Source organism: Streptococcus equinus ATCC 9812 (genome assembly GCF_000187265.1).
Classification (GTDB): Bacteria; Bacillota; Bacilli; order Lactobacillales; family Streptococcaceae; genus Streptococcus; species Streptococcus equinus.
In genome coordinates, this window is record NZ_GL698429.1 from 829,715 (window position 1) to 885,220 (window position 55,506).

Sequence of the window (55,506 nt, forward strand, 5' to 3'; positions counted from 1 at the left end):
ACGACATACCTTGTTTTCTGAGTTGATAGATTTCTAATTTATCTTCGTAAGTTAATTTCATACAAAAAGCACCCCAATCGTTAGATTTTTTGTCTAACTTTTGGGGTGCAGTTCATATTAAGAGTTGGTTTTTTTGTTATATAAAAGACGTTAACTTGAAAACTAACGTCTTTTAACTAATATATGCTATCCACGCTTCATCTTCTGCTAAGATATCTTTACTTGTATATGATCCGCGGTACTTATTCCAAACATGATTTGGGTCAGTTATCTGTTCACTATTTGTCTGATTCTCTTCTTCAACAACGACAGGGTCATCATATGTTGTTAAACCGTACTGCTCAATTAGTGCATTTAATTTATCAGCATATGCTGTATCTGTTGCATATCGACCTGTGAGTGCTGCTGTTGCATCCTGATAAGATGTGGTATTTGATTTCCAGGCATCTGCATAAAGGTCCCAACTTAACAAATTAGCATAATCATTAAGCGAATCTGACAAGCTATTATAGGAACGAAAATCTTGGTCAACCTCGTAAGTGTAGCCACTACCATCATCTTCCCATGTCTGCATGGTCACTGAATTACCATTGTAAGCTCCCTTAATACCAAAAAAATTATAATAAGGTTGCTGACTAAGTGCAGATTGACCACTATTTGATTCTAAAACAGCTTGTGCAATCATCACTGAAGCATAAAGATTCCGTTCTTGACCAATTTGTCGAGCTGTTTCACCAATACTTGCGATAAAATCTGCCGTTGCAGTTGGCGAAACCTCACCAGAACCAGCAATCACTGCGTGAGCAGCGTGACGAAATGTGAGATTAATCCCAAGAGTAATGCAAGTAACTAAGGTCGAACAAGTTAAAAAGAATTTCGTAACTTGTTTTTCTTTCACGTGGCCTCCTAAAATGTAAGTGCTATCTTGTTTCAAATTATAACAAAGATTTCAAGGATTGACAACGTACAAAAACTCATCTTCATACAATCAAAAAAAGGCCTGAATCAAATGATTCAAACCTTTTTATCTTAATGAGCAACAAGGTCTTGAGCAATTTCTTGACCTGATTTGCTTGCTGGGAAGTAAGTTGGCCAGTTATCCATTTCTTTTAGAATAGCTTTTTGGCTAGTGCTTCCCCAGAATAAGTGGAAATGCTCTGCTTTTGTTGATGAAATGTTGTGGTCACTAAATTGAATGTACTTAAAGTCACCAGCATTATCATCTTTTGCTTCAAATAAGTAACGAACACCACGATTTCCTTTTTCGTATTTCAAAATTTTGTAACCTACATATTTGTAAGTGTACTTGTGTTCTTCACCGTTTTGAACGAATGTAACAGTGTTTTTCTTACCGTTAATAATAATTTTTTCAACATCAGTTTTGTAACCAGTTGTGTAATAATCTTTGACTTCTTGGGCTGTTTGTTCACCTTTTGAGGCATCTGCCTTGTATTCCCAAACCTCATCAAGTGTCCCATCAAGCAGATATGGGTAAACAGATTGCCATGTTCCTGACCAATCTGTTAGGTTACGGTCAGTGACGTCTTTATCTTTAAAATAACCGTGCTGAACCGTTTTAGTATCGTCTGTTTCAGCCTTAATTTCTTTACCTTTAACGTCTGTTGTCAATCGCAAAGCTTTTAAGTTATCTTTCATCACAGTGAAGTAATCTTCGCCTGCTTTAATTTCTTTTGTCGTCAAACTTTCAAGCGGATTTAGCACAGCAGTTTTAACTCCAGCTTCGTCTGCTAAAGTTGCTGCAACTTTGCTTGAAGCATTTTCTTCAAAGTAAATGTATTTGATGTCGTATTTTTTGACATATTTTGTAAGGCTTGCTAGACGTTTGGCTGAAGGTTCAGATTCAGTTGATACACCAGTAATTGGAATTTGGTTCAAACCATAATCAAGTGCTAAGTATCCAAAAGCTGCGTGCTGAGTAACAAAACTTTTTTGCTTAGCATTTGATAAAGCATCTGAATACTTTTTATCTAAATCATTAAGCTTTTCAATGTAAGCTGCACTGTTAGTTTTAAAAGTTTCAGCCTTATCAGGATATTTCACCACAAAAGCATCACGGATATTTTCAACCAATGTGACAGCACGTTTTGGTGATAACCAGACGTGTGGGTCATACTCATGGCTATGCCCTTCATGACCTTCTTCCTCTTCTTCAGCAGTGCCAGCCATCAAAAGCATATCACCAGTAGATTTGACAACAGTCAAATCATCAGAATTAATTGATTTTTGAACTTTTTTAACCCATGTTTCCATGCTATCATCCATATAAACAAACATGTTAGCATCAGAAATCATTGCGACATTTTTTGTAGATGGTTCAAAATCATGCGGCTCAGTTCCTGCTTTAATCAGCATCGACACATCGGCTGAATCTCTTGTGACAGCTTTGGTGAACTCATAGACAGGATAAAAAGTTGTCACAACTTTAATCTTGTCATCTGCTGCAACTTGCTTGATATGGCTAACTTGCCATGCAAACAAAAGTGCAAGTAAATTTATGAACAAAAGAAATTTCTTCTTCATGACGGCTCCTTTTCTTAACTAGTTAAGTTAATAGTTTACCAGTAAAGTATATCTGAACTTTTAGTTTTTTGCAAGCATTTTTTGCTTAAAAAATAAAAATCCCTTGAAAAACTTCAAGGGATTGAACGATTAGTCGCTTACTGAGAAACGGTTTGTCATGAGATTGCTTGCATCAAAAAGAATTTTATTCAAAAGTTTTTGAGTTTCTTCTTGGATGTAATCACTCATAGCTTGGTTTTCAGCATCAAAATCGACGCTCTCACCATTTGCCAAAGCACAATCAACACGTTTGATGCGTGCATGTCCTGCTGCCATTGTTTTTTCAACATAGGATTCAATATCACCTTCGTGTTGGTGGAAATGTGGATCAGCAATCGCAGCAATCAAGCGGTTTGCCCAGTAGAATGAATCTGTTGAAACATTTTCGCCAGTATTTGCAAAATATTCTGGTGTTATAGAAATTTGAGTAAAGAATGGCACCATTGTTCCAAAAGGCATTGATCCATATGCCAACCATTGGATACCTGTTGTGTCGTGTGGTTGGTCTGGACGCAATTGAAGAATAGCTGTTTGGCTTGTGCGGTTGATACCGATTGTACGGAAGGTACATTGGCTAATAGCATCACCTTCTGGTCCATATGGGTCAAATTCAGTATCTTGATAATGATTGCTCAAGACATATTTCACATCTTCGACAGTAATTTTGCGGTATGGTTTTTGTGCCCATGGGATAAAGAAACTGCGTGGGTCTTGTTTGATTTCTGGATTCAAGAAACGTTGTATTGCCCAAGCACGTGGAGTGTTGTAATGACGGTCTTTATCACGTTGGCTACCAAAGGCATAACGAGGATTGAAATGTTCGTTTGAATAAGTCAAATCCAAGTTATTATCATCGATAAAGTCACGCAAATCAATTGAACACATGTAGTCATCTGGGTTGTTAAATTCAAAGTGGTCAATTCCAAGTTGGTTAGGATTTGTCACGTAGCAATCATCTGGCACACGACGAGCAATCCAGTGGTGACCACCGATTGTTTCCAACCACCAAATTTCATCAACATCTGAAATAGCAACACCATTTGATTCATAAGTACCGTATTCTTCGAGAATCGCGCCAAGACGTTTTACACCTTCACGCGCTGTACGGACATATGGAAGCACCAATGTCAACATATCTTCTTCACCGATACCTGATTCAACGAGCGGGTCAGCACCCAAAACACGCGCATTTGTTGTGATTGTTTCTGTTTCACTCATCGCAACATTAGCTTCGTTGATACCTGCTTCACCCCAAATACCATCTTTACGCAAAGCATCAGGCACTGAAGTGTAACGCATTGGATTGTCTGGCAAATCGATTTCAAATGAAGATAAAACTGATTTATAATGACGTGGTTGGTCTTCTGGATTAACCACGATAAATTGTTTCGGTGTAAAATCACCACTTTGTGAATCTTCTGTACGGGCAATCATTGTTGAACCGTCATAAGACGCTTTTTTGCCGACTAGTATAGTTGTGCATGCCATAGCAAATATTCCTTCTTTCTATAATTCATTTGCGATTTTATTGATTTTGCGAAGTCGGTGGTTAACGCCACTCTTCGTTAGGGTGCCTTCCAAGTGGTCAGCAATCTGCTGGATTGAGTAGTCTGGGTTCTCAACACGGATTTTTGCAACTTGCTGAAGCTCGATTGGAAGTGTTTCAAGACCAACAGTATCCATGATTTTGATGATGTTGTTGATTGTCTTCATACTGGCTGTTACTGTCTTTGCGATATTAGCAGTCTCAGCATTATTAGCACGATTGACATCATTACGTGTCTCACGCATAATCTTAACTTCCTCAAAAATCTCTTTACATTCCATTGCACCAATGACAATCAAGAAATCCATGATATCCTCAGCTTTTTGAAGATAGGTCACTGCACCATTTTTATGCTCAATAACCTTGGCATCAAGGATAAATTTTCGCATCAAGTTAGCCAAATCTTCGGCGTGGTCCTGATAAACGGAAAAAATCTCTAGTTGATATTTCCCCGATTCAGGGTCACGAATAGTTCCCGTTGCAAGAAAGGCTCCGCGCAAATAAGCACGTCCCTTATCGTCATCATCTAAAATCGTTGGGGTAATCCCCATCTCAAACCCAAAGAACGAGTCTGCCAACTGCAAGTCTGTCAAAATTTCTCTGACATTCTCAGCAACAAAAACGTTATAAACACGATTCTTACGGAGATTTGTCTTTTGGTGATATTTGATTTCAGGCTGAACATGATAAATGGTTTCAATCAACTCGTAAATATGACGAGCAACTTTGGCATTTTCGGTTGTGATAGACAAGGTCAATCCTGAAGAAGTTAATCCCAAACTTCCAGACATTTTGATAATCGCTGACAGCTCGCTCTTATCAAATCGCGATAAATTCAACAATTCTTCTTTAACTTTTACTGTAAAACTCATCGCTTCTTAATCCTCACAAGGTCCATTAATTCTTGAACGACATAGTCGCCATTGTGAAAAGCTCCGCCATTTTCCAAACGAAGAAAATCTGATAAAATCACGCGCTTAACTTGCTTACGAAGTCCTGCAAAATCATGCTCAACTTGGACCAAATATTCGTCAAATTTATTGTAATCCATGTAATCTTGCGGCACTTTTTCGATGTTGACAAGAACTGTATCAATCACGTTTTCACCGAGATGTCGATTAAGCACTTCAACGTGATTAGCATCTGTGAAATGCTCGGTCTCGCCGTACTGTGTCATGATGTTACAAACATAAGCAACCTCAGCATCCGTTTCAATCAAAGCTTGCTTGATTTCTGGAATCACTAGATTTGGCAAAATAGATGTAAATAATGACCCAGGTCCAAGCACAATCATGTCGCTATTCATAATAGCATTGACGACTTTACGACTGGCTGTTGGCTCTTCATTGTTATAAGTATTGGTGACGTAGACATGGTCAATCATGCCTTTGTAATCAGCAATATGGCTCTCTCCTGCCACTTCATGACCATCTTTAAAAACAGCATGCAGTGTTAGCGGATTTTCACTTGATGGATAAATCTTTCCTGTTACGTGGAAAAACTTTGTCAAAATCTGCATAGCATTGTAAGTAGAACCTTCCATTTCAGCGATTCCTGAAATGATTAGATTTCCAAGTGGATGCCCGGCAAGTAGCCCATCGCCTTCAGCAAAACGATACTGAAAAACTTTTTCGTAAAACTTAGGCATATCACTCATGGCTACTAAAACATTTCGAAGGTCTCCTGGCGGCGTCATCTGCGTTACCGAACGCAACACCCCAGAGCTTCCGCCATCATCAGCAACCGTTACGATGGCTGTAATATCGACTTCTTCATGCCTTAAACTATTTAAAATAACAGGAATTCCTGTTCCTCCACCGATAACGGTAATTATAGGTTTTCTCATGAACGGTTCACAGTCTCCTTGCGACGATTTTTATCACGGTGAGTTTCATTAACCACCCAATCCGATTTAAAGTCTTCAGCCAAGCGGTGAGCAAAAGCTACGCTTCGGTGCTGACCACCTGTACAACCAACAGCAATCGTTAAAACAGATTTTCCTTCTTTTTTATAGCCAGGCAAAATTGGTTTAATCAATCCTGTCAAATGTTGGTAGAAATCTTCTGATTCTTCATGGTTCATAACGTAGTCGTACACATCTTTTTCAAGACCTGTTTGATTACGAAGCTCAGGTTTGTAATATGGATTTGGTAAGAAACGTACATCAAACACCAAGTCAGCATCAAGTGGCAAACCATATTTAAAACCAAAACTCATAACCTCAATACGGAAAGATACTTGATTTTCATCACTTGAAAATTGTTCAGAAATAGTTTTACGCAATTGACGTGGTGTCAATTCTGTCGTATCAACAACATTCTGACTCAAGTTTTTTAAAGGTGCCAAGAGTTCGCGTTCTAACTTGATACCATCCAAAATACGACCATCAGGAGCTAATGGATGACTACGACGTGTTTCTTTGTAACGTGCCACAAGCTCACTATCTGTAGCATCCAAGAATAAAATCTTGAAATCAATTTTCGGATTTGAATCAATTTTATCAAGGACTAAATTAATTTCATTGAAAAAGAGACGACTGCGCATGTCAACAACAAGAGCAACACGATTATTGTCACTTGTTTTCTCAACTAATTCAATAAATTTTGGCACTAACGTTGGCGGCATATTATCAATAGTAAAATAGCCTAAATCTTCAAAGGATTGAATAGCGACTGTTTTACCAGCACCACTCATTCCTGTCACAATAACCAAATTAATTTCTTTATCAGACATTTTCTTCGCTCCCCCTCATTTTTTCAATTTGAGCCATCAAACGAGCCTGCTCTTCTTGCATACTGACCAGCTGTTTTGTTAGAGAAGCAAGCATTTCCGTTTGTAATTTTTGAATTTTCAATAAATCTGATTGATCTTGCTGAACCAAGTGATCGAGCTTGGTGTGTAGTAATCGAATTCCTTCTTCTGAGACTTTATTAACATTGTAATCATTCTTTGCTTGCAAGCGATCATAATCCGATGCACGATTTTGACTCATCATAATCAGTGGCGCTTGAATCGCTGCAAGCGTTGATAAAGCAAGATTCAATAAAATAAATGGGTACTTATCAAAAGCTATGCCAAAAGGTTTTACAACATTTAAAGCCATCCAAGCTCCCATAAAACAAATAAAGGTAATAATGAACGTCCATGAACCACCAAAACGTGCGACATCATCAGCGATTCGTTGTCCAAATGTAATCTTTCGATCCAATTGATCTTGAACATCCAGTGCCGTGTAAGCTTGATGCTTAGCCGCATCACACACTGCCTCACGAACACAATCATTTTTTCGATTAGCCTTATCAATAATCTCTTCTAGAAAAAGAAGGCGAAAGTAAGTCAGATTCTTGTTGCTGATAAAAGCATCCTTTCCCAAATCAGGGTACTGACGCCTAACAATCTCTTGTAATCTGATATCCAATGAATACAAGAAAGTCCCCTCTTCAATAGGATAATAGCATTTATCAATACAATCTTGAAAAAGCTTTTTTTGACTCATACAATCCTTCTTTCTGTCTGTTACATTATATCAAAAATAAAACAAAAAAGCTGATTTCTCAGCCTTTTTTCCACTAATCTTCTCGATCAATAATAACTCCCATAACAGTTAAATGACCATTACTAATCAACGTCAAAACTAAACGTGCTAGTTCTTTTGCAGGCATCGAAAAATCTGATTTTATCCACCAAAATAAGGTTCCTGAAAAGATACTTGTCAGATAAGCCACAATAAATTCTGTTGGAACTTGTTCACCAGATTCTGTGACATTTAATTTTTCTAATAAATGGTCATATTTTTTGTGCATCAAACGCCCGAAATTTTCTTGCATGACTTCTTGAGAAATACTCCTTAAGACAATTTTCGCGATTGCCGAATTTCTCTCCAAACCATGATAAAATTCTGTCAAAAGTTTTTCAGCTCTTTTAACCTTGACTCTCTCACCAGTTGCAATCTGAGCCGCATCAATCATGTCAGACATTTGCTGCAAAACTTGTTTTTGAATACCTTGTTGAAGGTCATCTTTATCAGCATAGTGAGCATAAAAGGTGGCACGATTAATCATAGCCTCATCAGCAATATCTTGTACAGTGATTTTCTCATAAGGCTTCTCACTAAGCAATTTAGCAAATGCATCAAAAATTAATTTTTCAGTTCTCAAATAGCGAATATCAGTAAATTTCACAGCGACACCTCCCGAGATAAACAACAGATTGTCGGGAATGTGTTGCTTAAACAACACAACGCCCAAAATTAGCGATTGCAATTGACAATGAGTGTTTTATAATACTATTATAACAAACACTCTGTTGAATAAGCAACAACTTGTTGTGACATTAACACTGTGTTAGATATCGTAAGAAAGGATTGAAATAGTGTTAAAGAACAGCCGACGTAACTAGATTATTCGTTGCTAGATAATATCATTTTTTAGGAATAAATATTATCTATCATTTTCTAACACTTTTTGGTATTTTTATGTATAAAGCAGGTATAGATGTCGGATCGACAACCGTCAAAGTTGTCATTTTCGATGAGAATTATCAGTTGTTATTTTCACGCTATGAACGTCACTTCTCAGACGTCAAAACAGCTACCATAAAAGTTTTAAACGAAGCTATCTCAGAAATTGGTGACCATAAGGTCAGTATTGCCATAACTGGTTCTGGGGGAATGGGCTTAGCAGATGTTGCTAAAATTCCATTTGTCCAAGAAGTTATCGCAGCCACTACTACCGTTGAAAAATTCATCCCACAAACTGATGTCGTCATTGAACTTGGTGGTGAAGATGCCAAGATGACTTTCTTTGGTGACACACTTGAACAACGTATGAACGGGACATGTGCCGGTGGTACAGGTGCCTTCATCGACCAAATGGCTGGGCTTTTGAAAACTGATGCCAACGGCGTCAACGAATTAGCCAAAGGCTATGAAACCATCTATCCAATTGCCAGCCGTTGTGGTGTTTTTGCCAAAACTGATGTTCAACCGTTGATTAACGAAGGTGCTAGAAAAGAAGATATTGCTGCTTCTATTTTTCAAGCCGTTGTCAACCAAACAATTGCAGGATTAGCTTCTGGACGTAAAATCACTGGAAATATTGCCTTTCTTGGTGGACCACTTTTCTTCATGAGTGAACTACGTCAACGTTTCATTGAAACACTTGATATCAAAACAGAAAATGTGATTTTTCCTGAAAATCCTCAACTCTTTGTGGCAATGGGAGCTGCTCTTGATGAAAATCAAGTTCAGATTACTTTGTCTGAAATCATTCAAAATCTGGAAACTAACACATCAACATCTCTTGTTCCTAAAAATACACTCGATGTTCTTTTCAAAGACCAAGCAGAACTTGACGCTTGGCGTGCCCGTCACAATGAAGCAAGCGTTGAATACAAAGACATTGCTTTTGCTTCAGGTCCACTTTTTCTCGGAATCGATGCTGGTTCAACAACTTCAAAAGTCGTTCTAACTGACCCTGATGGCGCTATTTTATTCCAACATTATGGCAATAACCAAGGACAACCTCTTGAAAATGTCATTTCAATCTTGAAAGAACTTTATCATCAACTTCCTCAAAATGCCTTTATCGCCCGTTCTTGCGTAACAGGTTACGGTGAAAATCTGATAAAGGCTGCACTGCATGTTGATTACGGTGAGGTAGAAACCGTTGCTCACTTTAAAGCTGCCAACTACTTCAACCCAGGTGTTGATTTTATCCTTGATATTGGTGGTCAAGATATGAAAGCCATGAGTGTCCGCGATGGTGCTTTATCAAGTATCCAGCTAAACGAAGCTTGTTCTTCAGGCTGCGGCTCATTTATTGAAACATTTGCTAAATCCCTTAAATATGATGTCAAAGATTTTGCCAAAGTCGCACTTCTTGCCAAACACCCCGTTGACCTTGGTTCACGATGCACTGTTTTCATGAACTCAAAAGTTAAACAAGTTCAAAAAGAAGGTGCAACTGTTGCTGATATCTCTGCAGGCTTATCATATTCTGTCATCAAAAATGCACTTTACAAAGTTATCAAACTTAAACGTCCGGAAGATTTAGGTGAAAAAATCGTCGTTCAGGGCGGTACATTCTACAACGAAGCTGTACTTCGTGCCTTTGAACTCGTTAGTGAACGCGAAGTCGTTCGTCCAAGTATCGCTGGGCTAATGGGAGCATATGGATGTGCTATCATCGCGCAAGAAAAATATAATGATGAAATTACTGCAACTGAACCCGCAGTAGAACTTGCCACTTCAGCAAAAGGAGGATTGCATGCCTGAGACATTGCTTGAAAAAAATCGCACACACTCTAGTTTGATGGGACTTGATGAACTCGATCAATTTACCACTCAAAAAGAATTCACACGTTGTGGGATGTGTGAAAATAACTGTGCGTTAACCGTAACAATTTTTAACGACGGTTCAAAATTCGTCACTGGTAACCGTTGTGAACGCGGTGCTGAAAAAGTCACTAAAATTAAATTTGACCGTTCAAACAAAAAAGAAAATCTCGTTGATTACAAATATAAAAAGCTCTTTAAATTCAAAGCACTTTCAAAACGAGATGCTGTACATGGTGTCATTGGTGTTCCTCGTGTGCTTAACATGTATGAAAATTACCCTCTCTGGCATACTATTTTAACCGACCTTGGTTTTCGTGTTCAAATTTCTCCAAAATCTGACAAACGCTTATTTGAAAAAGGAATTGAAACAATTCCTAGTGACACTGTCTGCTATCCTGCAAAAATGGTTCACGGTCACATTCAAAGTCTAATCGACCGTAAAGTTGATGCCATTTTCTATCCAAGTGTCATTTACGAACAAATTGAAAACAGCAAAGCACCTAATCACTACAACTGTCCAATCGTTCAAAGCTATCCAGAAGTTATCGAAAAAAATATGGACCCAATCCGCAATGGTGAAGTCAAGTATTTCCATCTATTTGTCAACCTTGCTGACCACGAATCTGTTGTGAAATCACTTGCTAAAAGCTTTAGTAGCTACGATGACATTACTGTTGATGATATTAAAAAAGCTGTCGAACACGGCTATCAAGTCCTTGCTGATTTCAAAAAAGATTTACAAGATAAAGCTGATGAACTTCTTAGCCGCTTAGCGCTAAATAACGAAAAAGCTATTGTTCTTTCTGGTCGTCCATATCACCTTGACCCAGAAATCAACCACGGTATCGCAAACATCATCACGCAAGAGGGATTCCACGTGTTAACTGAGGATATGGTTTCAAGTCTTGAAGAAGTTGCTGGACTTCGTGTCGTTAACCAATGGGTTTACCACTCTCGACTCTATGCAGCTGCAAAAGTCGTCTCTAAAAACCCAAACCTTGAACTTGTCCAATTAAACAGCTTTGGTTGCGGACTTGATGCCGTAACAACTGACCAAGTTGAAGAAATCATGCGAGCTCACAACAAGCTCTACACTGTTCTAAAAATTGATGAAGGAAGCAACCTCGGTGCTATCCGTATTCGACTTCGCTCCCTCAAAGCTGCTGTCGAAGAACGTGATAAGAAAGCTAAAAAAGCAAATCTTGACCACATTTTCAACCAAACTCCACAATTTAATAGCTCTGTTGATATTGAAGAAATTAAAGAACCTGTCTTCACTAAAGAAATGAAGAAAAAACACACGCTTCTAATGCCAATGCTTTCTCCAATTCACCAAAATGGACTTATTGAGGAAGCCTTCAAACAAGCTGGTTACAACGTTGTGATTTTGCCGGCTATGGATAAAAAAGCTGTTGACGTTGGCCTAAAATATGTCCACAATGATGCTTGCTACCCAGCTATTATCACTATCGGTCAGCTGATTGAAGCACTTCAAAGTGGAAAATACGACCTCAACAATACCAGTGTCATGATGACACAAACTGGTGGCGGTTGCCGTGCAACTAACTACATTCCGCTATTACGTAAAGCTCTCAAAGATGCTGGTTACCCTCAAATCCCTGTCGTTTCAATTTCAATGGGAAACCAAGGTACAGAAGAAACACCAGGCTGGAACATCACGCTTCCATTTGTCAAACGCCTGCTCATCAGTGTTCTCTACGGTGACCTCTTTGAACGTGTTCTTTACCGCGTTCGTCCTTACGAAGCTGTCCCAGGCTCTGCCAATGCTCTTTATCATAAGTGGCTAGAAATTGCCCGTAAAAACGTTAAATCAGGCTCATACTTTGAATTCAACCACAATATGAAACAAATCATTAAAGAATTCGATACACTTGAAACTGTTGATTTTGGACAAAAACCACGCGTTGGAGTCGTCGGAGAAATTCTCGTCAAATACGCTCCAACTGCCAACAACGATATTGTTGCTATCATCGAAAATGAAGGTGGTGAAGCCGTTGTTCCAGACCTCATCGGCTTTATGAATTACTCGCTCTTCAACCAAATTTGGAAAGCTGACGAGCTCAACATGAGTAAAAAAGCAAAAGGTTTTGCAAAACTTGGTATTGATGCCATCAACCTTCTTGAAAAGCCAATGAACAAGGCTCTCGAAAAATCTAACCGCTTTGAAGGTATCGAGTCAATCTACAACATTGCAAAAGGTGCAGCAAAAGTTATCTCAATCGGTAACCACACTGGTGAAGGTTGGTTCTTGACAGGTGAAATGATTGAACTACTTAATAACGGTGTTAAAAATATTGTCTGTCTTCAACCATTTGGCTGTCTTCCAAACCACATCGTTGGTAAAGGAATGCTAAAAGAATTGCGCCGTCAATTCAAAGGTGCTAACATCTCACCAATCGATTACGACCCAGGTTCATCAGAAGTTAACCAATTGAATCGTATTCGCTTAATGATGACAACAGCTAAAAAAATGCAAAACACTGTAAATGCAAAATAAAACGAAAAAAGTTCGCTGAGAGAGTAGCGAACTTTTTTCATGGTCAAATAATATAATAGAACATCTAGTCGAGATAAGCGATGACTTCAATTTCCACTTTGACGTCTTTTGGCAAACGAGCAACTTCAACAGCAGAGCGCGCTGGAAAATCAGCCTTAAAGGCTGTCGCGTACACTTCATTGAATGGAACAAAATCATCCATGTCACTTAAGAAGCAAGTTGTTTTGACGACGTGATCAAAATCAGTACCAGCTTCTGCTAAAATAGCAGAAATATTCTTAAGGACTTGTTTGGTTTGTTCCTGAATAGTTGTACCGATAACTTCGCCTGTTTCAGGTGACAAGGGGACCTGACCTGAAGCAAAAAGGAAATTACCAACGACTTTTCCTTGAACATAAGGACCAATTGCCGCGGGCGCTTTGTCCGTATGAATTGTTTTCGCCATGAACTTTCACCTTCTCTCAAATAGATTGGAATTATTATATCACAATATTCAGAAAATTCAAGCTTATTAACAAATAAAATTCATTTTTTTTCAAATGTTTACAAATGTCAAAAATGTTTATATAATAGTAGGCGTGCATAATCAAAAGTACTACTTTTGGACTGGTTCGAAAACTCCCAGAATAAAAAACTAGCTATCTACAAATAGACATGCCTTTTTAGGGTTTGTTTTTGCGTGGCTTTGTTTTTTATAAAACAAGGCTGCTTTTTTATTTTCCATCAAATTTTTTAAGAAAGGAGGAAACATGACAAGACAAAAAATTATTATCGACTGTGATCCAGGAATTGACGATACTTTGGCGCTGCTTTATGCCTTAAAACATCCTCAACTTGAAGTGGTTGCCATTACTATTGTTGCTGGAAATTGTCCAACTGACCTCGGAGTAAAAAACACCTTTACTACCCTTGAACTCCTCAATCGTCTTGATGTCCCTGTTTATCAAGGAGCAAGTGCTCCTATAAAACGTGACTACGTTTCTGCTCAAGATACTCACGGAATGGATGGCTTAGGAGAAACCTACTTTCAACTTAAAGGCAATCACCAAGCTCAAGAACAATCTGCAGAAAGCTTTTTAGCAGACTATTTTAAAGAACCACAAAACACATCCATCATTGCACTTGGTCCTTTAACAAATATTGCTAAAGCACTTGAAATTAACCCTAACCTTGGCAAAAACTGTCACCGCTTTGTCAGCATGGGTGGAAATTTCAAATCACATGGAAATTGTTCTCCAGTAGCCGAGTACAATTATTGGTGTGACCCACATGCAGCTCAAATCACTTTTGAAAAATTAGGCTGTAAACTTGAAATGGTTGGACTTGATGTCACACGCCATATTGTATTAACACCAAATCACTTAGAATATATGAGTCGTATTAACGCTGAAATGACAGCATTCATCACTAAAATTACCCGTTTTTATTTTGATTTTCATTGGGAATACGAACATCTCATCGGTTGCGTGATTAATGACCCGCTTGCGCTAGCATATTTTATCAATAGCGAAGTGTGCTCAGGTTTTGATGCCTATACAGATGTTATTACTGACGGTATTGCACTTGGTCAAACAGTTGTTGACCAATATGATTTTTACCACAAAGCTAAAAACAGCACAATTTTAACACAAGTAAACCCAAGTTTATTCTGGGAAGATTTTCTAACCGTACTTTTAGATGCACAAAAAGACATCATTCAAGATGATCTAAAAAATCTACAGTTAGAAAGTTAAATCATGAAAAACACATCTACTCGTATTATCTCTTTTATGGCAATTGCTATCGCTATTAACTATATCGGTGCAAATATCGCACTTTTCCTACGTTTACCAATCTACCTTGACATGATTGGAACCTTACTCGTTGCAGTTGTCTTTGGACCTTGGCTTGGTGCTGGAGCAGCAATCATCAGTGCTCTTATCAGCTGGATGACTACAGATATTTTTGCCATCTACTTTGCACCTGTTGCTATCGTCGTAGCCTTTATCACAGGTTTTCTCGTTAAAGAATCAACTAAATCAAGAGACTTAATCTGGAAGAGCCTACTTGTTTCACTTCCAGGTACAATCGTCTCATCAAGTATCACAGTTATCCTCTTCCACGGTATTACATCAAGTGGTTCAGGTATTTTGGCGCAAATTCTTCACGGCTTAGGCATTGATTTGACTGCAAGTCTAGTTCTTGTACAAGCTATTACTGACTACGCAGACCGCCTAATCAGCCTTGTCCTAGTGCTAACTATCATCAAGTCTCTTAAAACATTTGCACCAAGCATCATGATGAAAACAGTAAATAATTAATAAATAATCCCAGCTATCAAAAATAGCTGGGTATTTTTTAGTTCTTTTTACAGCATGTGATGGAATGAACTGCCTTGTTCTCTCCTAAATTTGAAAAATGTTTCTGCATCGCACGCATAAAAGCCTTTTATAAAATTGTTCAACGTTTGATGACATTCGAAATCGTTTTGAGAAACTATCTCCCCATGTCTTTAATTCATTCTCAACAAGTCTTACTCTATTTTTTATCGTTTTTAAAAGTGTATTTGATACTTTAGCTAATTCTAAAGTGACCGAAAAAATAGAATCATAAAAGGCAATCTCCGTGATATAAGTCATCATGTTTACTACCTCCTTTATCATAGTAACAAACAAAACTTAAAGGAAGCAAAAGAAATTCTTACAATTCCTTTACAAAAAATAACGATTTCAAAACAAAAAATCCAAACCACAAATGGTTTGGATTTTATTATAAATTGATTTCTATTAAGGTTTGATGCGGTGTAGCATACGTGGGAATGGAATTGCTTCACGGATGTGTTTAGTTCCAGCTACGAATGTTACCATACGTTCGATACCGATACCGAATCCTGCGTGTGGTACTGAACCGTATTTACGAAGATCAAGGTAGAATTCATATTCTGATTTATCCATACCTAGAGCATCCATTTTAGCTACTAATGTGTCGTAGTCATCTTCACGGACTGAACCACCGATAATTTCTCCGTATCCTTCTGGTGCAAGAAGGTCAGCACATAGAACGCGTTCTGGGTTACCAGGAACTGGTTTCATGTAGAATGCTTTGAAGCTTGCAGGGTAGTTGATAACGAATGTTGGTACACCAAAGTAGTTTGAAATCCATGTTTCGTGTGGTGAACCAAAATCATCACCGTGTTCTAGGTGTTCGTAATCAGCATCTTCATCATTTTCGTGTTCTTGAAGAAGATCGATTGCATCATCGTAAGATACACGTTTGAATGGTTCTGCAATGTATTTTTTAAGAAGATCAACGTCACGTTCCAAGATTTCAAGTGCTTGAGGAGCACGGTCAAGAACACCTTGGATAAGAGCTTTAACGTAAGCTTCTTGAAGATCAAGTGATTCTTCGTGTGAAAGGAATGAATATTCAGCATCCATCATCCAGAACTCTGTCAAGTGACGACGAGTTTTAGATTTTTCGGCACGGAATACAGGACCAAAGTCAAATACACGACCAAGTGCCATAGCACCAGCTTCAAGGTACAATTGACCTGATTGGCTCAAGTAAGCAGGTGTACCGAAGTAGTCAGTTTCGAACAATTCTGTTGAATCTTCAGCAGCGTTTCCTGACAAGATTGGGCTATCAAATTTGATGAAACCATTTTTATCAAAGAAATCGTATGTAGCGTAGATAATAGCGTTACGAATTTGCATGATAGCCATTTGTTTACGTGAACGCAACCACAAGTGACGGTGATCCATCAAGAAATCAGTACCGTGTTCTTTTGGTGTGATTGGGTAATCTTCTGAATGACCAACAATTTTAAGATCAGTCACATCAAGTTCATAACCAAATTTTGAACGTGAATCTTCTTTAACGATACCTGTGATAAGGATAGAAGTTTCTTGACTAAGGTGTTTGATTGTGTTGAATTTTTCAGTTCCTTCTTCTTCACCATATTTTTCGATGAAGTTTGGTTTGAAAGCAACTGCTTGGAAGAACGCTGTCCCGTCACGAAGTTGTAAGAAAGCAATTTTCCCTTTTCCTGATTTGTTAGCGACCCAAGCCCCAATTGTGACTTCTTCGCCAACATGATTTTTAACATCAATAATTGATACGTAGTCTTTAGACATAATTCCTCTTTTCAAATATTACTCTGACATTTCTGTCAGTTTAATCTTACTAATTTTAGTTTTTGTGCTACTAATGGTGGCACGATAAGTCAATTTTGGCTTACCACTATCCCAATCTCGGCAGTAAATTAAATTGAACTGGCTTTACCCAGTTTTTTTTTGACTTTTCCAATAAGCCGATAATAACCACCTGAACTAACATGTATGTTTTTACTAGGATAAGTTTGATAAACAGTATTGCCTAAACTGTAATACTGCTCATCAACATCTCTAGCTGACCAGCTGTAACCTGTTGTTGCATTACTTGCTAAGTCAATTTCAAAGTTCATACCATCTGATTTGACAACGTAATCACCAACTTTGGTTAACTCTGGAGATTCTAGTTTAAAATAAAGCCCCAGTCCAACGGCAATGATTCCTGAAAGAGCTACTAGCGCAATTAGAAATTTTCGTTTTTGGGACATCTTAGCTTTCCATGAAGACTTTCAAACGTCTTACAGCTTCTTTCAATGTGTCCAAATCAGTTGCATAACTCAAACGAACATTTTCAGGCGCACCAAATCCCGCACCAGTAACAAGAGCTACTTCTGCTTCTTCAAGAACAGTAGTCGTAAAGGCAGTCACATCAGTGTAACCTTTCATTTCCATTGCTTTTTTCACGTTAGGGAAAAGATAGAAAGCGCCTTGAGGTTTGATAACTTCAAAACCTGGAACTTCACAAAGCAATGGGTAAATCGTATTAAGACGTTCTTCGAAAGCTTGACGCATTTCTTCGATAGAATCTTGTGGGCCAGTAAATGCTTCAATGGCAGCATACTGAGAAACAGCAGTGAGGTTTGAGGTCGTTTGGCTAATAACTTTTGCCATACCAGAAATAATTTCTTCACTACCAACCGCAAAACCAACACGCCAACCAGTCATGGCATAAGTTTTTGAAGTACCGTTAACAACAACTGTTTGATTTCTAATTGCTTCAGAAATTGATGAAATCGGTGTGAACTCATTACCATTATAAACTAATCGACCATAAATGTCGTCTGCTAAAATTAAAACATTGTGCTCAACTGCCCAATTACCAATCGCTTCTAATTCATCACGGCTGTAAATCATACCAGTTGGATTAGATGGTGAATTTAGCAATAGAACTTTTGTTTTATCAGTACGAGCTGCTTCTAACTGTTCAACAGTCGCTTTGAAATGATTTTCTTCAGTCGTTTGAACAGTTACAGGAACACCATCAACCATTTTAACTTGATCGACATAAGACACCCAACATGGTGTTGGAATAATAACTTCATCGCCTGGATTAAGAACAGTTGTAAAGAAAGTATACAGAATAAACTTTGCACCAGTTGCTACAACAATTTGATTACGATTGACTGAGTAACCATAGAAATTTTCCATGTAATTATTGATAGCATCCTTCAATTCTGGGAGACCTGAAGCAATTGTATAAAAGCTAGCTTTACCATTTTGAATTGCTTCGATTGCAGCATCTTGAATATTTTTAGGAGTTACAAAATCTGGTTCTCCTAAAGTCAGTGATAACACATCACGTCCTTGTGCTTTCAAGGCTTTGGCACGCGCACTTGCCGCTAAAGTCACACTTTCTTTCATGTTCAACACGCGATTTGATAAGTTTGTCATATGCCCTCCTTCTTCACGAGCTCACTTGTTTCAAAGTTAACAAGATAATAACCATCAGTAGCAGTGACTTCCCAAATTGGTGTCTTTCCATCAATACCATAAACAACTTTTGAAATACCAGTCGCTCCGTTTGCTGCAGCTACTTGCTCAGCTTCTTTACAACTGATTCCATCGCTTACAGAATAGACAAATACCTTGCCATTGTCTTCACCCACAGAAACAATCTTCTGATCACCAGAAGCCGTAGTTCCATAAACACTGTAATAAGTCTTAGAACCATTATAAAGGTCAACAGAAGATGTCTGTACCAAATCAGCTGTATCAATGGCTACTTGAGTCGCCACTTTTTCTGCGCTTAGTCTTGGTTTCATTGCTAAAAACAAAACTGTTACAGCAGAAATCAAGAGAACTAATAAAATCAAGCTAAAACCGAGTAAATACTGTTTTACTGGTGTTAATTTTTTCATTTACTTCTCCCTTTTTGTTTATCCCTTTTATTATAGCAGAAAATTCTTTATTTCAGTGAGACTCTTTGAAAATTTTTGATGAGAAATGAAAAATTCTTCAGATAATGAGTCACTGATTGTTTTTCCGTACGATTTTGTCAAAATTCGTGAATCAAGTAGAAGCACAGCCGAACGTTGATTATCACGTCTCATGGTTCTACCAATGGCTTGTTTGAGTTTTAAAATCGCAAGAGGTAAAGAATAATCATTAAAAGGTGATTTCGCTTGCGCTAACAAATGGTTACTGATTTTCTGAACAAATAAATCCTTTGGATTTTCAAACGGTAAACGAGTAATGACTTCAATCATCTTATCTGATTGAACAAAGTCTACTCCTTCCCAGAAAGCACCTGTTCCAAGAAGAATATGACTCTCACCACGCTCAAAACGGCGTTTAACATTATAGGCGGTACCATTTTTCTCCTGAGTCAAATGATGCAAATCCATCTCATCTAAACGTTCAGAAACATCAAACATAGATTGTTTAGAATTGAAAAGAACCAACATTCGCTCATCTAGCTGCCTAATTTGATAGATGCGTTCAGCAATTACCGAAGCATACTCTTCTTCTGAAATCTCAGTAACATTTGGCATCTCTTCATCAATCCAAATACGTTGTGAGCTGTTCTTATCATGCGCAATGCTCATATAATGATACTGCTCAAATCCAAGCAAATCAGCAAGACTAACTTGAGGACTAATGTGTAGTGTAGCTGAAACCATATACGTTTTTCGAGTTTCTGGTAAAAATTCTTGGAAATTCAAAAGCTCATCACTACTTGCATTCAAGTAGGTTTGACGTTTTTCATTTTCATAACTTGTCTCAAGCCAAAAATCAGTAAATGGCTGCGCAAACAAATTCATCAAATCTTCTAAGCACAGATAACGCCAATCAGCATTAACAGCCAAAAGCTCATTAACTGCTTGCTCTAGTTTTCTAGCGTCCTCAGTCGTCACATAGACTTCTTGATTTTGATAAAAACGCGTTACCAAGTGAGTTAATTGGAAAGAAAGACTCTCAATCAAACGTTTTTCAAGCATCGGAAGTGCAGAATCTAAATGCTTTTCAAGTTTTTGAACCAATTGAGTAACATTCACACGACGACGTGAAAATTGTTCTAGGTTCAAAATTAATTTTTGAGCTTCATCAAAAACCAAGATTTTATTTGCCGCAAAAGCCTTGTCATCCTGAACACGCTCTAAGAAATAAGCATGATTGATAATCAAAAGCTTGCTTTGCTTAGCTCTTTCATAGTTACGGTTCCAAAAATCTACTTCTTTGAACAATGATTTCTCACTCAAATTGCTATCGTGTTTAATCTGTTCAAAATAAGCTTCATAGCGCTGCTTTTGTCTGATTTCATCCAAATCTCCAGTGAGAGTCTCTGTCAACCAGACTAGAAGCTGCATTTTATAGCGATTGACCAGACGATTATCACCCTCATGGCGTAGGCTCTGCGCAAAACTATCTAGTTTAATATAATTTCCAGGACCTTTGATTGACGCACAAGATGTATGGAAGACATCCTGAAGATGCTTAACCTCATTTGCCATAATCTGATCTTGCAAAATCTTCGTCGGCACTGAGACGATAACTTGTTCATCCTGAGCCAATTGTAAAAGTGGCATCAAATAGCCATAAGTTTTTCCAAGCCCTGCTTGTGCTTCTAAAAATGAAACCTTAGACGACTGAAAATCATCTTTGACCAGCTGAGCAAATTGCTTTTGCTTCTCACGCGCATCCAAGCCTAAAAGTGCCATATTAAGCTCAAAATCATCTGACATCTTACGTTCACTACCAAGCTCTTTTGGTTGTCGTAAAATGAGACCACCAACTTCTTGGTAATCCTTTTTCGACATGACCTTAGCTTTTTTAAAACCTTCTTCAACCAACATTCCTGTTTCAAACACAAGATTATCAGCCAAAGGCAAAAGCTTCTCTAAAAGCTCTTTTGGCATGCTTGCCATTTTTTCTTTTAATTTTAACAATAGCTGAGCGGTTGCATAGGCATCTGAAATAGCCGTATGCGCATCTGTCAAATCAAGTTGTAAAACATCAGCCAAATGACCTAAGGTGTATTTTTCAAGGGTCGGATAAAAGACCTGTGATAACTCAACAGTATCGACAAGTGGCGTACGCAATTCGTAGCCTTCTAAAAATAATTTTTCTGCTAAAAGATTGGCATCAAATTTTACATTGTGAGCAACGAAAACACAATCTGAAATCATGTTGTAAATCTTTTGGGCAACCTGGGAAAAATCTGGCGCTTTAGCCAACTGTTCGTCAGTTATCCCTGTCAAATTAATGATATGTTCAGTTAGTGGCTCGTGCGGATTAACATCCGTTTGATAAGTCTTCACAATTTTTTTATTTTCAATAATGACAATGCCAACCTGAATAATTTCTGCCATTGCGTGGGCGCCTGTAGCCTCCAAATCAACAACAGCATATTTTTGAGAATTAACTTGCATCATAACATTTAAATTATACCATTTTTAGGAGTGACATTCACCTAATCCAGGTGATAAATAAGGGAAAAAAGGATTTTTGAGAAATGACATCATATGACTTTTCAAAACTTTTTTGATACACTTTTTTTATGAAGATTTTTAGATTACTAAATCACGTTGCACGTGAAAACACTTATTTATTAGTCAATGACCAGGCAATCATCATTGTTGACCCTGGTAGCGATACTGACAAAATCAAAGAAAAAATTCAGTCACTTGATAAACCGGTCGCTGCCATTTTACTCACACATGCTCATTATGACCATATCATGGGACTTGATGTGATTCGCGATGCCTTTGGTCACCCACCTGTTTATATTTCTGAGAAAGAAGCGTCTTGGCTTTATTCGCCAAAAGACAACTTCTCAGGGCTTGACCGTCATGCTGATATGGACGATATTATTTTAAAACCGGCTGAGTATCATTTCCAATACACTGATGATTACAAGTTATCTGGCTTTCGTTTCCAAGCACGCATGACACCTGGGCACTCATGGGGAAGCGTGTCTCTAGTCTTTCCAGATGACGAGGTCGTTTTAACAGGTGATGCTCTTTTTCGTGAAACTATTGGACGTACCGATTTACCGACTGGAAATACTAATCAACTCATTGAAAGTATTAAGTCTGAATTGTTTACCTTACCAAACCACTTTACTGTTTACCCTGGACATGGTCATGAAACGACTATTGCGCATGAAAAGAATTTTAATCCGTATTTTAACACATTATGAAAAAACTTAAAAAATTTCTACTCTACTTTTTAGTTTGTTTGGCAGCACTGCTTGCTTGGTAGGTCTTGGCTTTATTCGCCACAAAACCTACCAAGCACACAAAAGCTCTATGGCAGCTGCTAAATCCGCTAAAATCACAAAAGACTATCTATTTTTTGAAAGTAAAGGGAGCACAAAAGCAAATATTGTTTTCTATCAAGGTGCTCTTGTCGAAGAGAAAGCTTACGCTAGCTTGGCAAAAGACTTATCAAAATCAGGCTATGGCGCCTATATTTTGAAAACACCACTAAATTTACCAGTCCTTTCAAGTCAGAAAGCTTTATCTATCATCAAGGCGAAAAAACTAAAAAATGTATATCTTGCTGGGCACTCATTTGGTGGCGTTGTTGCTTGTATGAATGCAAACACTGCAAAATCAGATAATATTTCTGGCTTAATTCTACTCGCAAGCTACCCTTCTGAAAAAGTTAATCTTTCTAAACGACACTTGAAGGTCTTATCAATCACAGCTAGCAACGATAAGGTTCTTAAATGGGACCAATATAAATCCGCTAAGAAGAGACTACCAAGCAATACAACTTACCTATCCATTTCTGGTGGAAATCACAGCGAATTTGGAGACTATGGTCACCAATCGAAAGACGGCGATGCAACAATCTCACCAAAAAATCAAGAAAAACAAATTGCAGCTGCCGTATCAAACTTTATAATCTAAAAACAACTTCTGAAATCAGAAGTTGTTTTTTTATATTAAATTTTAAGATAACGTCGCATTGAAATTACTGAACCAACTGATCCGATGATAATTCCTACACAGAACATCCCCCCAATAAGCATTGGAACAAATGAATCAGCAGGGTACAATGTTAAACCTTGAACTTCAAATTGTGGATTTACTGAAGCATATACAGCTTTGTATGCAAAGTAAATAATAATTGATGGTACGATTGCTCCAAGAAGCCCAACCCAAGCCCCTTCAAAGAAGAATGGGCCACGGATGTAAGAGTTTTTAGCACCAACCAAACGCATGATTTCGATATCACGATGACGAGACATGATAGTCATACGAATTGTATTTGAAATCAAGAAGATAGCAATGATTACAAGAAGGACTGTTCCTGCAAATCCCCATGTGCGGATGAATTTAGAAACTTTGAAAAGTTGATCTGAGTTTGAACCACCATAGTCAACTGACTCAACACCTTCTATTTTTGAAATCTTCTTAGCAATTTTTTTAACTTTTGAAGCTGATGTTGCTTCTACGATATAAACATCTTGAAGTGGGTTTGAATCACCATCAAACATTGTCCAGTCATCACCGTAAGTTTCTTTTAGTTTAGCTAATTGGTCATCTTTACTTGAGAAAGTGACAGATTTTACACCAGAAATAGCATTAATGTGGTCATAAACTTGGTGGAATGAATCGTTTTGGACAGTTTCACCAACTTCGTTTGTCTTTGTCTCAGAGTTGTCTGCTGAGTTCACATCCAAGTAAACGTTAATTTGGATGTTATTTTCAATACCTTGAGCGACTTTTTCAACGTTCATCAAAACAGCAGCGAAGATACCAACCAAAGTTAGGGTAATTGCAACTGAGCTGACTGAAGCAATGGTCATCCAGATATTACGTTTCAAACTTTTAATGGATTCCCACAAATGGCGGAAAAAATTTCTAATCATTATATCCGTATTCTCCTTCCTCTTCATCACGTACAATTTTTCCTTCTTCGATAGCAATAACGCGGTGACGAAGGTTATCAACGATTTGTTTGTTGTGAGTTGCCATTAGAACTGTTGTTCCTTGAAGGTTAATACGTTCTAACAATTGCATGATTTCCCATGAAATTTCTGGGTCAAGGTTACCAGTTGGTTCATCAGCGATCAAAACTTTTGGATTGTTAACAATTGCACGCGCAATCGCAACACGTTGTTGTTCACCACCAGATAATTGACCTGGGAATGAACGCATTTTATGTTTTAACCCAACCAATTCAAGTACTTCTGGAACACGTTTTTTGATTTCGCGTGGTTTTTCACCAATAACTTGCATTGCATACGCAACATTTTCAAAAACCGTCTTCTTAGGAAGTAGTTTATAATCTTGGAAGACTACACCGATGCTACGACGTAAAATTGGGATCTGACGTTTTTTAAGTTTTGTAAGATCGAACTCACCGACTTTAAGTGATCCAGCAGAAACTTTTTCTTCACGGTAAAGCAACTTAATAAAGCTAGATTTACCAGCACCAGAAGGACCAACAATATAAACAAATTCACCTGGGTCGACAGATACGTTAATATCTCTCAAAGCAGTTGTTGAGCGGCGATACTTTTTCGTTACGCCTTTCATTTCAATTAATGCCATTTGTAATTTCCTTTACAATTTTGTTATCCTAAAATTTTACTTTTTGGTTAATCAATACGCCATTTCAAGAAAGCGTCGATGAAACCATCAATGTCACCGTCCATGACTTTATCCACTTGAGCAACTTCATATCCAGTACGGTGATCTTTAACCATTGTATATGGAGTGAAGACATAAGAGCGAATTTGGCTACCCCATGTGATTTCTTTTTTATCACCTTTAAGAGCATCAACCTCTTGTGCCTTTTTCTCTTGTTCTAATTGATAAAGTTTAGCTTGCAGCATTTTCATAGCGCGGTCACGGTTACCATATTGCGTACGGTCTACCGTAGATGCTACAACGATTCCTGTTGGAATGTGAGTCAAACGCACCCCTGTAGAAACTTTGTTGACGTTTTGTCCACCGGCACCACCTGAACGGAAAGTATCCATTTTAATATCGTCATCACGAATTTCAACTTCAATAGTGTCATCCAATTCTGGCATTACTTCAACAGAAGAGAATGATGTGTGACGACGTTTTGCAGAGTCAAATGGTGAGATACGGACCAAACGGTGAACACCCATTTCTGATTTCAAAAGACCATAAGCATTTGGTCCTTCAAAAGAAAGTGTCACTGACTTGATACCTGCTTCATCACCTGCTTGATAATCAAGGGTTTCAACTTTGAAACCTTTAGCATTTCCATAACGTGTATACATACGGAAAAGCATATCAGCCCAGTCTTGAGCTTCCGTACCACCAGAACCTGGGTGAATTTCCAAGATGGCATTGTTACGGTCATAAGGTTCTGACAAGAGAAGAGTCATTTCATAACTTGTCATAATTTTATCAAGTTTTTCGAGAGTTTCTTCTAACTCAGATTGAATAGAATCATCTTCATCTAGCATTTCTAGATAAAGCTCTGTTTCATCCGACAACTCTTGCATTTCATTAAATGTCTCATAAGTTTGTTTCAAACTATTCAACTCTTGAGAAGTTTTCTGTGCTGCAATGTTGTCGTTCCAAAAGTCTGGCTCAGTCATTTTGTTTTCAAGAAGCGCAATGTCTTCTTCCAAACGATCTAAGTCAAAGAGACCTCCTGAAGCTAGTCAACTTCTCTAGATTTTCTACTATTTTTTGGCGAATTTCAGCCACTTCCATGAGATAACTCCTTTTTATTAAGATACTAAGTTCGTTAAACGAGCAAAGCAAAAATAGGAATTTTGACGAAGAGCTCTTAGGCTCTAGGAAAAATTATCTTTTTTGCACAGCTCGTAGAACGTGTTCAATTAATTAAGATATTTAGTCCGTCAAGAAAGCGAGATGAAAATAGGAATTCGACGCTGTGTCTTGTGACACAAGGAGAATTATCTTTTTCACGACGCTTTTAGGACGAATTCTGTTAACTTAAGATATTAAGTTCCTTAAACAAGCAAAGCAAAAATAAGAATTTCGACGAAGAACATCGAATTTCTAAGAAAAGTTCCTCTTTCACAGCGCTTGCCGAACCTCTAAAACTATCCTTGATTATCAAGTTTACATAGTTCTATTACTGTCTTTCTATTTTACCATAAAGCCCTTAAAATTGCTATTTCCTACCATTGCTAGCAATTCACAAAATTATTAAGATTCTTTGTCAATCACTTGCATAGCTTCTGTCAAATTATCAACCAAAATACTTGCTTTTGATTGATCAACACCAAACTCTTTATCTCGAATGGCAATGACACGAACGCCTGCAGCTACTCCTGCTTGAATACCTTTTTGGCTATCCTCAATTATAACAATGTCATCTTTATCAAAACTTAACTTGGCACATGCAGCATTATAAATGGCAGGATTTGGCTTACCTTCTGTAAAATCATCTCCTGTCAAAATATATGTGAAATATTCGATTAATCCGCATTTTGTCAAAGCAGCTTCGACATCACTACGAACAGTATTTGAAGCTAATGCTAAAACAAATCCTTTAGCTTTCAGCTCTGCTAAAACTGTCTTAGCATCAGAGAAAACCAAGCTCTTGTAATCTGGTCGATGAACGCTTTTATAAGTAGTGTATTCAGCCTCCAAAGCTTTGGTATCATAATCAGAAATCTTGTCACCTAAAATTTTTTCCCAGAATTGATCGATACGACCACCGACGAAAAATTTAGGTGGTAAATGCTTGATAGAAATTCCCTTGCTCGCCAAAAATGCTTCACGTCGTTTAAAATAAAAACTCTCAGTGTTAAATAAAACACCATCCATATCAAATATAATTGCTTTAATCATGACAGCCTCCTGAAAATATTCTACCATAAAACTTTCAAACATTTTTCAGAAAATAAAAATCAGACTGCTATATGCAGCCTGACTTTCATGATATTTTTTAAATAGCCTTTTCGTCTTGTCCAAGTAGACGTTGAATCGCTTTTACAATTTCTGTAAGAACAACCATCAATAGACTTCCCACAATAACAGCCAACCATTGAGTAACACTCAAGTGTGATACATGGAAAAGTTGGTTAAATCCAGGCAATGCAATAGTCACCATCAAAAGAAGGAAGGCTACTGGAATTGCCCAGTTAAAGGTTCTATTTCTGAATGCACCAACAGTGAAAATTGATTGGTAAACAGATTTTACGTTAAAGGCATGAAGCAATTGGATAAGACCAAGTGTTGCAAATGCCATTGTCAACGCATCTTCGTGCATCATACGATTTGAAGCATGTTCTGGGAACATCAATGCCCAAGCATAGACACCTAAAACAAGCAATGTTTGGAAGATACCTTGATAGATAATGGCTCCCATAACCCCACCGTCAAAGAAGTTTGATTTACGACCACGAGGTTTGTGAGTCATCACATCTGGTTCAGCAGGTTCAACACCAAGTGCAATCGCTGGTAGTGTATCAGTTACCAAGTTAATCCAAAGAAGGTGAACTGGTTGAAGAACATCCCAACCAAATAAAGTAGCAAAGAAGATTGTAAATACTTCTGCCATGTTGGCTGAAAGGAGGTATTGAATTGATTTTTGAATGTTAGAGAAGACTTTACGTCCTTCTTCAACCGCAACGATAATAGTTGCAAAGTTATCATCAGCAAGGACCATGTCTGAAGCACCTTTAGATACTTCAGTACCTGTGATACCCATACCAATACCGATATCAGCTGTTTTAAGTGATGGCGCATCGTTAACACCATCACCAGTCATGGCAACAACCTTACCTTCATTTTGCCAAGCTTTAACGATACGAACTTTATGTTCAGGAGATACACGCGCATAAACTGAGTATTGTTTGAAGACTTTTTGGAATTCTTCATCAGACAATTCATTTAGTTCAGCACCTGTAAAGACATGGTCTTCACCGTCATCTTCGATGATACCAAGACGTTTGGCAATAGCTTCCGCTGTATCTTGGTGGTCACCAGTAATCATGATTGGACGAATACCAGCTTCTTTAGCAACTGCTACGGCTTTAGCAGCTTCTGGACGTTCTGGGTCAATCATTCCGACAAGACCTGAGAAAATCAAATCAGCTTCAACAATTTCTGATTCAAGATTTGGAACTTCAGAAACGTATTTGTAAGCCATCATCAAAACACGAAGTGCTTGTTTAGCAAGGTCTTTATTGACATTAAGAATAGCTTCTTTTTCTGCTGCAGTGATGTCGCGAACTTGACCATTTTCTTCGATACGTGTCACACGTTTAAGAAGTTGGTCAGGCGCACCTTTAACAGCAACAAAATATTTACCGTCAGCTTCTTTGTGGATAGTTGACATCAACTTACGATCTGAATCAAATGGCAATTCAGCCACACGGGGTTCTGCTTTCAACACTTCACGAATGTCAAAGCTGTGATCAAGACCAAATTGAACAAGTGCTGTTTCAGTTGGGTCACCAATCAATTTACCATTTGGATCGATTTTTGTATCATTTGCAAAGTTCATAACACGAAGTGTGTTATTGTCAGATGCAATCTCACTTGCAGAGCTTTGCAATTTTCCGTTTGTGTAAACTTTTTCGACTGTCATTTGGTTCATTGTCAATGTACCAGTTTTATCTGATGCAATGATTTCTGTAGAACCAAGTGTTTCAACGGCTGGCAATTTACGAACAATTGAATTACGTTTAGCAAGTGTTGTTGTTCCCATTGACAAGACAATTGTAACAATGGCTGGAAGTCCTTCTGGGATAGCAGCCACGGCAAGTGCTACGGCAACCATCAAACCATTAAGTGGAGCTTCTCCTCGAACAAAAACACCGATAAGGAAAGTAACAGCAGCGATACCAACAATCAAGTATGTCAATACTTTAGACAATTGGTTCAAACTTTGTTTAAGTGGTGTATCTGTTTCATCAGCGTTGGCAAGCATGTCAGCAATTTTACCAACTTCAGTGTACATACCTGTATTAACAACGACACCAACACCTCGTCCGTAAGTAACATTTGAGTTTTGGTAAGCCATGTTTACACGGTCACCGATTCCTGCATCAGCTGGTACTTCAACTGACAAATCTTTTTCAACTGGAACTGATTCACCTGTAAGAGCAGCTTCTTCAATTTTCAATGATGCTGCTTCTAAAAGTCGCATATCAGCTGGAACAACATCACCAGCTTCAAGCATGACAATATCACCAGGAACCAATTCGCGTGAATCAATTTCCACTACATGACCATCACGACGAACACGAGCGATTTGACTTGACATATCTTTAAGAGCTTCAATCGCCGCTTCTGCTTGACCTTCTTGGTAAACACCAAATGCAGCATTCAAAATAACAACGGCTAAAATAATCAAAGCATCAGTTAAACCATGCATACCTTCTGTGATAACAGAAAGTGCTGCTGCAACCAACAAGATAATAATCATCAAGTCCTTGAACTGGTCAATAAACTTAGCTAGCAAGCCACGTTTTTCACCTTCATCAAGTTCGTTGTGACCGTATTCGTCCAAGCGTTTTTGAGCTTCTGCTGTAGACAAACCTTCACGTGATGAATTTAGAGTTTCCAGTGTTTCATCTTTGCTCTGTGTATAAAACAGAGCTTTACTTTGTTCTTTAGACAAAATAGCTTCCTCCTATGGTCTCCTCTATAGAAAAATAGACCTGTTTTTTTAAAACAAGTCTCGCTGTTTAAGACAGGGCCGGAAATTTCTTTCGTAATGACGACCATGTCACGGGATTTACCCGTCTGCTACTCCCTTGAATACAGAGTAATCATATCAATTTTTAAAAAGTTTGTCAACTAAACACATTAGTCACAAAGCCTTATATATCAAGCTTTGTTTATGCTTACAACCATTTGATTTCTAGTTGATAATTGGCAAAAACACTATCTCCTTCAAGCTGTTTTAGTTGATAATGAATTTTTAGATTTTGCTTAGTTTCATCCAATTCATAAACGCTTGTTTTTGTTTGTAAATGTTGTAATCCAACAGGAGTTGGAATAGCAACTACAGCTGGATTTTCACGATGAAAACGCATGATTGATTTTGGGTTTGAATAGCGTGTCATAATCAATTCTTGGTCATTACATTTCAACATAACAGTTTCTTTTTCTTCATTAGTGTAAGTAAGATAGATATGACCATTTTTTTCTGTTAATTTGACAGGGTATGATTGCTCAACGAACTCAACTTGTCCATCAACATTAATCTTATTCTTAATATGAAGTTTCATCTAGTATTAGCTTCTTCCTTTCTCTAAAATTATACCAATTCTTCCTTCGTAAAGCCAGAAATTGCGCTGATTTAGCGCTTGATAGCTGATGAGCGAAGCAAGCTTGTTCCAGTAAAAATAGCAATGAAAATAATAAGAACCTTGAATTTATTGATATCAAGTTGACTGAGGAAAAATGCTGCTGTCAGTACTCCAAGAGAACCACCAACAATAATTCCTAGCACACCTGGCCAGTTCACACGGCCTGATTTGATAAAATCTGTCGTACTTGCTGACATGATAACGGCAGCATCAAGCATCATAACTGGAAGTGCTACCGAAGGATTGATTCCAAGTAGTGAGAAGAAAATCAACTCTGGAGCGTAATTTCCAAGTCCCATCGTCATCAAAATACCAACCGTAAAGTTGAAAACAACCCCAATCATGAGCCAAATGCCATGAAGTCCGTGAACACTATCACCCACTCCAGCACCTGGATTTGCAATCATGCGGTACCCCATGATAATAGCTGCAACAATCAGCAAAGTTCCTAATACCCTTTGTACTTTTTGTGTCGGCCAATTTTTAGTGATTCGTGTTCCGACAAAAGCACCTGCAAATGAAGCTGCTGCCATTGTCAGCAAGGTCGGCAATTCTACTTTGACAATCGTAATAAAACAAAGTGCCTCAATCATTACCGGAATGACGTGCGCTGTAGACAGCGTTGCTGGAATTTGTTTATCATCTTTGACTAATTTTGTTGCCTTAAAAAGAGCGGTACTCGTGGCAAAAGTCCCAATTCCCAAGGTATCTAATAAGTCAGTAAAATACCCAATCCAAAGACCTGTCCAGAATTTTTCTTTTAGATCAATTTTATTTTTCTTGGCATGGAGAAAGATATTTCCCAAAACCCAGATAATCAAAAATACCAAAAATAATTGGATTAAACGTAAAATAAGTTCATTTGTCATAGTCTCAATTATAAGTAATTTTTCAAAATTCGTAAATACAAATATGACACGATTTAAATAGTCAGGATTTTTGAGCATTTTTGCTATAATGAAATTATGAATGAAAAAGTATTTCGTGACCCAGTTCACAATTATATAATTGTTAATCATCCGGTCATTTATGATCTTATCAATACTAGAGAATTTCAACGTCTACGCCGTGTTAAGCAGGTTTCGACAACTGTTTATACCTTCCATGGTGCTGAACACAGTCGCTTTTCACACTGCCTTGGTGTTTATGAAATTGCTAGACGTGTCACAGAAATTTTCGATGAGAAATTTCCTGATATTTGGGATTCTAGTGAAAATCTTTTGACCATGGTCGCTGCACTATTGCACGATGTCGGACACGGTGCTTATTCGCACACTTTTGAAAAACTTTTTGATACCGACCACGAAGCTATTACGCAAGAAATCATCACCAGCCCTGATACTGAAATCAACGCTATTTTAAAACGTGTGTCGCCTGATTTTCCAGAAAAAGTTGCTAGTGTTATCAACCATACCTATCATAATAAACAAGTCGTACAACTCATCTCGAGTCAAATTGATTGTGACCGCATGGACTATCTTTTGCGAGATTCATATTACAGTGGTGCAAAATATGGACAGTTTGATTTAACACGTATTCTGCGCGTTATTCGTCCGACAAAAGATGGCATTGTGTTTGAGTATAATGGTATGCATGCTGTCGAGGATTATATCGTCAGTCGATTCCAAATGTACATGCAAGTTTACTTTCACCCAGCTAGTCGAGGCATGGAAGTTTTGTTGCAAAATCTCCTAAAACGAGCTAAACACCTCTATCAACTCGACAGTCAATTCTTTGAAAAATGCTCGCCTAATTTAATACCATTTTTGGCAAATGAGGCTAGCTTAGAAGATTATCTTGCTTTAGATGACGGGGTTATGAACACATACTTTCAAGCTTGGATGAAATCTGAGGATAAGATTTTGGCTGATTTAGCTAGCAGATTTATCAATCGTAAAGTTTTGAAATCTATTACTTTTGAAGAAGATTCTCGTAAAGAGCTCAGCTACTTGGTCGACCTAGTCAAATCAGTCGGCTTTGACCCCGAATATTACACAGGAATCCATGTTAATTTTGATTTGCCGTACGACATTTATCGTCCTGAAAAGAAAGAACCTCGCACTGAGATTAACATGATTCAAAAAGATGACTCTGTCGTTGAACTCTCAACCATTTCACCTATTGTAAAAACTTTAACTGGAACCATTTATGGCGACCGACGCTTCTATTTCCCAAAAGAAATGCTAGAGGATAATGACCTTTTTGCACAAAATAAAAAGCAATTTATGAGTTACATTTCAAACGACCATTTCATTTTTCATGACTAAAAGAGTAAGGATTAAAATGTTGCTAACCACTTCATTTTGATTCTTATTCTTTTTATTTCAAAATGAAAACGGTACCTAGTAGATTTCCCTATGTTCCCCATGACAAATAAGCCACTTTTTAGTAAGATATATAGGTAGAGATTTTTAGAAGGGGTAAATGAACCTTATGTCTATTAAATTAGTCGCTGTCGATATTGACGGCACACTTTTAACCAACGACCGCAAAGTCACGCCAGAGGTTTTTGAAGCTGTACAAGAAGCTAAAAAACAAGGTGTTAAAGTCATCATCGCAACTGGACGTCCAATTCCTGGTGTTCAGCCACTTCTTAACGAATTAAACCTTAGAGAAGAAGGCGATTATGTCATTACCTTCAATGGTGGACTAGTTCAAGATACATCAAATGGTGAGAACATTATCACTGAAACCATGACCTATGAAGATTATCTTGATATTGAATTTCTTAGCCGTAAATTAGATGTTCACATGCATGCCATCACGAAAAAAGGCATCTACACAGCTAATCGTAACATCGGGAAATACACTGTTCATGAATCAAGCTTGGTTAACATGCCAATTTTTTACCGCACACCTGAAGAAATGGGCGATAAAGAAATCATTAAAATGATGTTCATTGATGAACCTGAAATTCTAGATGCTGCTATCGAGAAAATTCCACAAGAATTCTTTGATCGATACACGATTGTTAAATCAACACCATTTTACCTAGAATTCATGAATAAAAAAGCAAGTAAAGGGAATGCCATCAAGCACCTAGCTGAAAAAATGGGACTTACACCAGACCAAACAATGGCAATTGGTGATGCTGAAAACGACCGTGCCATGCTTGAAGCTGTTGGTAACCCAGTAGTTATGGAAAATGGTACACCTGAACTTAAAGAAATTGCTAAATATATTACAAAATCAAACGAAGAAAGCGGCGTAGCACACGCCCTTAGAGAGTGGGTCTTAAAATAATGTATAGCTATAAAATCGGTATCTCAGCTGAAGAACACGATAATTTTGCAAAAGCAAGCAACCAAACAAACCTTCTACAATCATCAAATTGGGAAAAGGTCAAAGACAATTGGGATAATGAACGCATCGGTTTCTACAAAGATGACCAACTAGTTGCCTCAGCATCTATCCTTATCAAAGCTTTGCCACTTGGTTTCACAATGCTTTACATTCCACGTGGACCAATCATGGACTACAGCGACAAAGAACTCGTTACTTTTGTGATTAGCTCACTTAAAAAATACGGTAAAACTAAACGCGCCCTTTTCATCAAAATGGACCCAGCTTTGCTACTTAAACAATACAAAATCGGTGAGGAAGTTGACGAAAACAAAGACACACTTCTTGCCATCGACAATTTGAAAGCTGCAGGTTGCGAATGGACTGGACGTACAACTACAATTGCTGAAAGCGTCCAACCACGTTTCCAAGCAAATGTCTACACACAAGAAGACATGACATCAACTTTCCCTAAACACACTAAACGTTTGATGAAAGATGCTGTTCACCGTGGTGTCATCACAACTCGTGGTACTATCGATGATGTCAAAACATTCGCAGATGTCGTAGCTCTTACAGAAACTCGTAAAGGTGTTGCTCTTCGTAACGAAGACTACTTCCGCAAAATGATGGAAATTTACGGTGACGATGCTTACCTTCACTTGGCGAAAGTGAACTTGCCAAAACGTTTGGCTGAATACAAAGAACAGCTCGCTCAAATCGAAAAAGATTTGTCTGAAACAGCTGAACACCAAAAGAAACGTTTGACAAAACTCACTCAACAAAAAAATTCTGTTACTAAATACATCAAAGAATTTGAAGAATTCGTTGAAAAATACCCAGATGAACTTATCGTCGCTGGAATTCTTTCAGTATCATTTGGTAACGTTATGGAAATGCTTTACGCTGGTATGAACGACGAGTTCAAAAAATTCTACCCTCAATACTCACTTTATCCAAAAGTATTCGAAGACGCATATGCTGACGGAATCATCTGGGCAAACATGGGTGGTGTTGAAGGAACACTTGATGATGGTTTGACAAAATTCAAATCAAACTTCAATCCAACTATTGAAGAATTCATCGGTGAATTTAACATCCCAGTGAATGGTTTACTTTATAAACTATCAAACTGGGCTTACAACGTCCGCAAACAAAGGAGAAACAACCATTAATGTCTCTTGAGATTATTGATAAAAAAGTTTTTGGAACTTTTTGTGATACGGTTGACTACAAGTCATTTATGCAGTCTGTCGAAATGGCAGAATTGCTTGAAAAACGTGGCTATCAAGTCACATATCTTGGCCTTAAAGAAGATGGAGAATTCCAAGTCGCGGGTGTCCTTTTCAGTATTCCAATGGCTGGTGGACTTCACATGGAAATCAACTCTGGGCCTGCTTCTCGCAACCAAAGTTATTTAAAAAGTTTTTACAAAGAACTTCAAGCCTACGCAAAAGCAAATGGTGCTATCGAACTTTTAGTAAAACCTTTTGACACTTATCAGCATTTTGATACCAATGGCGAACCAACTGATGAAGAGAAGAAAAATCTTATTGAAGATTTTGTATCGCTTGGTTACCAACACGATGGGCTCCTTACTGGCTACCCAGGAGGCGAACCTGATTGGCATTATGTTAAAGATTTGACGGATTTGGATGAAAAATCACTTCTAAAATCTTTTAGCAAAAAAGGTCGTCCTTTAGTTAAAAAAGCAAAAACCTTTGGAATCACTCTTCGAAAACTTGACCGTAGTGAATTACCGTTATTTAAAGAAATCACATCAGCTACTTCTAACAGAAGAGATTATGTCGATAAATCTTTAGAATACTACCAAGATTTCTATGATTGTTTTGGTGACTCTTGTGAGTTTATGGTTGCAAGCCTGAACTTCCAAGATTACCTAAAACACCTCGAAGCTGATCAAGCAAAACTCAATCAAAAAATTGATAAGCTCAAAGCCGCTATTGAAAATAACAATGCTTCAGAGAAGAAACAAAATCAATTGCGTGAGTTATCAAGCCAATCCGCAACTTTCGATACTCGTATTGAAGAAGCTAAAGCATTCATCAAAAAATACGGTTCAGAAAATGTCATTTTAGCAGGTAGTCTATTTGTTTACACTAAACAAGAAGCTGTCTACCTATTCTCAGGTTCTTATACTGAGTTTAACAAATTCTATGCTCCTGCTCTTCTTCAAGAACATGTCATGCTAGAGGCGATTAAGCGCGGTATTACAACCTACAATCTTCTAGGTATCACAGGAGAATTTGATGGATCTGACGGCGTTCTACGCTTTAAACAGAACTATAACGGCTACATTACCCGTAAAATGGGGACTTTCCGCTATTACCCTCATCCACTCAAATACAAACTTATTCATAATCTCAAAAAATTACTTAGACGTTATTAATTAAAAAGCTTTGGAAATTTATTCCAAAGCTTTTTTCATGCAAAAAAACTACTTGCCAAAAGCAAGTAGCCTTATAACTTCAATGATTCTTGATTATTTTACAAAGTCAAGAAGAGCAAGGAAGCTTTCTGGTTGAAGTGATGCACCACCAACAAGAGCACCATCAACGTCTGGGCAAGCCATGTAAGCTGCGACGTTTTCAGGTTTAACTGAACCACCGTATTGAACGCGAACTTTGTCAGCTACTGCTTGACCGAAGTCAGCTGCAACTGTGTCACGAACTACTTTACACATTTTTTGTGCGTCGTCTTGGCTAGCTGATTTACCAGTACCGATAGCCCAGATTGGTTCGTATGCGATAACAAGTGAAGAAACTTGTTCTTCCGACAATCCAGCAAGTGCAGCAGAAACTTGTCCACCTACGAATTCAGCAGCTTTACCAGCTTCATAAGTTTCAAGAGTTTCTCCACAGCAGATGATTGGAAGCATACCGTTAGCAAAGATAGCTTTTGCTTTTTTGTTGATATCTTCGTCAGTTTCGTGGAAGTATTCACGACGTTCTGAGTGACCGATTACAACGTAGTCAGTTCCCATTTCAGACAATACTTTAGGGCTGTTTTCACCAGTGAAAGCACCAGCGTTTTCAAAGTAGCAGTTTTCAGCAGCAACTTTAAGGTTTGAACCTTTAGCTGCAGCAAGAACTGTTGAAAGGACAAGTGCAGGAGCTGCAATACCAGCTTCAACAAGTTCTGATGAAGGCAATTTAGAAGCTACTGCTTCAACGAATGCTTTAGCTTCTTCTGGATTTTTGTTCATTTTCCAGTTACCAGCGATAAATGGTTTACGTGACATTTCACATACCTCTTCTATTTTTATTTACCCCCTTATTTTATCATACTTTCAGCATCTTTTAAAGGTTAGAGGGAATTTTTAGGCATAAACATCGAATAAAATCATAAAAAAGAGCCCCTTACGGGGCTCTTTTTCACAATTACTATCTGACTAATAATTGTTATCTGGGAACTTAATTAATTAACTAAAATTAAGCTTCGATTTCTGAAACGATACCTGAACCAACAGTACGTCCACCTTCACGGATTGAGAATGTAGTACCTTGTTCAACGGCGATTGGGTGAATCAATTCAACGTCGATAGTAACGTTATCACCAGGCATTACCATTTCAGTACCTGCTGGAAGTTCGATTGAACCTGTAACGTCAGTTGTACGGAAGTAGAATTGAGGACGGTAGTTGTTGAAGAATGGAGTGTGACGTCCACCTTCTTCTTTAGTAAGGATGTAAACTTCACCTTTGAATTTAGTGTGTGGGTGGATTGAACCTGGTTTAGCAAGAACTTGACCACGTTCGATTTCATCACGTTGGATACCACGAAGAAGAACACCAACGTTATCCCCTGCGATACCTTCATCAAGTTGTTTACGGAACATTTCAACACCAGTAACAACAGCTTTTTGGATGTCTTCACGGATACCAACGATTTCAACTTCGTCGTTAACTTTAACAGTACCACGGTCGATACGTCCTGATGCTACAGTACCACGACCAGTGATTGAGAATACGTCTTCGACTGGAAGAAGCAATGGTTTGTCAGTATCACGTTCTGGTTCTGGAATGTATTCATCTACAGTGTTCATCAATTCCATGATGATGTCTTCATAGTGAGTGTCACCTTCAAGGGCTTTAAGAGCTGAACCTTGGATTACAGGGATTTCATCACCTGGGAAATCGTATTCTGAAAGAAGATCACGGATTTCCAATTCAACCAATTCAAGCAATTCTTCGTCATCAACAAGGTCAATTTTGTTCATGAAGACGATAAGGTGTTTAACACCAACTTGACGTGAAAGAAGGATGTGTTCACGTGTTTGTGGCATTGGACCATCTGTAGAAGCTACTACAAGGATAGCACCATCCATTTGGGCAGCACCAGTGATCATGTTTTTAACGTAGTCCGCGTGTCCTGGAGCGTCGATGTGAGCATAGTGACGTTTTTCAGTTTCGTACTCAACGTGTGCAGTGTTGATTGTGATACCGCGTTCGCGTTCTTCAGGAGCAGCATCGATTGAAGCGTAGTCTTTTGGTGTGTTAACTGCGCTTGGAAGACGACGAGCAAGAACTGTTGTAATTGCAGCTGTCAAAGTAGTTTTACCGTGGTCAACGTGTCCAATTGTACCAATGTTAACGTGTGGTTTACTACGATCGTATTTTTCTTTTGCCATTTGGGTAAAAGCCTCCAATAAAATATATTTTATAGATAGACAGTAGGCAATACAGTCTAACTTTACCTTACTATTTTAACAAATTATGCAAGAATTGCAAGTATTTTTATTTATTTTAGATTTTCTTTATTTCGAAAGCGTGTGATACGGCTGGATTGTTACACTGTGACCGATGTTTGAAGCATGGATCCATTCCTTTCCTATGAGTTGTAAAAAGTTTTCTGAGCGGCCTGTCAATATGATTCCTGAAAAAGTAGCTTCCTGATGTTTTTGAGCCTTTTTTAAGTAAGTCTTAGCATCTTCTTCTAAAGACAATGTTTCTCCACCATCACTATATTGAGAGTTCAAAATTCCTAAATGAATTGCCTTTTTTAAATCCGTCTTAAACTGCTTAAAACCTGCTACATAATCATTCTCAATCGGAGAAAAGCCTAATTGTGAACTCAAACCTAAATTAGTTGTGTCTACTAAACCTGATGTTCCAATCCAGTACCAGTTGACCAAAAGATTATCTGGTACCATTTCTGTAATTTCTTCATAAGTGTAAGGTTTATCGAAAGTAATTGCCATTTCAACAGCTTCATCTTTCATTTTCTCAACTTTACTAATATCTTGTGTCACTTTCATATTGCTAGACTTAGCATTAACATTATAGAAAATCGGTACTTTATATAGATTTCCATGAGTATAATGTGAGCTGTAGCTATCTCCTTCCTCCAGTCCTTCACTTTGACTAGCAGACATAAGACGCAGAATTGAATAATTCTCTCTATATTCTTCAAAAGGAACACTAATCCCATCAATATTTTTAAAGCGATGTGAATAAAATGTTCCTGTACATTCCGAATTTGCTTCAAAGCCCCAGGTTGTATACTCAACATTTGGATAAGCAATTTCAGTCTTTAACAAATAGTTTTCTTTAACCGATTCTCCATTGTGATTGGTCAGCAATCTCAATCCTAAAAAAACAATCAAGATACTTAGCAATACCATAAAAGCACTGATAATAACTGTTTTTAGCTGATTTTTTCGCTCATTCTGCACAGCAATCTTTTCAAAATTATTTGAAATCTTCATAATAATATCCCTCTCTCTCCAATAATTTTTCAGCTCTCGATGCCCTCGCATCAAATCAACCTTAACTTTGCTTGATGTTATTCCAAGAATCTTAGAAACCTCCTTTATAGAAAAATCTTGAAAATAATATAAGTCAATTACTAAACGATATTTTCTTTTTAGTATCAAGACTGCTCGATAAAGTGGTTCATATTCTAGGCCAGCAAAGCTAATTACATTTTCATCTTTAAAGAATTCTCTTTGTAAAATTTCCCAGTACTTTTTATCACGCCGATAGCGATCAATATATAGTCTAATTGCTACACGATACATCCACGCACGAATCTTTTCAAATGGAAGAATTATTTCACTTTCTAGCATTTTTACTAAAACATCCTGGCTAATATCTCTGGCATTTTCAGCACCAGCTCCAGATTTTTGCAAATAGTAACTAATCTCCTCAGCGAATTTTACCAATTCAATTTCATAACCATCCAGTTGAATCTTTTTCTCCCCCTCTCTTCATAATCTCAATTTGAACAATTATATGAAAATAAAAAATTCATTTTTCTCTTTTCATTATTATAACGATTAACCTGTCATTTGGTTACAAAAAAATCTCCTATTCTAGGAGATTTTTCTTCACTAATAAAAACTATCTAAATCAATAACGTTATCTTCTTCGACAATTGCTGCTCGTTTTTTAGCTTCAAGTTCAGCGTCTGCTTCGCGATAGATTTCTTCACGTTTTTCATTAGCATCGATGTTGAGTACAAATCCGACTGCTACCGACAAAACAAGAACACTATTTCCTCCTTGTGATAAGAACGGGAATGTTACACCAGTAGATGGAATCAAACCTGAAATACCACCGATGTTGACAAAAGTCTGCATCAGAATCATTCCACCGATTCCCAGAGCAATCATCGAGTTAAATGGATTTTTAGCTTTAATACCTACGTGCATGATACGTAAGATAAGGAAAAATAGCAATGCTAAAATTAAGCATGCACCAATCATTCCAAGTTCTTCCATAACTACTGGGAAAACAAAGTCTGTCGTTGCTTCTGGCAAGTAACCAGCTTTTTCAATTGAATTTCCCAAGCCTCGTCCGAACCAGCCACCATTACTCATCGCATAATAAGAGTGAGCCAGTTGGTGACCTGAGTCAGACAAATCGTTAAATGGATTAAAGAAAGCACTGAAACGCTTAGCAACGTAACCAAAGACTGGAACTTTCCCCATTTTATCAACCCCAACAATAGCGATTAAACCTAAAAAGACAGTTGAAAGAGCTGTTACTGTCGTTAAAATGGCTGAAAACCAGCGGTAACCAATCCCGCTAACAGAATACATGATTAAACCTGTCAGAACGATAATTGCCGCATTTCCCAAGTCAGGCTGCGCTGCGACTAACAGAATCATCACAAGCGAGTAGACACGCCAGTCTTTCAAATCACTCCACTTGCTTGGCTTCCATTTTCGCTTAGTCAAAGCTTGATAATCGTATGTTGAAATCAATTCTTGACGTCTAGCAAACGTAAATGCCAAATACCACACGATAATAATCTTCAAATACTCAGCAGGTTGGAAACTAATCGGTCCAATAACAATCCAACCATGGGCACCATTGACGGTCTTTGTAAAGAAGCGCGCAATTAGCAAGAGTACTACTTCTGCCATCATTGTCATTGTCAAAGTACGAGAATTTTTTAAAAAGTTTAGCTTTAATTTATAAATAAAAAGAATAGCAACCAGACTGATAATCCAGAAAACACCCTGATTAAATACTGATGCAAAAGGATTGGCACCATACTGAATCAGCGTTGCACTAGTTGTTGAGTAAACAACAATCAAGCCGATTACTGAAAGAATTAAATAAGGCACAAGGATAGAATAATTTAGGAGATGCCTTTTATCAATTTTCATAGAGTCACCTATAATATCTTCGAGTTTATCATATGACATTATACCATCTTTCTGCACTAAAAAAAAGACTGTGATTAAAATCACTACCTCAGACCTAGAACATCCATCAATTCAATCACTTTTACGATTTACCATCAAAAATAAAAAAGAATCTGAGACAATAGTCTCAGATTCCAGTGGTTAAACATATCAGCCAGAGTTACGTAGCCCTGTGGCAATACCGTTAATAGTAGTGTGAATGAGTTTTTCGTAACCTTCATCCAATTCATCGTGACGCAAACGTTTAATCAACTCAATTTGAATGTAGTTCAAAACGTTGAAGTATGGAATACGGTAATCCAAACTTGCACGAAGTGATGGGTTTTCTTCTAGGAGGTTATCGTGTTTTTCAATTGCCAAGATAACATCTTTTGTCAATTGCCATTCATCTAAGATGATATTGAAGACATTACGAACTTCTTCACTTTCAGCTAAACGTGAATATTGGAAAGCAATGTTCATGTTTGATTTAGAAAGTACCATGTCTACATTTGAAAGAAGTGAATGGAAGAATGGCCATTTTTCGTACATGTGTTGAAGTTTTTCGAGGTTACCTTCTTCAGCATCGATGAAATGTTTGAAGGCAGAACCAACACCATACCAACCTGGGAACATGATACGGCTTTGTGACCATGAGAATACCCAAGGAATTGCACGAAGTCCAGAAATTTCTGTAATTGTTTTACGAGCAGCTGGACGTGAACCGATATTTAGACTTGATACTTCTCTGATTGGAGTAGCTTCGAAGAAGTAATCGTAGAAATGTGGATTACCAAATACCAAATCACGATAAACAGCGTTTGAATATGTCACGATGCCATCCATTGTTTCACGGAATGTATCAATTTCATCAGGATTTGTAATCATGCGAGTCACGATACGGTCAACAGTCGCTGAAACAAGCATTTCAAGGTTGTAGTAGGCAACGTCTTTATTTCCGTATTTATTTTCGATGATTTCACCTTGTTCAGTCAAGCGGATACGATCTTTAATTGAGCCAAATGGTTGTGATATGATTGCTTCGTATGATGGACCACCACCACGACCAACAGTACCACCACGACCATGGATAAATGTTACTTTGATACCACGTTCAGAACCGATGCTAGTCAATTCATTTTGGGCTTTGTAAAGTGTCCATACAGATGATAGGTATCCACCGTCTTTGTTACTATCTGAGTAACCAAGCATGATTTCTTGGTAACCTTTGTTTGCTGAAATCCAACGACGAACAATGTCATAATCAAGGAATTCTTCCATGATTGCACGTGAATTTTCAAGGTCTTCGATAGTTTCAAAAAGTGGAACGATTTGAACACGCGCTTTTTGATTGTCAAGCAAACCAACTTCTTTAAGCATGATGGCCAATTCAAACATATCAGAAACACTTTCAGTGTGTGAAATGATGTGTTGTTTGATAACTTCATCACCTAATTTGTCTTTAAGGTAACGAGCTGTTTTGAAGATAGCCAATTCTTTTTGAAGTTGTTCAGATTTTTCAGCATTAGTTGATGACAACGTACGTGGGTCTTCTTGTAATTCTTTAAGAAGAACTTTAACTTTTTCTTCTTCAGAAAGAGAACTATAGTCGTCAACAATATTTGCTTGTTTCAACAATTCAGCGACACAAGCTTCGTTAACGCTTGAGTCTTGACGCATATCGATTGTTGCAAGGTAGAATCCAAAGACATCTACAGCTTGAAGCAACTCACTAAAGTCACCAGTCAAGAGTGCATCATCACCATTGTCAAGCAATGATTTTTTGATGACAAGTAAATCATCTTTAAATTCTTTAGCTGTTTTATAGCTTGGAATTTCATCTTGAAGTTCAGATGAAACTTTATTGACTTTGTTTTGCAAATATTTAGCAACAACACTTGCATTATTAGTACTTGTGTAAACGTCAGCACCAAGTTTGCTGTTTCCAAGAGCTTTACGTGAAATTGTTAGACCTGCTTTTAATTCAATCAAAGTTTGAATCAATTTTGATTGGATGTAGTTGAAAGCTTTACGATAGGGTTCGTTTTCACGGTAGATTGATTTATCGCTAGATAGCTCCGCTAAACGTTCAACTCCTGGACTAATTTTTATCAAAGTTGTTGAAAGTGAGAATGTGCGGTAAAGTCCTGTTAATTTTTCAATGTAGTAATTAATGATTACTTCACTTTGTACAGTAGCAGATAAACGAAGTGTTTCAGCAGTTACGTATGGGTTACCATCACGGTCTCCACCAATCCACATACCCATTGTAATAGGTTTTGGATCAGTCAAATCAATTCCTTTTTCTGCTGCCAAACGTTTGTACTCTGACGTTAACTTAGTAATCGCTTGAATCAAGGATGTATTGTAATACTCCATAACATTGGTAATTTCATTTTTTACCTTAAGTTTTTTCTCACGAATGATGTCCGTTTGCATGATGATTTCAATGTAACGGCGTAAGTCAGTGTACCATTTTTCACGGTTAACCACTCCTGCTTTCACATCACGGTATTTGCGCAAAAGGTCGTGAATCTTATTAGTCAATTCAAGAACCGTTTTACGTTGAACTTGTGTTGGGTGAGCAGTCAAGACAGGTACAACATTTACGTTCTCAAGGATTTCTTTTGAATTTTCACTTTCTGAAACCATATCAACTGTCAAAGAAAGTTTACCAAGATAATCTTGATTTGTATTATTTTGGTAATTGATTTCATAAGCGAAGTCAACGTCTTCTGAAATGTTGATTAGCAGTGGCAAAATTGAAAAATAACGAGACACAACAACCATCTCTTCGTTGGTCAACTGAGCTACTAATTCTTCAAGTTTGACATATTCATCATTTGCTGACAATTCAACAATGTTTTGAATTTTAGCAAATACCTCATCACCAACCATCTGATGGGTTGTTTCATCGAGCAAGCTTTTTAGTACTTTGACTTCCTCGGTAATAATCGACTGGGTATCATTGTTCTCCAGTTTTTGGATTGTCACACTCTTCACTCCTTTTTGTTCGGATTTTAATCCTTTATTACAAGCATACTACTTTATCATACCACTTTTTTCCGAAAATGTAACCCAATTCCTATAAATTGATTGTTATTTTATATAATTTTCTGATTTTTTAAATAAACTTAAACTCAAATTGCAGAAAACAAAGTCTTAAAATCACTGTTATATTAACATTGTTAACGTTTTTATAGTTTTTGAAGATTTCAGGACTTCCTTTTTCGTTTTGCTATTTTTTTCTGCTATACTGATTTATAAAAAGTTATAAAAAGGAGTTTTATATGGAGCTAAAACAACGTTCGGAGTTTCCTGAAAATGAATTATGGGACTTAAGTGCACTCTATCAAGACCGCGAAGATTTCCTTCGTAGCATTGAAAAAACACTTGAAGACATTAATCTTTTCAAGAAGAATTACCAAGATAACTTAAAAACTGTTGATGATTTCACGCGTGCGCTTTATGAAGTCGAACAAATTTATATCGAAATGAGCCATATCGATAACTACGCCTTCATGCCACAAACGACAGATTTTAGCAACGAAGAATTTGCACAAATTGCTAAAGCTGGTGCGGATTTCTTCACCGAAGCAAATGTAGCTCTAAGCTTCTTTGACACCGCTCTTGCAACAGCTGATCCTGACATTCTTGATACTTTAGAAGCTAATCCACACTTTAGCGCAGCTATTCGTCAAGCAAAAATCAAGAAGAGCCACTTTATTTCACCAGAAGTTGAAAAGACTTTGACTAATCTCGGTGAAATCTTTGGAGCTCCGCAAGACATTTATACAAAAATGCGTGCTGGTGACTTTGAAATGGATGATTTTGAAGTTGATGGCATAGTTTACAAAAATTCATTTGTCACTTACGAAAACTTCTATCAAAATCATGAAAATGCTGATGTTCGTGAAAAAGCTTTTCGCTCTTTCTCAGCTGGTCTTCGCAAACACCAAAATGCCGCTGCTAGCGCTTACCTTGCCCAAGTCAAATCTGAAAAAATCATCGCTGACATGCGTGGTTACGACTCAGTCTTTGACTATTTACTTGCTGAACAAGAAGTCGACCGCGACATGTTCAACCGCCAAATTGACTTAATCATGACTGAGTTTGCACCGGTTGCACAAAAATATCTCAAACACGTTGCCAAAGTTAACGGGCTTGAAAAAATGACTTTTGCCGACTGGAAATTGGACTTAGACGCCGAGTTAAATCCAGCTGTTACTATCGATGACGCTTATGATTTAGTGATGAAATCTGTCGAACCTCTTGGACAAGAATACGCAAATGAAGTCTCACGTTTTAGAAAAGAACGCTGGGTAGACTTTGCCGCTAATGCTAACAAAGACTCAGGTGGCTATGCTGCTGACCCTTACAAGGTTCACCCTTATATCCTTATGAGCTGGACTGGTCGTATGTCTGATGTTTACACATTGATTCACGAAATTGGACACTCTGGTCAATTTATCTTCTCAGATAACAATCAAAGCTACTTCAACACACACATGTCAACTTACTACGTTGAAGCTCCATCAACTTTTAATGAGCTCTTATTAAGTGACTATCTGGAAAGACAATTTGACAATCCACGCCAAAAACGTTTTGCACTGGCGCACCGTTTAACAGATACTTACTTCCATAACTTCATCACACATTTGCTTGAAGCTGCCTTCCAACGTCGTGTTTACAACCTCATTGAAGAAGGAAAAACATTTGGAGCTGAACAACTCAACCAAATTACGAAAGATGTTCTCAGCCAATTCTGGGGTGATGCTGTTGAGATTGATGACGATGCTGCCCTGACTTGGATGCGACAAAGTCATTACTACATGGGACTTTATAGCTACACTTACTCAGCTGGTATGGTCATTTCAACTGCTGGTTACCTCAACTTGAAGAATAACCCAAATGGTGCTAATGACTGGCTTAATTTCTTAAAATCGGGCGGCTCACGTACACCACTTGAAACAGCTAAATTAATTGGAGCTGATATTTCAACAGCTCAACCACTTCGTGACACTATCCAATTCCTAAGTAATACTGTCGACCAAATCATCACCTATACAAAGGAGCTTAACCATGACTAATATTTACGATTTTACTGTTAAAGCACAAGACGGATCTGACGTTCAACTATCAAAATACCAAGGTAAAGTTCTCTTGGTTGTTAATACTGCAACAGGTTGCGGATTGACACCTCAGTACGAAGGACTTCAAAATCTCTACGACACTTACAAAGAAAAAGGTTTTGAAATTCTAGATTTTCCATGTAACCAATTCATGAACCAAGCTCCTGGAACAGCTGATGAAATCAACACTTTCTGTACTTTGAATTACCAAACAACTTTCCCTCGTTTTGCTAAAATCAAAGTCAACGGAAAAGATGCTGATCCACTTTATGATTGGTTAAAAGGAGAAGCTAAAGGCCCTCTTGGCAAACGCATTGAATGGAACTTTGCAAAATTCTTAGTTGACCAAAACGGAAATGTCGTTAAACGTTTCTCAGCAAAAGCAGAGCCTGAAACAATCGTTACAGAATTGGAAAATCTTCTTGCAAATAACTAATCAAGACAAGGTCAATCTGTTAACATTATCACCCCTATCTTGTCTATAGATAGGCGATTAAAAAATATGACAAATTGATTACAAAAACAACATTGTTTTGATTTTTACACCTTTTTACGCTAAAATATGACTAATGAGAAGACGATTAAAACCAATTGTTGTTGTAGTTTTCTTTGCCCTGTTCGGGCTACTTCTTGTGATTGGTAGAACTCACTATGATAGCTTACGAAAGCAACAACTGGCTTTGGCTAAGGTTTCTATTCCAACGTTGAGCAGCTCAAGCACGACAACTACCACTACATCAACTTCAGAAACTGATGAAGAATTTGTTCTTAATCCGATTATCGATGTTTCAGGATGGCAACTGCCAAAAGAAATTGACTATGACACTTTATCTCAAAATATTTCTGGCGCTATCGTTCGTGTCTATGGAGGGTCACAAATTAGCAAAGATAGCAACGCCGCCTACACGACTGGTATCGATAAATCATTTAAGACACATATCAAAGAATTTCAAAAACGGGATGTTCCTGTAGCTGTTTATAGTTACGCCCTCGGAAAAAGCGTCAAAGAAATGAAGAACGAAGCGAAAACTTTCTATGAAAATGCTTCGCCATACAAACCAACTTTCTATTGGATTGACGTTGAGGAAGCGACTATGTCAGACATGAATAAAGGTGTTCAGGCATTCTTGAGTGAATTAAAACGACTCGGAGCTGACAAAGTTGGTATCTACATTGGTACTTACTTCATGACCGAGCAAGAAATCTCTGTTGACGGATTTGATGCCGTATGGATTCCTGCTTACGGTTCAGATTCTGGTTACTATGACGCCGCTCCACAAACAGATCTTGATTACGATCTTCATCAGTATACATCACAAGGTTATCTTGGCGGATTTGATTCTGCTCTTGATTTAAACCAAATCGCAGTCACAAAAGACCGCAAAAAAACCTACGAAAAACTTTTCGGAAAAATTGATAAATAAATAAAAGGCTAGCATTTGCTAGTCTTTTTCGTATTTTAAAGTTTATTTTTCTTTAAGACTAAAACTTTATAGTTAGGTCATGCGAAAAATAAAACAATTATCACGAAGTAAACATCGACAGAACTCTGTTTACCTAAATATTTTTAGCGTAATTATCTCCTTTGTTGCCATTCTTACAATTGTAAGCAAAGTTTTCTTTTCAGGTATTGTCACCCACGCTCTAGACCACGGGCTTGATTTGTCAAATGCAAGTACCTACACAACTTCTCAAGCAGCTAACGTCTTAAGCTCGAAAGCTAACATTTACACCAGTAATGGCTCCAGTGAAACCATTTTACAAGGTACCACAATTTCAATTGAAAGCTATTGTTACAATGCTGAGATAAATCAAAAAGAAGCAACTCTTGCCAAAATTTAGCATGGATGGAGAGACTTACTACATTGATACCAATGATATTTCTCTTGAAGAAACCAACGACATCAATCGTTACATCGCTGAAACACTGAATTATTCTCACTCTGATATCACTAGTGATATCGAGGAAGCTTTTGAACAAACTAGCTACAAAACAGACGACGGTAAACCTCTTGGAATCATTATCCATGACACTGGCGTTGACAATTCAACCATTGACAGTGAAGTGAATTATATGGTACAAAACTATGAAGACCAAGGTGTTTTTGTTCATTCTTTTATTGATAGTGACACCATTCTTCGCATCGCTAATGAAAAATACGAAGCTCAGGGAGCAGGTGCTAATGCCAATCCTTATTATATTCAATTTGAACTCACACACGAAGACTCTCAAGATGGCTTTGCAAAACAGCTGGCAAATGCAGCTTATTACACTGCATACATGCTCAAAAAGTATAACCTTCCTGTGACACTCGGTCAAGAAAATGGAGCAGGAAGTATTTGGACACACGAAATGGTCAGCAACTACCTTGGTGGAACTGACCACGTAGACCCAACTGATTATTGGAGTGAAAGGGCAAATGATTATTTTGGCGTTGATTATGACGTTGAAGACTTTGCAGAACTTGTCCAAGCATACTACAATGCTCTTTAAAGGTGCAAACTTGTACCTTTTTTATTTTATAGTAAAATAGTATGTGAATAGACTGAATTAGAAAGATTGAGAGAGAAAATGGCAAAAAAAGCGAAATTGAAAAAAACTTTGGTTGACCAAATTTTAGATAAAGCAAAAATCGAACATGACAGCTTAGCCATTAACGCTTTAAAAGATGAGCTGCCTGAGGGCATTGAAAAATCTGATATTTTCAAGACACTTGCTCTAACTGGTGACAAAACTGGTCCCCTTATCGGAATCGTTCAAATCACTGAACACCTTTCTGAGAAAAAGTTGGCTAAAATTTCTGGCAACAAAAAAGTTAGCATGATTCCACAAAAGAATCTTCAAAAAACAACTGGCTACATCCACGGCGCAAACAACCCAGTTGGTATCCACCAAAAACACAATTTCCCGATTTTCATCGACAACCGTGCTAAAGAAATGGGAACGATGATTGTCTCAGCTGGTGAAGTTGGGCGCTCTATCCGCATCGATAGCCAAGCCTTGGCAGATTTTGTCGGTGCAAGTTTTGCTGATTTAATTGATGATTCACACCAATGATGGCTTAGATTGGACAAAAAATGAAATTATATTTTGTAAGACATGGTAAAACACAATGGAATCTTGAAGGACGTTTTCAAGGGGCAAATGGTGATTCTCCGCTTTTAGAAGAGTCTGTCCGTGACTTAGAAAAATTAGGTGACTACCTAAAAGATATTGAATTCGACGCTGTATTTTCAAGTGATTTAAAACGTGCCAGCGATACTTGTAAAATCATTATGTCACGAAATAATCACCCTAAGGCAATCAGTTTTCAAACTGCTCTTCGTGAATGGCATCTTGGAAAATTAGAAGGCAGCAAAATTTCAACAATGGCTGATATTTATCCAAAACAATTGGATGCCTTCAAACACAACTTAGCAAAATTTAACAACGATATTTTTGACGCTGAGTCTGTCTACCAAACCACAAAACGTGTTAGAAGTTTTATCCGCTCAATGAAAGGACGCGGCTACCAACATGTACTATTGGTCGGTCACGGCGCAAACTTTACCGCATCAATTCGTAGTTTACTTGGCTATGAACCTGCTGTTTTACGCTCTAACGGTGGATTAGATAACGGAAGTGTCACTGTTCTTGAAACCTTTGATTTTGAACACTTTTCATGCATCAAATGGAATGACACATACTACAAAGAAAAATAAGATATTTGATACTTAAAAAAGCTCCCCAAAAGGAGAGCTTTTTGTTATCTTGCGTATTTCATGCGAAGATTTTTTTCTTGTTGTTTGTCCAAACGAAGTAGGATAACAACTTTATCAATACTCATGTTACTTTCTAGCAAACGTTCTGCTGCCATCATCAAACCGTTGTTGATTCCCAATTCTAGGACTGGGTTTTTCTTGTCATTGACATCAAAGATGAATTTATTATCTGGAAGGTCAAAAAGAACTTTAACAGCACCAAATAATTGTTCAAAGTTGTCGATAGCAACATCGTAAACTGGTTTTGTTCCTGGTTTTAGGCTACGGCCACGGTGGTTAAACCACATAGAATGCCAACCGCCGTTGAATGCTCCCATAACATCGTTATCGTATGAATCACCAACATAAAGTGTTGTTGAAGGGTTCATATCAAATTGTTCAGCAGCAAGATTGAAGATTTCTTTTTCAGGTTTTTGGAAACCAGTTGCTTGGCTGACAATGACACGTTTAGGGTCAACATAATCGTAAAGACCAAGTTTTTTAACTTTTTTCAATTGGTGTTCAGTTGGACCATTTGTGATGATTCCCATTGGAACACCTTTTTCTTTAAGAAAATCAAGCGTCATGCGCATTTCATCAAGCATTGTGATGTTTTCCAATTCTTCTTCGTAGATTTCTTGAAAATGAACACCCGTAGCTTCATCAATTTCGCGATAACCAAATTCAAGCAAAGTTTCTTTACAACGCCAGAAACGGAAATATTCAGTTGTCCATTCACCAGCCATAACACGTGGGAAACCAACGTCTGAATAATGGCGGAAACGAATGTAAGCTTGATTGATTTTACTCATATCAAAGTCAGGGAAACATTTCTCAACAGCAATGCGATAAGGCGCCTGTTGGTCATAAATCGTATCGTCAACATCAAAAACAATTGAAGTAATCATGAATCTCTTTTCTCTCTAAGTTATTTTTACCGTCACATATTATACTATTTTTTGGCTTTCTTTTCAATTAAAGTCATTTCTGCAACTAGAAAACACTTTCTTCCTCAAAGCCTCCTCACACAAGCAAAAATAAAGTGAATTCTAGCGTTATTTATGTTACAATAGGAGAGAATATATATTGGAGGAAAACATGTCAAACGAACACATCGAAGAATTAAACGACCAACAAATCGTGCGTCGTGAAAAAATGGCCGCTTTGGCTGAACAAGGCATCGATCCTTTCGGAACTCGCTTTGAACGCACAGCTACTTCTGGTCAATTAAAAGAAAAATACTCTGACAAAACCAAAGAAGAATTGCATGAAATTAACGAAACAGCTACTATCGCTGGTCGTCTTATGACTAAGCGTGGTAAAGGTAAAGTTGGTTTTGCTCATATCCAAGACCGCGACGGTCAAATCCAAATCTACGTCCGCAAAGATGCTGTTGGTGACGAAAACTACCAAATTTTCAAAAAAGCTGACCTCGGTGACTTCCTCGGTATCGAAGGTGAAGTTATGCGTACAGACATGGGTGAATTGACAATCAAAGCAACTCACATCACTCACTTGTCTAAAGCACTTCGTCCACTTCCAGAAAAATTCCACGGACTTACTGACGTTGAAACAATCTACCGTAAACGTTACCTTGACTTGATTTCAAACCGTGAAAGCTTCGACCGCTTTGTAACACGTTCAAAAATCATCTCAGAAATCCGTCGTTACCTTGATGGACTTGGCTTCCTAGAAGTTGAAACTCCAGTTCTTCACAACGAAGCTGGTGGTGCTGCTGCTCGTCCATTCGTTACTCACCACAATGCGCAAGATATGGACATGGTTCTTCGTATCGCTTTGGAACTTCACTTGAAACGTCTTATCGTTGGTGGTATGGAAAAAGTTTACGAAATCGGACGTGTCTTCCGTAACGAAGGTATGGATGCAACTCACAACCCTGAGTTCACTATGATCGAGCTTTACCAAGCATACGCTGACTTCAAAGACATCATGGATATCACAGAAGGTATCATCCAAAACGCTTCAGCTGCTGTTAACGGTAACGGACCTATCACTTACCAAGGCACTGAAATTGCTATCGACAAACCATTCAAACGTATCCACATGGTTGACGCTATCAAAGAAGTTACTGGTGTAGACTTCTGGAAAGAAATGACTCTTGAAGAAGCTCAAGAACTTGCTAAAGAGAAAAATGTTCCAGTTGAAAAACACTTCACTTCAGTTGGTCACATTATCAATGCCTTCTTCGAAGAATTCGTTGAAGAAACATTGACTCAACCAACATTCGTATACGGACACCCAGTTGAAGTTTCTCCTCTTGCTAAGAAAAATGCAGAAGACCCACGCTTCACTGACCGTTTCGAACTCTTCATCATGACTAAAGAATACGGTAACGCTTATTCAGAGCTTAACGACCCAATCGACCAATTGGCACGTTTCGAAGCACAAGCTAAAGCCAAAGAACTTGGTGATGACGAAGCAACAGGTGTTGACTACGACTACGTCGAAGCCCTTGAATACGGTATGCCACCAACAGGTGGACTTGGTATCGGTATCGACCGTCTTGTCATGCTCCTTACAGATACAACAACAATCCGCGACGCTTTGTTATTCCCAACAATGAAATAATTTAGATTAAAAACGTTGATTTATCAACGTTTTTAGTTTATAAAGAACAAAACTTACGACAAATATTAAGAAGTCTAAACACTTCTAAAAAAACAAAACCTGGTTTGACAAGGTTTTGTTTTAATTTATTTTAGTGTAGCATGATACCAACATCTTTTGACCTTCTATTACAATATTTAATAAAAAAATTGAATAAGTTGAACTAAAAAAGGAAAGTTTCTCCTTCTGTTATTATCAATATCTTGCTTTTGGACTAGGAAGTTAAGTAGTTCTGTGGAAACTGAGTCATAGGAATAAATCTTTTTCTAGTAATGTTTCGCAACTCTACTATAACGGATTTATTCCTTTTGGTGTTTACACAACTTATTGTACACTACCAAAAATAGATATTTCTTAGAAAGAAAACTAAAAAAATGATATAATTAGATATATTATAAACAAATCAAAGGAATTTTTTCTATGACTACATCAATAAATGTTGACAAAAGAAGCGTCAAACAACTATTAGAGACTGGAAAGAATAAAAGATTTATTATTCCTGAATATCAAAGACCATATGCTTGGTCAGACGAACAAATCCAAGTTTTATTCGATGATCTAACTGAATATACACTTAATACAACAGAAGATGAAAATAATACTTACTTTCTTGGCACAATAGTTTCATATGAAAATGATAATAAAGAACAGGAAATAATCGATGGGCAACAGCGTATTACAAGCCTGTTTTTGCTGTTGAGGGCTATCTATACTAAATTAGAAAGTGGCGGTCCTGAGACTAATTTCTTGAAAAGTCAAATCGAACCAACAATTTGGAAACAGAATCCAACTACAGGAGTAGTTAACTTTAATGAAATCCTTATTAGTTCCCGAGTCATGGGAGAGGAGGGAAATCAAGAATTTGCCAATATACTAATCTCTGGAAAAGCAGATAAAAAATCAAATAGCAACTACGCTAAAAATTATAGATTACTACAGCAACTAGTTAATGAATATGCAGCAGATAATCCATTGTCCTTTTATAAATTCATCAGTAATATATTAAATCAAGCTATTCTTCTCCCTATTACAGCTGATAGTCAAGAAACAGCACTTACTATTTTTTCAACTCTAAATGATAGAGGATTAGCATTATCAGATGCCGATATTTTTAAAGCGAAAATTTATAATCACTTGAATTCAGATGAAAAAAAGAAATTTATAGAACTCTGGCAAGAACTAGATGAACAAGCTACAAATGCTGGGGAAAGTATTCAAAAGTTGTTTTACTACTATATGTTTTACTTGAGAGCAAATGAAAACGATCGCAAGACAACCACTCCTGGTATTAGAAAATATTATGCAAAAAATAATTTCGAAAAGCTATACTCACAGGATTTAATGCAAAACTTAAATGCCATTTTAAATTTGTGGATAGTGATAAACAATAGAGTCTCACTAGAAAATGAAAAATGGTCCGAAAATATGGAAATAAAACAAATTTTGGATGCTCTGACCTCTTATCCTAATGAGTTTTGGAAATATCCTGTTGTCATCTATTACTTACACTATCATTACAAAGATACATTTGAAGATGATTTTCTTATTTTTTTAAAAAGATTATTAGCAGTTTTATCGGCAAAATATATCATAACACCAACAATTAATGCCGTCAAAACTGGAATATTGAACTTAAATGCAGAAATAATTAACTCAGCTCAACCCAAATTCAATTTCGGCGAAATCGATGAGAAAGAATTGTTAGATAAAATCAAAACTGCGCATCGTAATACAGTTAGGATGATATTAAAGATCATAGCTTATCAACATCAATCAGAGTTATTACCAGAAAAATGGGAGATAGAGCATATCCTTCCTCAAAAATGGCAATCAAGTTATTTCCCAACGAATTCAGATTCTGAAGTCAAAGAATTAGTTGAACATATTGGAAATAAAATTCCCTTTGAAAAGAAGCTCAATATTATCGCAAGCAACGGATACTTTGCTAAGAAAAAAGAAAGCTACAGGAAATCCAAAGTTGGTATATTACTCGATCTTACTCAAAATAACAACAATTGGGGACTCGATGAAATTAGAGAACGTGATATTCGTATTTCAGATGAATTAGTTGAAATACTGAAAGACTGGGGCCTGAACCAATCTGAAGCTAATATTGAAGAATTATTAACATTTATCCCGGAAGAACGATTTTCAGACTATCTTGATTTTATAAAGATTTTCAAAATGGAAGATACAAATGAATCAAGAGAAAAATTTTTGAGTATATAGAAATTTAACGGTTCTTTGTCAACTGTAGTGGGTTGACTTATAATCACATGCGAGAGAGGACTTTGGTCCTCTCTTTCTTGATGTTCAAAGTGATAAGTATTTTTGTTTTGAAGTTGTCGAAATTTCTGAATCCAAAGGCTTGTCGTTTGATGTCTTTAATGAGTTTGTTAGTGGCTTCTAGTCTGGCGTTGGAATAAGGCATTTCTAAAGCATTGGTGATGTAGTCTTTATATCTGATGAAGGTCTGGAAAACCTTCTTAAAT

General features: G+C 37.5%; 46 protein-coding genes, 2 pseudogenes and 1 riboswitch. Of the genes and pseudogenes, 18 read left to right on the plus strand and 30 right to left on the minus strand.

From position 1 onward, the window contains the following. Positions 1-172: 172 nt before the first annotated feature. The 8 genes from HMPREF0819_RS03965 to HMPREF0819_RS04000 all read right to left on the minus strand — a co-directional run bounded on the left by HMPREF0819_RS03965 (position 173) and on the right by HMPREF0819_RS04000 (position 8,307). Positions 173-898: a glucosaminidase domain-containing protein gene (locus HMPREF0819_RS03965; RefSeq protein WP_044023316.1), complete on the minus strand. Its 726-nt coding sequence runs from the start codon at positions 896-898 to the stop codon at positions 173-175. Between the two features lie 131 nt (positions 899-1,029). Continuing rightward, a complete protein-coding gene (locus HMPREF0819_RS03970) occupies positions 1,030-2,541 on the minus strand; it encodes a zinc ABC transporter substrate-binding protein AdcA (RefSeq protein ID WP_004232617.1) in 1,512 nt (503 codons plus the stop codon). Positions 2,542-2,670: 129 nt separating this feature from the next. Then, positions 2,671-4,068 carry a C69 family dipeptidase gene (locus tag HMPREF0819_RS03975; protein WP_004232619.1) on the minus strand — a complete coding sequence of 466 codons (1,398 nt, stop codon included), beginning with the start codon at positions 4,066-4,068 and terminating at the stop codon, positions 2,671-2,673. An 18-nt stretch (positions 4,069-4,086) separates the two neighbouring features. Beyond that, positions 4,087-4,998 (minus strand): DNA-binding protein WhiA, encoded by a 912-nt coding sequence (whiA, locus tag HMPREF0819_RS03980; protein ID WP_004232624.1) that lies wholly within the window; start codon positions 4,996-4,998, stop codon positions 4,087-4,089. Next, the gene (locus tag HMPREF0819_RS03985) at positions 4,995-5,972 is read right to left on the minus strand and encodes a YvcK family protein (RefSeq protein WP_004232626.1); all 978 of its coding nucleotides are present in this window, start codon (positions 5,970-5,972) and stop codon (positions 4,995-4,997) included. The genes whiA and HMPREF0819_RS03985 overlap by 4 nt, the downstream gene beginning before the upstream one ends. Next, complete coding sequence (gene rapZ, locus HMPREF0819_RS03990; protein ID WP_004232628.1) at positions 5,969-6,859, minus strand: RNase adapter RapZ; 891 nt, start codon at positions 6,857-6,859, stop codon at positions 5,969-5,971. The genes HMPREF0819_RS03985 and rapZ overlap by 4 nt, the downstream gene beginning before the upstream one ends. Beyond that, positions 6,852-7,622, minus strand: a complete 771-nt coding sequence (locus tag HMPREF0819_RS03995) for a DUF1003 domain-containing protein (RefSeq protein WP_004232629.1) — start codon at positions 7,620-7,622, stop codon at positions 6,852-6,854. Before HMPREF0819_RS03995 ends, rapZ begins: the two co-directional genes overlap by 8 nt. 73 nt (positions 7,623-7,695) lie before the next feature. Further along, positions 7,696-8,307, minus strand: a complete 612-nt coding sequence (locus tag HMPREF0819_RS04000; RefSeq protein WP_044023317.1) for a TetR/AcrR family transcriptional regulator — start codon at positions 8,305-8,307, stop codon at positions 7,696-7,698. 293 nt (positions 8,308-8,600) lie between these two features. Between HMPREF0819_RS04000 and HMPREF0819_RS09495 the strand changes: the two are divergent. Beyond that, positions 8,601-12,981 (plus strand): annotated as a pseudogene (locus HMPREF0819_RS09495) (acyl-CoA dehydratase activase-related protein). A gap of 64 nt (positions 12,982-13,045) precedes the next feature. Here the strand turns inward: HMPREF0819_RS09495 and HMPREF0819_RS04010 are convergent. Beyond that, positions 13,046-13,426: a RidA family protein gene (locus HMPREF0819_RS04010; protein ID WP_004232636.1), complete on the minus strand. Its 381-nt coding sequence runs from the start codon at positions 13,424-13,426 to the stop codon at positions 13,046-13,048. A gap of 155 nt (positions 13,427-13,581) precedes the next feature. After that, positions 13,582-13,625, plus strand: a riboswitch (PreQ1 riboswitch). Between the two features lie 105 nt (positions 13,626-13,730). Between HMPREF0819_RS04010 and HMPREF0819_RS04015 the strand changes: the two genes are divergently transcribed. Continuing rightward, positions 13,731-14,714 carry a nucleoside hydrolase gene (locus HMPREF0819_RS04015; protein ID WP_004232637.1) on the plus strand — a complete coding sequence of 328 codons (984 nt, stop codon included), beginning with the start codon at positions 13,731-13,733 and terminating at the stop codon, positions 14,712-14,714. A 3-nt stretch (positions 14,715-14,717) separates the two neighbouring features. Next, the gene (locus HMPREF0819_RS04020) at positions 14,718-15,281 is read left to right on the plus strand and encodes an ECF transporter S component (protein WP_004232640.1); all 564 of its coding nucleotides are present in this window, start codon (positions 14,718-14,720) and stop codon (positions 15,279-15,281) included. Between the two features lie 84 nt (positions 15,282-15,365). On the opposite strand, the gene HMPREF0819_RS09055 is transcribed toward HMPREF0819_RS04020, so the two are convergent. The 6 genes from HMPREF0819_RS09055 to HMPREF0819_RS04050 form a co-directional block, all read right to left on the minus strand. After that, positions 15,366-15,602, minus strand: coding sequence for a hypothetical protein (locus HMPREF0819_RS09055; protein ID WP_052295701.1), 237 nt, complete (start codon positions 15,600-15,602; stop codon positions 15,366-15,368). A gap of 144 nt (positions 15,603-15,746) precedes the next feature. Then, positions 15,747-17,093, minus strand: a complete 1,347-nt coding sequence (gene asnS / locus HMPREF0819_RS04030) for an asparagine--tRNA ligase (RefSeq protein ID WP_004232648.1) — start codon at positions 17,091-17,093, stop codon at positions 15,747-15,749. A 128-nt stretch (positions 17,094-17,221) separates the two neighbouring features. Further along, positions 17,222-17,557, minus strand: coding sequence for a protease inhibitor I42 family protein (locus HMPREF0819_RS04035; protein ID WP_004232651.1), 336 nt, complete (start codon positions 17,555-17,557; stop codon positions 17,222-17,224). 1 nt (position 17,558) lies between these two features. Then, positions 17,559-18,740 carry a pyridoxal phosphate-dependent aminotransferase gene (locus tag HMPREF0819_RS04040; RefSeq protein WP_004232657.1) on the minus strand — a complete coding sequence of 394 codons (1,182 nt, stop codon included), beginning with the start codon at positions 18,738-18,740 and terminating at the stop codon, positions 17,559-17,561. Next, positions 18,737-19,207: a cell wall elongation regulator TseB-like domain-containing protein gene (locus HMPREF0819_RS04045; protein ID WP_004232659.1), complete on the minus strand. Its 471-nt coding sequence runs from the start codon at positions 19,205-19,207 to the stop codon at positions 18,737-18,739. Before HMPREF0819_RS04045 ends, HMPREF0819_RS04040 begins: the two co-directional genes overlap by 4 nt. Positions 19,208-19,237: 30 nt before the next feature. After that, the gene (locus HMPREF0819_RS04050) at positions 19,238-21,721 is read right to left on the minus strand and encodes a bifunctional DnaQ family exonuclease/ATP-dependent helicase (protein WP_004232661.1); all 2,484 of its coding nucleotides are present in this window, start codon (positions 21,719-21,721) and stop codon (positions 19,238-19,240) included. 125 nt (positions 21,722-21,846) lie between these two features. On the opposite strand from HMPREF0819_RS04050, the gene HMPREF0819_RS04055 reads away from it, so the two are divergent. Both HMPREF0819_RS04055 and HMPREF0819_RS04060 read left to right on the plus strand, forming a co-directional pair. Continuing rightward, a complete protein-coding gene (locus HMPREF0819_RS04055; RefSeq protein ID WP_004232662.1) occupies positions 21,847-22,488 on the plus strand; it encodes an MBL fold metallo-hydrolase in 642 nt (213 codons plus the stop codon). Positions 22,489-22,597: 109 nt separating this feature from the next. After that, the gene (locus HMPREF0819_RS04060; protein ID WP_080552926.1) at positions 22,598-23,203 is read left to right on the plus strand and encodes an alpha/beta hydrolase; all 606 of its coding nucleotides are present in this window, start codon (positions 22,598-22,600) and stop codon (positions 23,201-23,203) included. Between the two features lie 35 nt (positions 23,204-23,238). On the opposite strand, the gene ftsX is transcribed toward HMPREF0819_RS04060, so the two are convergent. The 7 genes from ftsX to HMPREF0819_RS04095 all read right to left on the minus strand — a co-directional run bounded on the left by ftsX (position 23,239) and on the right by HMPREF0819_RS04095 (position 31,448). Beyond that, positions 23,239-24,168 (minus strand): permease-like cell division protein FtsX, encoded by a 930-nt coding sequence (ftsX, locus tag HMPREF0819_RS04065; protein WP_044023319.1) that lies wholly within the window; start codon positions 24,166-24,168, stop codon positions 23,239-23,241. After that, positions 24,161-24,853, minus strand: coding sequence for a cell division ATP-binding protein FtsE (gene ftsE / locus HMPREF0819_RS04070; protein WP_004232666.1), 693 nt, complete (start codon positions 24,851-24,853; stop codon positions 24,161-24,163). Before ftsE ends, ftsX begins: the two co-directional genes overlap by 8 nt. A 47-nt stretch (positions 24,854-24,900) precedes the next feature. Continuing rightward, positions 24,901-25,996, minus strand: a protein-coding gene (prfB, locus tag HMPREF0819_RS04075) for a peptide chain release factor 2 (protein ID WP_115264976.1) whose coding sequence is annotated in 2 segments (ribosomal slippage) — positions 24,901-25,923 and positions 25,925-25,996 — 1,095 coding nt in all. Because the reading frame shifts where the segments join, the coding sequence is not laid out codon by codon here. A 462-nt stretch (positions 25,997-26,458) separates the two neighbouring features. Then, entirely contained in the window at positions 26,459-27,106 is a 648-nt protein-coding gene (locus HMPREF0819_RS04080; RefSeq protein WP_044023321.1) for an HAD family hydrolase, read from the minus strand. Positions 27,107-27,203: 97 nt separating this feature from the next. After that, positions 27,204-29,885: a cation-translocating P-type ATPase gene (locus tag HMPREF0819_RS04085; protein ID WP_004232673.1), complete on the minus strand. Its 2,682-nt coding sequence runs from the start codon at positions 29,883-29,885 to the stop codon at positions 27,204-27,206. A gap of 226 nt (positions 29,886-30,111) precedes the next feature. Continuing rightward, positions 30,112-30,498: a YwiB family protein gene (locus tag HMPREF0819_RS04090; protein ID WP_004232675.1), complete on the minus strand. Its 387-nt coding sequence runs from the start codon at positions 30,496-30,498 to the stop codon at positions 30,112-30,114. Between the two features lie 71 nt (positions 30,499-30,569). Further along, positions 30,570-31,448, minus strand: a complete 879-nt coding sequence (locus HMPREF0819_RS04095; RefSeq protein WP_044023322.1) for a sulfite exporter TauE/SafE family protein — start codon at positions 31,446-31,448, stop codon at positions 30,570-30,572. Positions 31,449-31,544: 96 nt separating this feature from the next. On the opposite strand from HMPREF0819_RS04095, the gene HMPREF0819_RS04100 reads away from it, so the two are divergent. The 4 genes from HMPREF0819_RS04100 (at position 31,545) to HMPREF0819_RS04115 (ending at position 36,271) form a co-directional block, all read left to right on the plus strand. After that, complete coding sequence (locus HMPREF0819_RS04100) at positions 31,545-32,846, plus strand: HD domain-containing protein (protein ID WP_004232681.1); 1,302 nt, start codon at positions 31,545-31,547, stop codon at positions 32,844-32,846. Positions 32,847-33,012: 166 nt separating this feature from the next. Next, positions 33,013-33,822 carry a sugar-phosphatase gene (gene yidA, locus HMPREF0819_RS04105; RefSeq protein WP_024343775.1) on the plus strand — a complete coding sequence of 270 codons (810 nt, stop codon included), beginning with the start codon at positions 33,013-33,015 and terminating at the stop codon, positions 33,820-33,822. Then, entirely contained in the window at positions 33,822-35,036 is a 1,215-nt protein-coding gene (locus tag HMPREF0819_RS04110) for an aminoacyltransferase (protein WP_044023323.1), read from the plus strand. The genes yidA and HMPREF0819_RS04110 overlap by 1 nt, the downstream gene beginning before the upstream one ends. Then, positions 35,036-36,271: an aminoacyltransferase gene (locus HMPREF0819_RS04115; RefSeq protein ID WP_004232685.1), complete on the plus strand. Its 1,236-nt coding sequence runs from the start codon at positions 35,036-35,038 to the stop codon at positions 36,269-36,271. The genes HMPREF0819_RS04110 and HMPREF0819_RS04115 overlap by 1 nt, the downstream gene beginning before the upstream one ends. Positions 36,272-36,364: 93 nt before the next feature. Here HMPREF0819_RS04115 and tpiA read toward each other — a convergent pair whose 3' ends face one another. The 6 genes and pseudogenes from tpiA to ppc form a co-directional block, all read right to left on the minus strand. Further along, positions 36,365-37,123, minus strand: a complete 759-nt coding sequence (gene tpiA / locus HMPREF0819_RS04120) for a triose-phosphate isomerase (RefSeq protein WP_004232686.1) — start codon at positions 37,121-37,123, stop codon at positions 36,365-36,367. Between the two features lie 190 nt (positions 37,124-37,313). After that, positions 37,314-38,510: an elongation factor Tu gene (tuf, locus tag HMPREF0819_RS04125; RefSeq protein ID WP_004232687.1), complete on the minus strand. Its 1,197-nt coding sequence runs from the start codon at positions 38,508-38,510 to the stop codon at positions 37,314-37,316. A gap of 126 nt (positions 38,511-38,636) precedes the next feature. After that, positions 38,637-39,587 carry an anti sigma factor C-terminal domain-containing protein gene (locus tag HMPREF0819_RS04130; protein WP_044023418.1) on the minus strand — a complete coding sequence of 317 codons (951 nt, stop codon included), beginning with the start codon at positions 39,585-39,587 and terminating at the stop codon, positions 38,637-38,639. Beyond that, positions 39,571-40,070: pseudogene (locus HMPREF0819_RS08725) on the minus strand (RNA polymerase sigma factor). Before HMPREF0819_RS08725 ends, HMPREF0819_RS04130 begins: the two are co-directional and overlap by 17 nt. A gap of 141 nt (positions 40,071-40,211) precedes the next feature. Then, on the minus strand, positions 40,212-41,495 hold the full coding sequence (ftsW, locus tag HMPREF0819_RS04135; protein WP_044023324.1) for a cell division peptidoglycan polymerase FtsW: 1,284 nt from the start codon (positions 41,493-41,495) through the stop codon (positions 40,212-40,214). A gap of 189 nt (positions 41,496-41,684) precedes the next feature. Continuing rightward, the gene (ppc, locus tag HMPREF0819_RS04140) at positions 41,685-44,507 is read right to left on the minus strand and encodes a phosphoenolpyruvate carboxylase (protein ID WP_044023326.1); all 2,823 of its coding nucleotides are present in this window, start codon (positions 44,505-44,507) and stop codon (positions 41,685-41,687) included. Between the two features lie 296 nt (positions 44,508-44,803). Between ppc and pepF the strand changes: the two genes are divergently transcribed. From pepF to HMPREF0819_RS04170, 7 genes are all read left to right on the plus strand, one after another. After that, positions 44,804-46,603: an oligoendopeptidase F gene (gene pepF / locus HMPREF0819_RS04145; RefSeq protein ID WP_004232693.1), complete on the plus strand. Its 1,800-nt coding sequence runs from the start codon at positions 44,804-44,806 to the stop codon at positions 46,601-46,603. Continuing rightward, complete coding sequence (locus HMPREF0819_RS04150; protein WP_004232694.1) at positions 46,596-47,081, plus strand: glutathione peroxidase; 486 nt, start codon at positions 46,596-46,598, stop codon at positions 47,079-47,081. Before pepF ends, HMPREF0819_RS04150 begins: the two co-directional genes overlap by 8 nt. 133 nt (positions 47,082-47,214) lie before the next feature. Then, the gene (locus HMPREF0819_RS04155; RefSeq protein ID WP_004232696.1) at positions 47,215-48,069 is read left to right on the plus strand and encodes a glycoside hydrolase family 25 protein; all 855 of its coding nucleotides are present in this window, start codon (positions 47,215-47,217) and stop codon (positions 48,067-48,069) included. Positions 48,070-48,148: 79 nt separating this feature from the next. Next, positions 48,149-48,487 (plus strand): hypothetical protein, encoded by a 339-nt coding sequence (locus HMPREF0819_RS09315; RefSeq protein WP_004232699.1) that lies wholly within the window; start codon positions 48,149-48,151, stop codon positions 48,485-48,487. Beyond that, positions 48,474-49,139 carry a peptidoglycan recognition protein family protein gene (locus HMPREF0819_RS04160; RefSeq protein WP_004232702.1) on the plus strand — a complete coding sequence of 222 codons (666 nt, stop codon included), beginning with the start codon at positions 48,474-48,476 and terminating at the stop codon, positions 49,137-49,139. Before HMPREF0819_RS09315 ends, HMPREF0819_RS04160 begins: the two co-directional genes overlap by 14 nt. Positions 49,140-49,217: 78 nt before the next feature. Continuing rightward, a complete protein-coding gene (locus HMPREF0819_RS04165; RefSeq protein WP_004232705.1) occupies positions 49,218-49,703 on the plus strand; it encodes an aminoacyl-tRNA deacylase in 486 nt (161 codons plus the stop codon). A gap of 20 nt (positions 49,704-49,723) precedes the next feature. Beyond that, complete coding sequence (locus HMPREF0819_RS04170) at positions 49,724-50,347, plus strand: histidine phosphatase family protein (RefSeq protein ID WP_004232709.1); 624 nt, start codon at positions 49,724-49,726, stop codon at positions 50,345-50,347. Between the two features lie 44 nt (positions 50,348-50,391). Here the strand turns inward: HMPREF0819_RS04170 and HMPREF0819_RS04175 are convergent, their stop codons facing one another. After that, positions 50,392-51,294 (minus strand): HAD family hydrolase, encoded by a 903-nt coding sequence (locus HMPREF0819_RS04175; protein WP_004232711.1) that lies wholly within the window; start codon positions 51,292-51,294, stop codon positions 50,392-50,394. A gap of 190 nt (positions 51,295-51,484) precedes the next feature. Here HMPREF0819_RS04175 and lysS point away from each other — a divergent pair, with 190 nt between their 5' ends. Further along, positions 51,485-52,975: a lysine--tRNA ligase gene (lysS, locus tag HMPREF0819_RS04180; RefSeq protein WP_021142785.1), complete on the plus strand. Its 1,491-nt coding sequence runs from the start codon at positions 51,485-51,487 to the stop codon at positions 52,973-52,975. A 459-nt stretch (positions 52,976-53,434) separates the two neighbouring features. Further along, positions 53,435-55,243, plus strand: coding sequence for a DUF262 domain-containing protein (locus HMPREF0819_RS04185; protein WP_004232725.1), 1,809 nt, complete (start codon positions 53,435-53,437; stop codon positions 55,241-55,243). A 43-nt stretch (positions 55,244-55,286) separates the two neighbouring features. Here the strand turns inward: HMPREF0819_RS04185 and HMPREF0819_RS08730 are convergent. Then, positions 55,287-55,506 (minus strand): transposase (locus HMPREF0819_RS08730; RefSeq protein ID WP_148513849.1); only part of this gene is annotated, 220 nt, incomplete at its 5' end.

Excerpts from the sequence above, each read along its gene's own strand:
- HMPREF0819_RS03970 (WP_004232617.1), bottom strand. The coding sequence starts at position 2,541 with ATGAAGAAGAAATTTCTTTTGTTCATAAATTTACTTGCACTTTTGTTT.
- HMPREF0819_RS03975 (WP_004232619.1), bottom strand. The coding sequence starts at position 4,068 with ATGGCATGCACAACTATACTAGTCGGCAAAAAAGCGTCTTATGACGGT.
- whiA (WP_004232624.1), bottom strand. The coding sequence starts at position 4,998 with ATGAGTTTTACAGTAAAAGTTAAAGAAGAATTGTTGAATTTATCGCGA.
- HMPREF0819_RS03985 (WP_004232626.1), bottom strand. The coding sequence starts at position 5,972 with ATGAGAAAACCTATAATTACCGTTATCGGTGGAGGAACAGGAATTCCT.
- rapZ (WP_004232628.1), bottom strand. The coding sequence starts at position 6,859 with ATGTCTGATAAAGAAATTAATTTGGTTATTGTGACAGGAATGAGTGGT.
- HMPREF0819_RS03995 (WP_004232629.1), bottom strand. The coding sequence starts at position 7,622 with ATGAGTCAAAAAAAGCTTTTTCAAGATTGTATTGATAAATGCTATTAT.
- HMPREF0819_RS04010 (WP_004232636.1), bottom strand. The coding sequence starts at position 13,426 with ATGGCGAAAACAATTCATACGGACAAAGCGCCCGCGGCAATTGGTCCT.
- HMPREF0819_RS04015 (WP_004232637.1), top strand. The coding sequence starts at position 13,731 with ATGACAAGACAAAAAATTATTATCGACTGTGATCCAGGAATTGACGAT.
- HMPREF0819_RS04020 (WP_004232640.1), top strand. The coding sequence starts at position 14,718 with ATGAAAAACACATCTACTCGTATTATCTCTTTTATGGCAATTGCTATC.
- HMPREF0819_RS09055 (WP_052295701.1), bottom strand. The coding sequence starts at position 15,602 with ATGATGACTTATATCACGGAGATTGCCTTTTATGATTCTATTTTTTCG.
- asnS (WP_004232648.1), bottom strand. The coding sequence starts at position 17,093 with ATGTCTAAAGACTACGTATCAATTATTGATGTTAAAAATCATGTTGGC.
- HMPREF0819_RS04035 (WP_004232651.1), bottom strand. The coding sequence starts at position 17,557 with ATGTCCCAAAAACGAAAATTTCTAATTGCGCTAGTAGCTCTTTCAGGA.
- HMPREF0819_RS04040 (WP_004232657.1), bottom strand. The coding sequence starts at position 18,740 with ATGACAAACTTATCAAATCGCGTGTTGAACATGAAAGAAAGTGTGACT.
- HMPREF0819_RS04045 (WP_004232659.1), bottom strand. The coding sequence starts at position 19,207 with ATGAAAAAATTAACACCAGTAAAACAGTATTTACTCGGTTTTAGCTTG.
- HMPREF0819_RS04050 (WP_004232661.1), bottom strand. The coding sequence starts at position 21,721 with ATGATGCAAGTTAATTCTCAAAAATATGCTGTTGTTGATTTGGAGGCT.
- HMPREF0819_RS04055 (WP_004232662.1), top strand. The coding sequence starts at position 21,847 with ATGAAGATTTTTAGATTACTAAATCACGTTGCACGTGAAAACACTTAT.
- HMPREF0819_RS04060 (WP_080552926.1), top strand. The coding sequence starts at position 22,598 with ATGGCAGCTGCTAAATCCGCTAAAATCACAAAAGACTATCTATTTTTT.
- ftsX (WP_044023319.1), bottom strand. The coding sequence starts at position 24,168 with ATGATTAGAAATTTTTTCCGCCATTTGTGGGAATCCATTAAAAGTTTG.
- ftsE (WP_004232666.1), bottom strand. The coding sequence starts at position 24,853 with ATGGCATTAATTGAAATGAAAGGCGTAACGAAAAAGTATCGCCGCTCA.
- HMPREF0819_RS04080 (WP_044023321.1), bottom strand. The coding sequence starts at position 27,106 with ATGATTAAAGCAATTATATTTGATATGGATGGTGTTTTATTTAACACT.
- HMPREF0819_RS04090 (WP_004232675.1), bottom strand. The coding sequence starts at position 30,498 with ATGAAACTTCATATTAAGAATAAGATTAATGTTGATGGACAAGTTGAG.
- HMPREF0819_RS04095 (WP_044023322.1), bottom strand. The coding sequence starts at position 31,448 with ATGACAAATGAACTTATTTTACGTTTAATCCAATTATTTTTGGTATTT.
- HMPREF0819_RS04100 (WP_004232681.1), top strand. The coding sequence starts at position 31,545 with ATGAATGAAAAAGTATTTCGTGACCCAGTTCACAATTATATAATTGTT.
- yidA (WP_024343775.1), top strand. The coding sequence starts at position 33,013 with ATGTCTATTAAATTAGTCGCTGTCGATATTGACGGCACACTTTTAACC.
- HMPREF0819_RS04110 (WP_044023323.1), top strand. The coding sequence starts at position 33,822 with ATGTATAGCTATAAAATCGGTATCTCAGCTGAAGAACACGATAATTTT.
- HMPREF0819_RS04115 (WP_004232685.1), top strand. The coding sequence starts at position 35,036 with ATGTCTCTTGAGATTATTGATAAAAAAGTTTTTGGAACTTTTTGTGAT.
- tpiA (WP_004232686.1), bottom strand. The coding sequence starts at position 37,123 with ATGTCACGTAAACCATTTATCGCTGGTAACTGGAAAATGAACAAAAAT.
- tuf (WP_004232687.1), bottom strand. The coding sequence starts at position 38,510 with ATGGCAAAAGAAAAATACGATCGTAGTAAACCACACGTTAACATTGGT.
- HMPREF0819_RS04130 (WP_044023418.1), bottom strand. The coding sequence starts at position 39,587 with ATGAAGATTTCAAATAATTTTGAAAAGATTGCTGTGCAGAATGAGCGA.
- ftsW (WP_044023324.1), bottom strand. The coding sequence starts at position 41,495 with ATGAAAATTGATAAAAGGCATCTCCTAAATTATTCTATCCTTGTGCCT.
- pepF (WP_004232693.1), top strand. The coding sequence starts at position 44,804 with ATGGAGCTAAAACAACGTTCGGAGTTTCCTGAAAATGAATTATGGGAC.
- HMPREF0819_RS04150 (WP_004232694.1), top strand. The coding sequence starts at position 46,596 with ATGACTAATATTTACGATTTTACTGTTAAAGCACAAGACGGATCTGAC.
- HMPREF0819_RS04155 (WP_004232696.1), top strand. The coding sequence starts at position 47,215 with ATGAGAAGACGATTAAAACCAATTGTTGTTGTAGTTTTCTTTGCCCTG.
- HMPREF0819_RS09315 (WP_004232699.1), top strand. The coding sequence starts at position 48,149 with ATGCGAAAAATAAAACAATTATCACGAAGTAAACATCGACAGAACTCT.
- HMPREF0819_RS04165 (WP_004232705.1), top strand. The coding sequence starts at position 49,218 with ATGGCAAAAAAAGCGAAATTGAAAAAAACTTTGGTTGACCAAATTTTA.
- HMPREF0819_RS04170 (WP_004232709.1), top strand. The coding sequence starts at position 49,724 with ATGAAATTATATTTTGTAAGACATGGTAAAACACAATGGAATCTTGAA.
- HMPREF0819_RS04175 (WP_004232711.1), bottom strand. The coding sequence starts at position 51,294 with ATGATTACTTCAATTGTTTTTGATGTTGACGATACGATTTATGACCAA.
- lysS (WP_021142785.1), top strand. The coding sequence starts at position 51,485 with ATGTCAAACGAACACATCGAAGAATTAAACGACCAACAAATCGTGCGT.
- HMPREF0819_RS04185 (WP_004232725.1), top strand. The coding sequence starts at position 53,435 with ATGACTACATCAATAAATGTTGACAAAAGAAGCGTCAAACAACTATTA.